The organism is Sphingobium sp. WR1 (assembly GCF_059693745.1).
Genome location: NZ_JCATID010000013.1, coordinates 55,295 through 110,422, shown reverse-complemented (window position 1 = coordinate 110,422; position 55,128 = coordinate 55,295). Strand labels below are relative to the sequence as shown.

Sequence of the window (55,128 nt, the reverse complement as noted above, 5' to 3'; positions counted from 1 at the left end):
GTGGCGGCGGCGCGGTGCCGGTGGTGATCGGCGGTGGCGGCGGCTTTGGCGGCGGCGGCTTCTTCGGCGGATTTTTCGGCGGTGGCGGCAGCGGCGGCGGCGGATCGGTAGTGATCTCCTCCACCAGCAGCTCGACCGGCGGCATCAGCAGTTCGACCAGTTCGACTACCGGCGGCGTGTCTACGTCCACGGGCGGGGTGTCCACATCGTCGGGCAACGTCTCGACGTCGAGCGGTAATGTCTCGACCTCGTCGGGCGTCAGCAGCAGTTCCTCCTCGTCCAGTTCCAGTTCGTCATCCTCCTCGTCGTCCAGCTCGTCGTCGAGCAGTTCGAGCGGCGGCGACGATCATTCCAGCTCGAACGGCGGCAGCACCGGTTCGTCGTCGAGCAGCTCCAGTTCCTCGTCGAGCGGCTCCTCCTCTTCCGGCGGGTCGTCGAGCTTCGGCAGCACCGGCAGTTCGTCATCCTCCTCGTCGAGCAGCAGCTCCTCATCCAGCTCGTCGAGCAGTTCGAGCGGCGGGTCGAGCAGCACGGGCGGCACCGACGTCCCGGCGCCGCCGATGGTGCTGCTCTTCGGCGCGGCCGCCGTGGCGCTGGTCGCCCGCCGCCGCTTCGCCGAGCGGAAGACGAAGGCTGCGGCCTGATAAGATTTTACGGTTCCCCTCTGTGCGGGGGCACAAGAAGGGCGGTTCCGGGGGGAGCCGCCCTTTAACTTTCCCCGATCAGACCGCCGCGATCAGCTTCTCGATCTCCCGCACCGGATGGTTGGTCAGATCCTTGGCAATCTCGCCCACCAGCCGATCCTGCACTTCCTTGTGCAGGCGCTTGCGCATCTCCCCCAGCGCAGCGGGGGGCGCGATGATGACCAGCTTCTCATAATCCTGCGCGAAGGCCCGCCGCTTGAGCAGGTCAGCGGCCTCGGCCGCGAAACGCTGTTCCTCCAGCGCGTGGAAATCGACCTGCTCCATGGCGCTGCGATGACTGCCCACCGAATTGAAGGCGCGGCCCGGCGCATCGGAAGCCTGGTCCCGGTCGGCAGGATTGTCCTGAACCCTCACCTCCTCCGCTTCCAGCTGGGGAGAGCCGCGGTCGCCCTTGTTGCGGAAGAAGAGGAGCTTGCGCCCGTCCGCCACCAGCACCATCGCGTCATGATCGATCCGCATCGCCTGTCTCCTTTGCTTTTTGCGTGACGTTGGATCAACGGACAGGGGCGCACAGGGTTGCGCGGCTCGTCGCGGAGCGGCATAGGGCTGGCCCATGCACGACATCCGCTTCATCCGCGAAAATCCCGCCGCTTTCGACGCCGCCCTCGCCCGCCGCGGCCTGTCGCCACTTGCCGCCGGGATATTGGCGATCGATGAGAAGAGCCGCGCCATCAAGACCGCGTTGCAGCAGGGCCAGGCCCGCCGCAACGAAGCGAGCAAGCTGATCGGCCAGGCCATGGCGGCCAAGGACATGGGACAAGCCGAAGCGCTGAAGGCCGAGGTCGCTACGCTCAAGGACCGGATGCCCGCTCTCGAAGCGGAGGACCGCGACACCGGCGAAGCGTTGACCGCGATGCTGGCGGCCATCCCCAACCTGCCCGCCGATGACGTACCGCAGGGTGATGACGAGGCGGACAATGTCGAGCTGAGCCGTTGGGGCACGCCGCGCGCCTTCGATTTCGCGCCGCAGGACCATGCCGATTTCGGTCCGGCGCTGGGTCTGGATTTCGAGGGCGGCGCGCGGCTGTCCGGCGCGCGCTTCACCGCGCTACGGGGCCAGATGGCGCGGCTGCACCGGGCGCTCGCCCAATATATGCTCGACACCCAGACCGCGACCAACGGCTATGAGGAAACCAATCCGCCGCTGCTGGTCCGCGACGAGGCTTTGTTCGGCACGGGGCAGTTGCCCAAATTCGCGGAGGATCTGTTCAGGACGACCGACGGCCGCTGGCTGATCCCCACCGCCGAAGTGTCGCTCACCAATCTGGTGGCCGAACAGATCGTGCCGGCCGACAGCCTGCCGCTGCGCCTCACCGCCCTTACTCCCTGCTTTCGATCCGAAGCCGGCTCGGCCGGTCGCGACACGCGCGGCTTCATCCGCCAGCATCAGTTCGAGAAGGTCGAACTGGTCGCCATCTGCGCGCCCGAAGAGTCGGCGGCGGAACATGAGCGCATGTGCGCGGCGGCGGAGGGCATCCTCCAGGCGCTGAACCTGCCCTATCGCAAGGTGCTGCTCTGCACCGGCGACATGGGTTTCGGCGCGCGCAAGACCTATGACCTCGAAGTCTGGCTGCCCAGCCAGAACACCTATCGCGAGATCAGTTCCGTCTCCAACTGCGGCGATTTCCAGGCGCGGCGCATGAACGCCCGCACCAGGCCCGAAGGGTCGAAGCAGACCGTCTTCCTGCATACACTGAACGGGTCGGGTCTGGCCGTGGGCCGCACCCTGGTCGCGGTGCTGGAAAATTATCAGCAGGCCGATGGCAGCGTCATCATACCGGACGTGCTGGCGCCCTATATGGGTGGCGTGACGAAACTCGAACCGAAGTAAATCCTCCGTTCGGTTCGAGCTCGTCGAGAACTATGCGCTCTCTTCTCGACAAGCTCGAACCGAACGGACTTGGGGAGATAGTTCATGCGCATCCTGCTCACCAACGACGATGGCGTCCACGCGCCCGGCCTTCAGGTGCTGGAGCAGATCGCCCGGCGCTTTTCCGACGATATCTGGATCGTCGCGCCGAGCGAGGAGCAGTCGGGCGCGGGCCATAGCCTCACCCTCACCCGGCCCCTGCGCGTCCGCCGGCATGGCGATCGGCATTACAGCGTCACCGGCACCCCGACCGACGCGGTGATGATGGCGGTCGGCCATCTGATGAAGGATGCGAAGCCCGACCTCATCCTGTCGGGGGTCAATCGCGGCGCGAACCTGGCCGAGGATGTCACCTATTCCGGCACCGTCTCCGCCGCGATGGAAGGCGCCATTTCGGGCGTCAAGTCGATCGCGCTGAGTCAGGTCTATGCCCGCGAAGGCATGGGCGACGCCGTCCCCTTCGCCGCCGCGTCGGCCTGGGGCGAGAAGGTGTTGCGCCCGCTGATCGCCATGCCGGCCAGCCCGCGCCTGTTGTTCAACGTCAATTTCCCGGCGATCGCTCCCGAGGCGGTTAAGGGCATTCGTGTCGTGCGGCAGGGCTTCCATGATGTCGACCGCACCCACATCGTGGAGGGCACCGATCCGCGCGGCTATCGCTATTACTGGTTTGGCCTGGGCACCAGCCAGTCGGTGCCGGAGGGGACCGATCTTGCCGCGATCGCGGAGGGCTATGTGACGGTGACGCCGCTCCATTACGACCTGACGCAGGACAGCGCGATGGCGGCGACGGCGGCCTTGTTCGACTGAGGCTCCCCCCATCGCTAAAAAGCTGGCAAGTCCGGCGCGATAGGATAAACGGGGGGGCGATGCAGCGCCTGCCCCTGACCCTCGCCATCCCGACCGTTTCGCTGGCGCTGACTGCCTGCATTCCCGCCGAAGCCGAACGTCCAGTCGCGACCAGCCAGCCCACGCCGCCGCCGCAAATGGGCGCCGATGCGTCAAGCGTGAAACTGGCCGAGCCGGAACCCGTCTGGACCGCGCAGCAGGTCGTGGCCAATGCCCGGACCGTGAGCGCCTCGACCTATGTGGTCCAGCCCGGCGACACGCTGCGCGGTGTCGGCAACCGCACCGGCGCGGGATCGGAAGCGATCGCCCGCACCAACGGCATCGCCCCGCCCTATCTGTTGCGCGCCGGCCAGCGCCTGTCCATCCCCGGCGGCCGCTATCATCCGGTGGCGGAGGGCGAGACGGGCATCGCCATCGCGGCCGCCTATGGCGTGCCCTGGCGGCAGATCGTCGAGGTGAACGGGCTGACGGAACCCTATGTGCTGCGGCGCGGCCAGCGGTTGTTGCTGCCCGGCGGCACGCCCGCCGGCCCGCCCAGCATCGAACAGCGCGCCGCCGCCTTCCGCATCGACATCGACGATGTGCTGACCGGCGGCCAGCCCGCCGCGAAGGACAATACGCCGGCAGCCGCCGCCTCCCCCCGGCCCGACCCGCTGCCCGCCAATAAGCCGATCGCCCAGCCCGCCGCCTTTGGCGGCAGCTTCGCATGGCCGGTCAGAGGCACGATCCTCGCCCGCTTCGGCCCCGGTGAGAGCGGCGCGAAGAATGAAGGCATCGACATCGCCGCGCCCATCGGCACGCCGATCCGCGCTGCGGCCGACGGCATCGTGGCCTATGCCGGCGACAGGATCGCTGTGTTCGGCGGCCTTGTCCTGCTCAATCACGGCAGCAGTTGGGTGAGCGCCTATGGTCATGCCAGCCGGATCGACGTGGTGCGCGGGCAGAAGGTGAGACAAGGCCAGGTGATCGGCCTGACCGGCGACACCGGCTATGCCAGCCGGCCCAAGCTGCATTTCGAACTGCGCAAGGATCGCGTGCCCGTGAACCCGATCGGACAATTGCCCCCGCCATGAGGATCGACCGCATCACCCCTTCCTCCCCCACGGCGGGTTTCCTGCGGCGGCGATCGTCCATGCCGATGTGGCTGGACCTGACCTGGCGCGTCATTCTGGTCTTCGGCCTGATTGCGATCGTCCTGCTGCTGCACTGGTTCGGGCGCGACGGCCTCAAGGATAATTATGACGACCAGATCAGCTTCATCGACGTCCTCTATTTTACGACGGTGACGGTCACGACGGTCGGCTATGGCGACATCGTGCCGGTCACGCCCGAGGCACGGCTGTTCGAATCCATCTTCGTGACGCCGATCCGCCTGTTCGTCTGGCTGATCTTCCTCGGCACGGCCTATAATCTCTTTTTCCGCAACATCATCTACAGGTGGCGCATGGCACGTATCCAGGCCGATCTGCACAATCACATCATCGTCACCGGCTTTGGCACCAGCGGGCAGGAAGCGGTGAATGAACTGCTCGCGCGCGGCGCCGACCCGCGCGAGATCGTCGTCATCGACGGCAGCGAAAAGGCGCTGGCGCTGGCCGAGGCGCAGGGCTGCAACATCCTGTGCGGCGATTCCACCCGCGACAGGACGCTGAAGGACGTCGCCGTCCACCGTGCGCGCAGCATGATCGTGTCGGCGGGGCGCGACGACACCTCGATCCTCATCACGTTGACCGCCCGCCATCTCGCCCCGCGCCTGCCGATCAGCATCGTGGTGCGCAACGAGGATAATGAACTGCCCGCGCGGCAGGCAGGCGCGACAACCGTCATCAATCCGGTCAGCTTCGCCGGACTGTTGCTGGCGGGCAGCACCAGCGGCAAGCATATCGCCGATTATATGGCGGATCTCGCCGCATCGGGTGGCCGGGTGAAGCTCAATGAACGCCCGGTGCTGCCGGAAGAGATCGGCCGGCCGCTTTCGGCGATCGGGACGGGCCTTGGCGTGCGCATCTATCGCGAGGACAGGCCGATCGGCTTCTGGGAAGAAGGCGCGCGGCAGCTCCAGACCGGCGACCTCATCATCGAGATCATGGAAGAAAAGGTCCGGCCCGCGCGCCCCGCCGACGAATAGTTGCGGAGCGCGGACGAACCGAGCATCCTTGTTGCGATCAGGCAACATATTGAAAAATTCGGGCTACATTCGCCGCCGCCCCGATTGCTATACTGTTGTAAAACGCAAACACTCCACCCCAGGCCCGTGTCAGACGGGCGAAATCAAAGGGGTGTAACATGCGCTTGAAAACTGTCCTGCAATGCGGTGCCATGCTTTCCGTCGTCGCCTGGTCCGTTCCCGCCTTCGCCCAATCCACCGAACCGCAGGCCGATGATGGCGCCGCTATCATCGTCACTGGCTCCCGCATCCGCCAGAACCCGCTCGATCAGGACAAGCCGATCGTCACGGTCGATCAGCAGGCGATCGCCCGCACCGGCCTGACCTCCATCGCTGACGTGCTGCAACGCATCCCGAGCGCCGCGGGCGGCCTCAATAGCAAAGTCAACAACGCCGGCAATATCGGCGGTCCGCCCGACGGCACCGGCGTCAGTTCCGGTTCGGCCGAAGTCGACCTGCGCTATCTGGGCGCCAAGCGGACGCTGATCCTGGTCGACGGGATGCGCTATGTGAACGGATCGGCGGCAGGCGGCATTCCCGCCTCGGTCGACCTCAATTCCATCCCGCAAAGCATGATCGAACGTGTCGAAGTGCTGCAATCGGGCGCATCCCCGCTCTACGGGTCGGACGCAGTGGCCGGCGTGGTCAACATCATCACCAAACAGTCGCAAAAGGGCCTCGATTTCTCCGCCCAGTTCGGCACCTATGAACAGGGCGACGGCGAAACCTACGACATCAACGCCAGCTACGGCATCCAGTCGGAGCGCGTCTCGATCGTCTTCGGCGGCAATTATGTGAAGCAACAGGCGGTCAGCACCGCCGACCGATCCATCTCGCAATTCCCCAATCCGGGCCAGACCAGTTGCGCCGATCCGATCGGCGGCTGTTCCGGCGCGACGCCCAACGGCCGCTTCCTGATCGGCGATCAGGATCTGACGCTGGTCGCGCCGGTGACGGGCCGGCCGGTCTATCCCGCCGATTTCAAGGATTTCACGGCGGCCGACCGCTATAATTTCGCGCCGAACAATTATCTGCTGACGCCGTCCGAACGCTATGGCGCGTTCCTGAACGCCAAGTTCGAATTTTCCGACAATGTCAGCCTGCGCACGCGCCTAGTCTATCAGCATCGCAATTCGACCACGCGCGCCGCGCCGCTGCCGCTGTTCGTCGGACCGGATGCCGGCAACGGCAATCTGCTCGACACGATCAGCATCGATGCGACCAATCCCTATAATCCGTTCGGCTTCACCCTTTCCTCGGGCGCGGACGGGACGCCGGCCACCTATTCGATGATCGCCCGGCGCTTCGTCGAGGGCGGCCAGCGTGTCTTCAGCCAGGATGTCGATACCTTCACCATGCAGTCCACGCTCGAAGGCTCCTTCGATGTCGGCGACCGCAAATTTTATTGGGACATCAATGGCATCTACGGCTCCAACAATGCGCATCAGCTTTTCACCGGCAACCTGAACGCCGCGAAGCTGGCGCAGGCGCTGGGTCCGCTCGCCGGCTGCACAGGCGATTGCGTGCCGTTCAACATCTTCGGCGGCGCGGGATCGATCACCCAGGCGATGCTGGATTATGTGACCTTCGACGAACGGTCGCGCAGCGAGCAGGAATTGTGGGACGTGACCGCCAACCTGTCGGGCGAATTGTTCGACCTGCCCGGTGGCGCGGTCGGCTTCGCCATCGGCTACGAGCATCGCGACCAGCAGGCTTCCTATGTGCCCGATCCGGTCATCGCCGCGGGGCTGGGCGCCGACGTGCCGACAAGTCCTGCGGCGGGCGGGTTCAACGTCGACGAATTCTACGGCGAACTGCGCATCCCGATCCTGGCCGACATGCCCTTCTTCCGAAAGCTGGAACTGAGCGGCGCGGCCCGCCGCTCCAACTATTCCAGCTTCGGCAGCAACACGACCTATACCGTGTCGGGGCTGTGGAAGCCGGTCAGCGACCTGCTGCTGCGCGGCGGCTATGCCGAAAGCCTGCGCGCGCCCAGCATCGGCGAGTTGTATGCCGGCCGATCGCGATCCGACCAGACGATCAACGATCCCTGCACCAGCGCGGCGGGCGGCGCCTGGGCCAACCCGACCGTGCAAGCCAACTGCATCGCCAACGGCGTGCCGGCCGACGGCAGCTATGACGAACCGACCGGCGGCCAGCTCGGCGTCTTTTCGCGCGGGTCGACGGCACTAAGGCCGGAAACCGCCAAGACCTGGACGGCGGGCATGGTCTACAGCCCGGCCTGGGCGCGGGACAGCTTCGCCAGCGCGCTCAGCCTTGAGGTCAACTATTATAATATCCGCCTCAAGAACGCGATCGACTCGGTGCCCGCGACGCTGACGCTGCGCCGTTGCGCCTTCGACGGCGATCCGGTGAGTTGCGCCGCCATCTCGCGCACGCCCAATGGCCTTGTCGCGGGGATCGACGCGACGTTGCAGAACCTCAACGCCATCAACACCGACGGCATTGACGGTTCGTTCATCTACCGATCCAGACCGATCGGCAACGGCACGATCGGTCTGACCATCAACGCGGCCTATCTGCTGAAATATGACATCAAGGCGCCGGCGGAGCTGAACGCGCCGACCATCAAATGCGCCGGCAAGGAACGCTGCGCCGCCACCGACCAGGCCTATCCGCGCTTCAAGTCGACCACGACGCTCGACTATGCCTCTGACGCCTGGGGCATTTCCTTCACCGGCCGCTATATCAGCAAGGTCACGGAAAGCGACGGCAACGTGATGGGCTCGACCTTCTATGGCGACATGCAGGCCTATTTCTCGCCCGCCTGGCTCGACCGTCGCACCCGGCTGACGATCGGCGTCAACAATATCTTTGACAAGGACCCGCCGGCCTGCTTCACCTGCGACAGTGCCAATTTCGACCCGACCACCTATGACGTGCCGGGCCAGTTCGGCTATATCCGCCTGTCCTACAAGATGTGACGGATCAAGGACTTGGATGAAGGAAGGGCGCGCCCGCAACGGCGCGTCCTTCGTCTTTTTCGGCTTCCTCGTGACATTTGGCGCAAAAATCCCTATGTGCGCGCCGATCATGGCAACCAAAATCCCAGACGCGCCGAAAGTCGGCATGGTTTCGCTCGGCTGTCCCAAGAACCTGGTCGACTCCGAACGTATCCTGACCAAGCTGCGCTCCGACGGCTATCAGATGTCCGCCGACTATGCCGGCGCCGACGTCGTGCTGGTCAACACCTGCGGCTTTCTCGACTCCGCCAAGGAAGAATCGTTGGAGGCGATCGGCGAAGCGATCGCGGAAAATGGCCGCGTCATCGTTACCGGCTGCATGGGCGACGAGGCGGATGTGATCCGCGCGAAATTCCCGCAGGTGCTGGCCGTCACCGGCGCGCATCAATATGAGCAGGTGGTCAATGCCGTCCACGACGCATCGCCACCCGTGCCCAACGCTTTCGTCGACCTGGTGCCCGAAGGCGGCCTCAAGCTGACGCCGCGCCACTATAGCTATCTGAAGATCAGCGAAGGCTGCAACCATCGCTGTTCCTTTTGCATCATTCCGTCGATCCGTGGCGATCTGGCCTCGCGCCGGATCGACGCGGTGCTGCGCGAAGCGGAAAAGCTGGTCCATGCCGGGACGAAGGAACTGCTGGTCATCAGCCAGGACACATCGGCCTATGGCGTCGACACGCGCCATGAGACGCGCCAGTGGAAGGGCCGGGAGGTGCGTGCCCACATGACCGATCTCGCCCGCGAACTGGGGCAGTTGCGCACCGCCGAAGGCCGCGCGCCCTGGGTCCGGCTGCACTATGTCTATCCCTACCCCCATGTCGATCAGGTCATCCCCCTGATGGCCGACGGGCTGCTGACCCCCTATCTCGACATCCCGTTCCAACATGCCGCGCCGAGCGTGCTCAAGGCCATGAAGCGCCCCGCCAATGAGGCGAAGGTGCTGGACCGCATCCGCAAGTGGCGCGACATCTGCCCGGATATCGCGATCCGCTCCAGCTTCGTCGTCGGTTTCCCCGGCGAGACGGAGGCGGACTTCCAATATCTGCTCGACTGGCTGGACGAGGCGCAGCTCGACCGCGTCGGCGCCTTCCGCTTCGAGCCGGTCGAGGGCGCGGCCGCCAATGACCTGCCCGGGGTGGTGCCCGAAGAGGTCAAGGAAGAACGCTACCAGCGCATCATGGAAAAGACCGCCGCGATCAGCGCCGCCAAGTTGCAGGCGAAAGTCGGCCGCGTCCTGCCCGTCATCCTCGACGAGATCGGCGAGCCGGACGAGGAGGATGGCAGCATCGGCGCCACCGCGCGATCCCAGGCCGACGCGCCCGAGATCGACGGCAATGTCTTCCTGCGCGACGTCGGCGAAGGGCGGAAGGCCGGCGATATGTTCGACGTCCTGATCGAGGATGCCGACGAGCATGACCTTTACGGGGTGCCGGTTCAGTCCTGATATATACGACTTATCCCATCGTGCTCGGTCTTCGACCGATCACAAGCGGTTTCGCTCAAGCGCCGCGCGGGCTTGACCAAGGTTTGATGAGTCAATCTCATCGAACGAACCCGTCCTGATATTCGGTCTTGATCGCATTGCGCATCGCGGCGTCGACCGGCAGCACCACCTCATAGCTCCCCTCCGCATAGGGACCGGCGCTATAGGGACCGATCACCACGGTCATGCTGTCGACCAGCTTGCCGTCCCTGGACGTCGGGACCAGCACCTGCTCCATCGGGTCGATGCATTTGGTGAAGTCATCATCGCCGCGCACCACCGGCTCGCCGCGCTTTTCCGCCCGCTCCTTGTCCAGTTCGGCGCAGAAACGGTCGTGGATCGCCGCGGCGAAGGCCGCCGGCGTGGTCATCAGCGCCTTGACGCTGGTTTCCCGTTTCCGCGCCTTGTCCCACAGCAGCACGTCATAGCCGGTCATGCCATGCGCGCCGCCGGTATAGACATAGGTTTGTGATCGGAGCGACAGGAAGCGCGGCGTATCGGCCGCCACGCTCCATCGTGTTTCCAGGCTGTGCGGGCGGAAGGGAAAGCCCGATTTCTTCATAGAGGCGCTGTCTTCCTGCGCCATCCTGGTCGCATCAGTCCTGGACGAAGCGGCTTCCTTGCCGAATTTTTCGGCCAGGAAGGGGATCGCCGCCGCCTGCGCGGGATAGGCATAGGAAAATTCGAGGAAGTCGGTCTTTTCCTTCTCCTCGAACGGTTTGCCGGCAGGGGCCGGCGGCGGGGCGCCCGCCATCCGGTCGGCAAAGCGGGACGCCGCCGCATTGACGGCGGCGTTGCCAATCGGCGTTTCCTTGTCCTGCGACGGCGAACAGGCGGCGAGCGCCCCTATCGCCGCCAGCGCCGCAGCCGGGATCAGCCCCCCGTTCCGCATCAATACAGCCGGATCAATGCGCCTGCGCCGCGCGACAGCGTTCGCCGATCGCCTTGCGCGCATAGTCGCTGTCGAGCGCACGGCCCGCATTGGACCAGCCCTCGGAAATCAGCGCCTGCTGCACCGAATGAAGATTGTCGTAGCGGCCGCTGTCGGCCAGCGCATAGGCCCGCGCCCGCGCAGCCTGAAGGCTGCGGTCATCACCATGAATCATGTCCTGCTCCTTTCTCTGTTCTTCGAAGAAATCTAGGCTTGTCCACGCGCGAGCGCAAAGGAAGATCGGGTCGGTCGTGCGCCGGGGGCGGTGAAATTTTTGGCTTTCCATGGCCGATCGCTTTCCCTTACATCCGCGCAATGACCGATTTTTCCGACCTGCTCAAAGCGGACAACCAGCAGCCCGCCCATTCGATCCATCTGATTGAAATAAAAGAGTTTGATGCGTGGCTTTCGACCCAGCCGGACCGGGTCCGCGCACTGGTCGCGGCGCAGCGGTTCAAGGGCAAGGCTGGCGACCAGGCGATCCTGCCGGGCAAGAGCGCGGGCGACTGGTCGGTGGTGGCCGGAGTCGCGAGCAAGGCGGCGCTCGGCCCCTGGTGTCTCGCGCGGCTGGCCGAAACCCTGCCCGAAGGCACGTATCGATTGAGCGAGGGCCTGCCGGGCGCCGCCGCCTTGGGCTGGCTGACGGCGCAATATCGCTTCGACCGCTATCGCGGCGATGACGGGGCCACCGGCGCCCGCGTGCTGCTGACCGGCGGCGTGGCGCAGATCGATCCGACCGTGCAACTGGCCAGAGCCGTGGCGCTGGTGCGCGACCTCGTCAACACGCCCGCCGCCGACATGGGGCCGCCCGATCTGGAAGCGGCGGTGGAGAAGGTCGCCAAACCCTTCGGCGCGACCGTCACCACGACGCGCGGCGACGCGCTGGAACAGGGTTATCCGATGATCCACGCCGTCGGCAAGGCGGCGGACAAGAGCTTCGCGCCGCGCCTGATCGAACTGAACTGGGGCGCTCCCGCCCACCCGCGCATCGCGCTGGTCGGCAAGGGCATCTGCTTCGACAGCGGTGGCCTCGACATCAAGCCGTCGTCGGGCATGAGGCTGATGAAGAAGGATATGGGCGGCGCGGCCCATGCGCTGGGCCTTGCGCGGCTGGTCATGGCGGCGCGGCTGCCGGTGCGGCTGCACCTGCTGATCGCGGCCGCCGAAAATGCGATCGCGGGCAACGCCTTTCGCCCCGGCGACATATTGCGCACGCGCAAGGGGCTGACGGTGGAAATCGGCAATACCGACGCGGAAGGGCGGCTGGTGCTGGGCGACGCGCTGACCCGCGCGGGCGAGGAGAAGCCCGAACTCATCATCGACTTCGCCACCCTGACCGGCGCGGCGCGCGTGGCGGTCGGCCCGGACCTGCCCGCCCTCTTCACCAACGACGAAGGGCTGGCGGCGGAGATGGCCGCGACCGGCGCAGACATCGACGATCCGACCTGGCGACTGCCGCTCTGGGACGGCTATGCCGACATGCTGAAGTCGGACATCGCCGACATCAACAATGCGGGCGAAGGCGGCTTTGCCGGCGCGATCGTCGCCGCCCTGTTCCTGAAGCGCTTCGTGCCCGAAGGCACGCCCTGGCTGCATCTCGACACCTTCGCCTGGCGGCCATCGGGCAAGCCGGGCCGTCCCAAGGGCGGCGAAGCGCTGGGTATGCGCGCGGTCTTCCGCCTGCTCCAACAGCGCTACGGCAAGGACGGTTAAACGACTGCAACAAAGCGGCCATCCGTTACGCAACCGGATTGGCCATCGCGCGTTAAGGCGACATGAACGCGCAGATCGCAACAGAATCCTTTGCCGAAAGCGACCGACCGGGCTTGCAACAGCTACGTCAGTGGATGCGCACGCTGGTCGACTATGTCCGTTCCGGCAAACCCGACCTCACCAACCGTCAGATGGCCCTGATGATGACGGTCTATATCAGCAACGGCCCGCATACGGTGCGCGGTCTGGCGGAGGCGCTGCACGTCTCCAAGCCGGTCATCACCCGCGCGCTCAACAAGCTTTCGGCGCTGGGCTATCTCCGTCGGGAGCGCGATGTGGCCGATCGTCGCAATATTTTCATCACCCGGACCCCGAAGGGGGCGGAATTCCTTGACGCCTTTCACCATTTCATCGCAGGAACCGCGCGCGATGAAAGGCATGAACATCATCACGCGGGACGGACCGCCTGAAAGAACCCGGTTCAAGCTGGACGGCCGCTCGGCCGCGCTTGACCGCCGTATCCACGCGGCCCGCGGCGACCTTGCCGACCTTGCGCTCGCCGGCACGCTTTTTTCCGCCCATTATGCCCGCGCCGTCCCGCTGACCTGCGTCGCGCCCGGCGCGCCGATCCTGTCCGCCGCCGCGCCTGCATCGGAAGCCGTCAGCGAATTGCTGCGCGGCGAAACCTTCCACGCGCTCGACGTGACGACCGACTGGGCCTGGGGCTTTTGCGGCCATGACGGCTATGTCGGTTATATCCGGCGCGACGCGCTGGACGCGGAGGAGCAACCGACCCACCGCGTCGTCACCGGCGCCGCGCCCCTGTTCAGCGCGCCCGACATCAAGTCGCCGATCGCCGACTATTGGCCGCGCGGAGCCCGCTTCTGCGGCGAGCAGCAGGGCGATTTCATCACCTGCGCCGAAGGCTTCGTCCACGTCCGCCACGCCACCCCGATCGGCGCGCGCGCGCAGGACTGGGTCGCCGTCGCCGAATCCTATCTGGGTCAGCCCTATGTCTGGGGCGGGCGCGGCCATCGCGGTATCGACTGTTCGGGCCTGGTGCAGGTGGCGCTGGGCGCGGCCGGCATCGCCGTCCCGCGCGACACCGACCTGCAATGCGAGGGCATCGGCGCTCCGATCGACAGCAAGGCGGGCCTGAAGCGCGGCGACATCCTCTTCTTCCCCGGCCATGTCGGCATCATGGTCGACGGCAGGACGCTGCTGCACGCCAATGCGCATTGGATGGCGGTCGTGAGCGAGCCGCTCGCCGATGTTGTCGCGCGCCTTGCCGATGCCCATATCGAACCCATCGTCGCGCGGCGGAGGATCGGCGCATGAGCACGAAGATTTTCATCGACGGCGGTCATGGCACCACCGGCATAGAGATTGGCGACCGGCTGGCCGGCCGTCCCGAACTGGCGCTGATCGCCGTGCCGGAGGAGAAGCGCCGGGATGCCGGCGCGCGCCGCGACGCGCTGAACGCCGCCGACATCGTCATCCTCTGCCTGCCCGACGACGCCGCGCGCGAAGCCGTGGCGCTGATCGACAATGATCATACCCGCGTCATCGACGCCTCCACCGCCCATCGCGTCGCGGATGGCTGGACCTATGGCTTTCCCGAACTGGAACCGGGTCATCGCGAGGTTCTGGCGAACAGCCGCTTCGTCGCCAATCCGGGTTGCTGGCCGACCGGCTTTCTGGCGCTCGTCCGCCCGCTGGTGCTGGCCGGGCTGCTGCCCGCCGACTGGCCGGTGACGGTATCGGGCGCGTCGGGCTATTCGGGCGGCGGCAAGGCGATGATCGCCGAATATGAAGGCGAAGCCGGCGCACCGACCGCCTTCCGCCCCTATGGCCTCAGCCTCGCGCACAAGCATGTGCCGGAAATGACCCGCTATTCGGGCCTCGCCCATCCGCCGCTGTTCGCGCCGGCGGTGGCGGACGCCTATCGCGGCATGATCGTCGAGGTGCCGCTGCAACTGCGCGCCATGCCGGGCGCGCCGTCGGTTGCCGACATCCACGCCGCGCTGGCCGCCGCCTATGCCGGATCGCCGATCGTCAGCGTCGCCGCGCTGGAGGACAGCGCCGCGATGGGACAGGTGCAACTGGAGCATGTCGGCGCGACCGACCGGCTCGCCCTGTTCGTCTTCGGCAATCAGGAGAGCGGTCAGGCCCGCCTGGTCGCCGCGCTCGATAATCTGGGCAAGGGCGCGGCCGGCGCCGCCGTCCAGAATCTCAACATCCTGGCCGGCCTGCCGGAAACTGCGGGACTGCGCCTCTAAGGCTCAGTGAATCGTTCCCAGCGGCTGGTCGTAGGCAAGCAGCACGATCAGCCGTTCAATCTGTCGCCAGTGGCAGAAATGGACATGATTGCCCAGGTCCAGGCTGCGATCGGCGCGCGCCGCCGCCTCATAGCCTGCATGGTCGCCGAACAGGCTGATCAATTCGGCCGCATCCTCATAGCTCTTGCGGTTCGCAAGATATGGCATCTGCATCATAACCCCCGACTTATTTTTTGGCGACCTGTTCGGACGAAGTATGCGCTTCAATCCGCGTGCCAGTTTCCGCCTTTGGCTTTCCAGGCCGGGGATCAAGGTGAATGTCTGGTTAGGCAAATTCCATTTCAGGACAGATGCGTTGATATCGGACATTCCGTCCTGAAATGAGGCATTTGCCAAAGCCACTGGCCTTGCGGTCCCGGCCATGGCAAGGACTGGCGCATGAGCAAGGGCAAGCATAATCCCACCGGTGCGGGCGCGATCATCGCGTTGCTGATTCTGGCCGGCGCGATCGGCGGCGGCATGATGGGGCAGCCCAGCATCGGCCTGCTCGCCGGCCTTGCGCTCGGCATAGTGATCGCGCTGCTCCTCTATCTGCGCGAACGCGGCAAATAAGCGGCCGACATCGCGCCATCCGCCTTGCCCGCCGCTGCGCCGCCGCATAGATGTGGGCGCATGAACAAGCACGTCATCGTCCTGCCGATCGTCGCCCTGGCCTTGGCCGGCGGCGCCTTCCTCTATCTGGCGCAGGGCGACACCGCCCGGCTCCCCGTGGGCGCGGACACAGGCCGCGAGCCGGTCTTCACCAGCCCCCGCAGTGAGATGCTGCCCACGATCAATATCGCCGAGGTGAAGCCGTGGAAGGGCGACGCCCGGCCCGTGGCGGCCAAGGGTCTTGACGTGGCGCGCTTCGCCGATGGACTGGCGCATCCCCGTTCGCTGCTCCGCCTGCCCAATGGCGACATCCTCGTCGCCGAAACCAATAGCCCGCCGCGTGCCAAGGACAGCATCGTCCAGCGCGTGATGAACTATCTGATGAACAAGGCGGGCGCCGGCGTGCCCTCGGCCAACCGCATCACCCTGCTGCGCGACGCGGATGGCGACGGTCATGCCGAAACCAAGACGGCTTTCCTGACCGGCCTCAACTCACCCTATGGCATGGCGCTGATCGATGGCACGCTCTACGTCGCCAATACCGACGCGCTGATGGCCTTCCCCTACAAGGAAGGCGACACCAGGATCAGCGCCAAGGGGCGCAAGATCATCGACCTGCCCGCGCAGGCGCCCAACCAGCACTGGACCAAGAGCCTGGTCGCCGCGCCCAATGGCCTGCTCTATGTCGGCGTCGGGTCCAACAGCAATATCGGCGACAATGGGCTGGAGGTCGAAAAGGGCCGCGCCCTGGTATTGGAGGTAAATCCGAAGACCGGATATAAGCGCATCTTCGCATCGGGCCTGCGCAATCCGGTGGGCCTCGCCTTCGAACCCAAAAGCGGCGCATTGTGGGGCGTGGTCAACGAACGCGACATGCTCGGCGGCGACTTGGTCCCCGACTATCTGACCCGCATCGAATTCGGCGCTTTCTACGGCTGGCCGTGGAACTATTGGGGCGGCTATGAGGATCGCCGGGTTCAGCCGCAGCGGCCGGAAATCCGCGAATATACCAAGCGTCCCGACTATGCGCTGGGCAACCATGTCGCGCCGCTCGGCCTGACCTTCGCCGACAAGGTGCAACTGGGGGCGCCCTATACCAACGGTGCCTTCATCGGCCTGCACGGCAGCTGGAACCGCAAGCCGGCCGCCGGCTACAAGGTCGTTTATGTCGGCTTCGTTGACGGGGAAGCCGGTAAGGCGAAGCCGGTCGACGTGCTGACCGGCTTCCTCGACAAAAATGGCGCAGCCCAGGGTCGCCCGGTCGACGTGACCGCGGACGCCAAGGGCGCCCTGCTCGTCAGCGACGATGTCGGCGGCGTGGTGTGGCGGGTGACGAAGGCGAAATAATCGCCAACTCAGACCGTCATCCCGTTCCGCCCGGCCAGTTCGACCACATATTGCCAGGCGACGCGGCCCGATCGGCTACCGCGCTGGGTCGCCCACTGGATGGCTTCAAGCGGATCGAAGCGCAGGCCCAGCTTGCCTGCGTAACCGCCGACGATCGCGACATAGGCGTCCTGGTCGATCGCATGGAAACCCAAGCTCAGGCCGAAACGGTCGGACAGCGCCATCTTGTCGTCGATCACGTCGCGCGGATTGACGGGGTCGTCCTGCTCCGACAGATGGCGCGGCACGATATGGCGGCGATTCGACGTCACATAGAGGCGGACATTGGCCGGCCGCGCCGCCGTGCCGCCCTGTAACAACGACCGCAGCGCGCGCGCATCGCCCACGCCATTTTCGTCGAAACCCAGATCGTCGAGGAACAGTATGAACGGCCGAGTCGTGTGGCGCAGCAACGAGAACAGCGCCGGCAGGCTCGCCAGTTCATCGATCGCACATTGCAGCAGGGCGACATCCTGTCCTTCCGCCTGCAATTTATCGACGACGGCGGCGACCACCGCCGACTTGCCCGTCCCGCGCGCGCCCCACAGCAGCACGTCATGCGCGGCATGGCCGGCGGCATGGCGGCGGGTATTTTCCAGCAGCGCCCCCTTCTGCGCATCGATCCCGCTCAACAGGTCGAACGCCACCGGCGCGAAGGCCTCCACCGCGTGGATCGCATGGCCATCCCACACATAGGCCGGCGCGGCGGCCAGATCGGCGGACGGAGGCGGTGGCGGCGCAAGCCGTTCCAGCGCCTCGGCGATACGGGTCAGAAGTGCGTCGGTCATGGCGCGGGCTTACTCAGCGATCCACGCAGCGGCAAGGCTGACTCCTTCATTTCATTATGTCATTCTCCTGTCGCAATGGCCTTTTACTCGGCATAGCCGGGGACTATATCGCAGGGGCCGTGATCATCGCCAATCCAGCCTATTCCACCCGATCCTGCCGTTATGGCGCGGAAGCTCTGCGCGAAGCGGCCTTGCTCATCCGAGCCGGCGAGCCTGTCGCCGTCCCAACCGAAACGGTCTACGGCCTTGCCGCCGACGCGACCGACAGCCATGCGGTGGCCGCGATCTACACCGCCAAGGGGCGGCCCAGCTTCAATCCGCTGATCGTCCATATCGCCGACCTGGCCATGGCGCGCGGGTTGGCGGACTTTTCCCTCGTGGCGGAGAGGCTGGCCGAGCATTTCTGGCCCGGCCCGCTGACCCTCGTTCTGCCCGTGCGCGCCGACAGCGGCCTGTCGCCACTGGTGACGGCCGGCCTGCCCACGGTCGCGCTGCGCCTGTCCGCCCATCCGGCGATGCGGTCGCTGATCCGGGAAAGCGGCCGTCCCCTCGCCGCCCCGTCCGCCAATCGCAGCGGGTCGATCAGCCCGACCCGCGCGGAGCATGTGTTCGCCAGCCTGAACGGCAAGGTGCGGATGATATTGGACGAAGGGCCGACCAGCGAGGGCCTGGAATCCACCATCGCCGCGCCGGAAACCGACCGCATCCGCCTGCTCCGTCCCGGCCCGGTGACGGCCGCGATGCTGGAGGAGGCGACCGGCCTGCCCGTGCGAATCGGCAAGAGCGACGTGAAGGTCGAGGCGCCCGGCCAGCTCGAAAGCCATTATGCGCCATCCAAGCCGGTGCGGCTCGATGCGCTGCGGGCCGAAGCGGACGAATATCTGATCGGCTTCGGCCTGATGCCCTGTCACATCAACCTCAGCGCCGAGGCGGATCTGCGCGAAGCGGGTGCGAACCTGTTCGCCGCCCTGCATATCGCCGATGCCAGCGCGGCGGCGCGGATCGCGGTGGCGCCGATTCCGGCGGATGGCATCGGCGCTGCGATCAACGACAGGTTGAAGCGCGCGGCCGCCTGAATTTCGCGCGGCGGCCGTTGCTCGCCATGGCCTATGCCGAGCGGCCGCCCCCAATCTCAAAGGGGCGCGAAACCAACGGTAGATGTCAAATACTTCGTTCGCTTCGAGCGCGTCGAGAAGCGATCAGGACAGCCTATCGATCGCAATTATCATAGCCCGCCTCACGGCACTGCTTGCGCCGTTCCTTTTCCGCCTGCTTTGCGGCCTTGCCGTCGCGCGCTTCCTGTTTGCGCATCTTGCGGCCGTAATTTCGATCCGCCTCTTCCTGGCTTGTGGTCGACCAGTCCACCACCTGCGACCCGGCGCGCACCGGCGCGGTCACGACGCTGGCGACGGTCCGCACGCAGCCCGGCAGCGTCAGCAGGATCAGCGGCGTGGCCAATAACAACGACTTCTTCATCTTCGTCCCCCGGCTTGTTGGCCCCGATTTGTTGATCCATGCCTCTGTAGCATGATGCACATGAACCGTTGACTAAGAACGTCGCAAAAGAGGCCGGGCCGTCAGCATTGTGATTAACGCGCCCCGGACCGCCGGCCGGCAAACAAAAAGGGCGCCCTGCGGCGCCCTTTCCATTCCTACCCCGCAGGATGCGATCACTTCTTCAGCGTCAGGCCGCCAAAACGCTTGTTGAAGCGCGCCACCTGGCCGCCGGTGTCCAGCTGACGGTTGCCGCCGGTCCAGGCCGGGTGCGACTTGGGATCGATGTCGAGCGCCAGCGTGTCGCCTTCCTTGCCCCAGGTCGAGCGGGTCTGGAAGGTGGTGCCGTCGGTCATCTGGACGGTGATCAGATGGTAATCGGGATGAGTATTGGCCTTCATGGCGACATGCTCCTTATGTGGCCGGTTTCCGACCGGCCGGATGCGTAAAAATGCGAAGGCGCGCCGTTAGCGTTTTCGGCGCGCCAAAGCAAGAATTATCCCATAATTAAGTCTGGCTTCGATCAATCCTTAGGCGGATCGGAAATCATCGCGACGAAATTGGCTTCCGATACCAGCTTGCCCTCGATCAGCGCCTTGCCGGCGAACTTGCAGATCGCGCCGCGATTCTGGGTCACTTCGACATGCAGGTCGAGCAGACAGCCCGGCTCAACGGGCGAACGGAATTTCGCGCCGTCGATGCTCATGAAATAGACGAGCTTGCCGGTGTCGGCCAGGTTCATCGATTCCACGGCCAGCACGCCCGCCGCCTGCGCCATCGCCTCGACGATCAGCACGCCGGGCATGATCGGCCTTGTGGGGAAATGGCCCTGGAAAAAGGGCTCGTTCACCGATACCGCCTTGATCGCATGGATCGACTGGCCGGGCGCCAGCGCGACCACGCGGTCGATCAGCAGCATCGGGTAACGGTGCGGCAGCGCGGCCATGACCCGACGGATATCCATCGGGCCACGCGCGGTCGATTCAACCTCTCCGGTCATTTATATCAACGCGACTTGGGCGCCTGCGCCGGGGTGGCCGGAGCCGGAGCGGCGGCGGCGGCGGCGGCCTGGCCCTGACGACCGCCCGGCTGCCAGCCGGCGGGCGGAGTGATGCCGACGCTGGGCACCAGCGCATTGAGTTCGGTCACGACGGACTGTGTGATGTCGACGGTCGGCTGATAGGAGACGGTGGCTTCCGGCGAGAGCACCAGGTCGACCTTCGCCTTGGTCATCGCCGCCTTGAGCGCGTCGGAGAGCTTCGCGGTGATCTGCTCCTCGACATAGGCGTTGGCGAGCGCGATCGGCTGGCCCAGCCGCTGCAGTTCGGCCTGCGCGGTCTGCTGAGACTGCTGGAACTGCTGATACTGGGTCTCGATCGCCGGGGTCGGCTTGTTGCCGGCGGCCTTGAGCGCGGCCTGAAGCGAATCGCCCTTGGTCTTGAGATCGGTGTCGATCGCGGTCTTGCGAGCATTGAACGCATCGATCTGCGGCTTGTAGGTGGTCTGCATCTGCGTGCGCGCGGTGGTGTAGGCGGCGCTGGTGCCAACGGCGCGCTGCAGGTCGGCGACGGCGATGCCGGTCTTCGACTGGGCGGCGGCCGGAACGGCGGTCAGGGCCAGGGTGGTCACGGGCGCCAGGATGAGCGCGGCGGCTTTAACGATCGTTTTCATTAGAACTGAGTCCCCACATTGAAGGTGATGAGCTTGTTGTCGTCCCCTGGTTCCTTGAGCAGGGCCTTGGCGATGTCGATGCGGAACGGGCCGAAGGGCGAGTTCCAGTTGACGCCAAAGCCCACCGACAGACGCGGCTTGAGCGTGTCGCCGAGATATTCTTCCTCGAAATTGCCGCCGGAGAAGTTGTAGTTCACCGGGCAGGTCGGATTGCGCGGGGTGCCGTCTGCACGCACCGTCGCCCCCGAACCGGACGCTGGCGCACAATAGCCGGCAAACTGGATCGTCTCCGGATTGCGCAGGCCCGCGACCGCGCCGGCGTCCATGAAGATCGAGGGGCGCAGGCCCATTTCGCGCGCGCCCGAACCCAGCGGAATTTCAACTTCCGCGCGGGCCAGATAGTAGATCTTGCCGCCCAGCGCGTCGTCCGAAACATTGTTGTTGCTGTTGTTGCGGATGTAATTGCCAGTGGCCGTGCCGTCCTCATTGGTTTCGGCGGTCAGATAATAGCGCTTCACGCGCGGGCCGACGCCGCGAATGTCGAAGCCGCGGAACTGCGGTTCGCCCAGGAAGAAGCGGTCGACCAGGCGGACCTTCTCGACCAGCTCGCCGGTGGCGTCGCGGCGTTCGCCTTCCAGGCTGTGGATATAGCCGGCTTCGCCCGAGAGCGAGAAGATGAAGCCGCCGCCCAGCGGAACATATTGGGACGCGGCCAGACGCGTCTTCACATATTTGACGCTGCCGCCCAGCCCGGCGAAGTCCTGGCTCAGCGTGATATTGCGCCCGCGCGTCGCGCGGATGCGGTTGTCGCGCGTGTCGTAGATCAGCGAATAACCGACGGACGAAGTTGTGCGCTTGCCGATCGCGTCGCAGAGATAGCGGCCGGCCAGCAGCGGGTCGCACTCGATGTCGCCGTCGCCGTCGGTGTCGGAATAATAGCTGTCCCGGTCCAGCGTCGTATTGTCGAAGTTCAGCTGATAGCGGAGCGCCAGCGACATATATTCGGTTATCGGCACGCCCGCGCGCAACTGAAAGCCGGTCGACGTATTTTCATAGGTCGTGTCGCGATCATTATTGGTCAGATAGCGGAAGCTGTTGAGGTCGCGGCGATAGATGTCGCCGCCCAGCGCGATATTCTTGTCCATGAAATAAGGCTCGGTGAAGCCCACTTCCACTGACTTGCTATAGGCCGAATAATTGACCGAGGTACGCAGTTCCTGCCCCTTGCCGCGGAAGTTGCGCTGGGTGATCGACGCAGCGACAATGAAGCGTTCCAGCGACGAGAAACCGGCCGACAGCGACAATTCGCCGGTCGATTTTTCCTGCACGTTGGTTTCCAGCACGATACGGTCGGGCGCGGATCCCGGCTTCTGCTCGATATCCAGCTTTTCCTGGAAGAAGCCGAGCGAATTGATCCGGTCCTTCGAACGCTTCACCAGGAAGCTGTTGAAGGCGTCGCCTTCGGCCAGACGGAATTCGCGGCGGACGACCTTGTCCTGGGTCAGCGTGTTGCCGTTGATGTCGACCCGCTCGACATAGACGCGCGGTGCGTTGGCGATGCGGAAATTAATCCCCATCGTCAGCGAATCCTTGTCGCGGTTGAAGTCCGGCGACACGTCGGCGAAGGCATAGCCGAACAGGCCCGCCGTCTCGCTCAGCGTGTCGACCGTGTCCTCGACCTGCTTGGCATTGTACCAGTCGCCCTTCTTCATCGGCAGGCGCTTGGTCAGGCTGTCGCCCGACAGGTCGCGAATGTCCGATTCGACCTTCACGTCGCCGAACTTGTAGCGGTCGCCTTCCTCGACGACATAGGTGATGATGAAGTCCTGCTTGTCGGGCGTCAGTTCCGCCACCGCCGAAATGACGCGGAAGTCGGCATAGCCTTCGGTCAGGTAGAATTGGCGCAGCTTCTGCTGGTCATAGGCCAGGCGATCGGGATCGTAGCTGGTGCCCGAGGAGAAGATGCGGAACCAGCGCGACTGTTTCGTCACCATCTGGCTGCGCAGTTCGCCGTCCTTGAACTTCTCATTGCCGATGATGTTGATCTGCCGGACCTTGGATTTCGGCCCTTCCGAGATTTCGAACACGATGTCGACGCGATTCTGGTCCAGCTGGACCATCTTCGGCTCGATCGTCGCGGCGAAGCGGCCCTGACGGCGATAGAGTTCGACGATGCGGGCGACGTCGGCGCGCACCTTGGAGCGCGTATAAATCTGGCGCGGCGCCAGTTTTATTTCGGGACGTATCTTGTCTTCCTTGAGGCGCTTATTACCTTCAAGGACGATGCGGTTGATGACGGGGTTTTCCTTCACCTCCACCGTCAGCGCGCCATTGTCGTTGCGGATCTGGACGTCGGCGAACAGTTCCGTCTCATACAGGTCGCGCAGCGCCTGGTCGAGGCTCTCCTGGCTGTAGGGCTGGCCGACGCGCAGCTTGGTGTAGGACAGGACGGTGTCAGGCTCCAGCCGCTGCGTGCCGGTGACGGTGACGGCGCTGATCGTGCCCTGTGCGGGCGCGGCGGCGGCCGGCGCGGTCGCAGGCGCCGGGACAGCGGCGTCCTGCGCCATGGCGGGAACCGCCGGCAGGCCCGCGATCATGGTCGTCGCCAACAGGACGGCCACCACCGGGTGCTGCCTCATGCTGCTCTTGTTCGCTGTCACCCGCTCCACCTCAAAAACTCGAAAAAACATGTGTCTGCCGCAACAGACGCCGCCAAATGGCGCTTCCCTGCCCGAAGCGCGTCAGCCGATCAAGCCGGAGAGACTCTTCCACAGGCCGAAAGACGATAAATCGTTGAAAGTCACCAGCAGCATCATCGCCATCAGCACCGCCAGACCCGACCGATAGGCCCATTCCTGCGCAGCCGGGCTGACCGGCCGCCGCTGCACCGCCTCGATCCCGTAAAAGAGCAGATGCCCGCCATCCAGCATGGGAATTGGCAAGAGGTTGATGAACCCCAAGTTAATCGAGATGAGCGCGGCGAAGAAGATGAAGCTCTCCAGCCCCAGCGTCGCCGCCTGCCCTGACACCTGCGCGATCTTGAGCGGCCCGCCCAGTTCCTTGACCGACCGCCCGCCGCCGACGATCTGGCCCAGCGTTTCGACCATGGTGCGGACGATCTGGCCGGTGCGCTCGACCGCGACAATGGGCGCGCGCAACAGGCTGACCGGCACGATCACCGGCTTGCCCGGCGCCAGCCCCAGCCGGCCGATGTTGAACTTGTTGCCCAGGCCGTCATCCTCGGCCACGCTGCCGATACGCCCCTGCCTGACGATGCGCTGGCCGCCGCGATCGATCACGATCTCGACCGGCTCGCCGGGGCGGATCTGCGCATAGAGGCGGATATCGTCGAAGGTCGCCATCTCGCGGCCGCCCAGCGACACGATGCGGTCGCCCGCCTTGATGCCCGCCGCCGCCGCCGCGCTGCCCGCCTGCACCTGCCCGGCCACGGCCGGGGTGCGGCTTTCGCCATGGACGAAGGCGAAGGTGGCGAGGATCAGGATGGCGAAGAGGAAATTGATCGCCGGCCCTGCCGCCACGATCGCCGCGCGTTGCCACAGCGGCTTGCCGGGAAAGCTTTCCGCCCGGTCCTTCGCCGGCATTTCCAGCCAGGCGGGATCGGTCATGCTGGCGGCGTTCATGTCGCCCTTGAAACGGACATAGCCGCCCAGCGGCAGCGCCGCGACGCGCCAGCGGGTGCCGCGCCGGTCGACCCAGGCGAACAGCTCCGGGCCGAATCCGATGGAAAAGGCCTCCGCCTTCACCCCGCACCAGCGGCCGACCAGATAATGGCCCAGCTCATGCACGAAGACGAGCGGTCCGATGACCGCCACGAAGGCGAGAACGGTCAACAGGAAACCGGGATTCTGGATCAAGCCGTCAATCTTTCCATCACTTGGCCCGCCTGTCGGCGCGCCTGCGCATCCGCCGCCAGCACATCGTCGATCGTGTCGGGTTCCGGAGCGCTATACCGTTCCAACACATCCTCCACAATCATGGCAATATCAAGGAAGCCGATGCGGCCGGCCAGGAAAGCGGCGACCGCCACCTCATTGGCGGCATTGAGAATGGCCGGAGCCGCCCCACCCTCGGCCGCTGCCGCGCGGGTCAGGCGAATCGCCGGAAAGCGTTCGGGATCAGGCGCTTCGAAGTCGAGCCTGCCAATCCGCGCTAGGTCGAGCGGCTGGCACGGGGTCGCGATCCGGCCGGGCCAGGCCAGCGCATGGGCGATGGGGATGCGCATATCGGGTGAACCGAGTTGTGCCAGCGTCGAACAGTCGCGATATTCGACCATCGAATGGATCACCGACTGCGGATGGACCAGTATCTCGATCCGGTCCAGCCCGACCGGGAAGAGATAGGCCGCCTCGATCAGTTCCAGCCCTTTGTTCATCATCGTCGCGCTGTCGACGCTGATCTTCGCGCCCATCGACCAGTTGGGATGCGCCACCGCCTGCGCCGGGGTGATGCCGGCCATCTCGGCGCGGCTGCGCGTGCGGAACGGGCCGCCGCTCGCGGTCAGAATGATCCTTGAGACGGCATCTAAACTATTGTCAGCAAGGCACTGGAAAATTGCATTATGCTCGCTGTCGACGGGCAGAAGGGTCGCGTCGGCGGCGTGCGCCGCCTCCATCATCAGCCCACCGGCCGACACCAGCGATTCCTTGTTGGCCAGCGCCACGGTGCCGCCGGCCTTGAGCGCCGCCATGGTGGGCCGCAGCCCCGCGCAGCCGACGATCGCCGCCATGGTCCAGTCCGCGCCCAGCGCCGCCGCCTCGACCAGCGCGTCCTCGCCAGCCGCCGCCTCGATCCCCGATCCGGCGAGCGCGTCCTTCAGGGCTCCGTAAAGCCGCTCCTGCCCGATCACCGCGATCTGCGCACCCGTCGCGCGCGCCTGCGCCGCGAGATTGTCCACATCGCTGTTGGCGGTGAGCGCGACGACCCGATAGGCATCGGGATCGCGCCGGACCAAATCCAGCGTCGACAGCCCCACCGACCCTGTGGCGCCGAAGATGGAAACGCGCTTCATCCGCCCTGCACCAGGATCAGATAGAGCAATGTGGCGAGCGGCGCGGCGGCGACCACGCCGTCCAGCCGGTCCATCACGCCACCATGGCCGGGCAGCAACGTTCCGCTGTCCTTCACCCCCGCCCGGCGCTTCATCGCGCTTTCCAGCAGATCGCCCAGTTGTGCCGCCACCGCCAGCAACCCGCTCGCGGCGGCGAGTTGGATCGGCAGGCCGGCGAAGCGGTGCAGCAGGAAGCCCAGCACCAGCGCCGCCAATACGCCACCCGCCAGACCCGACCAGGTCTTGGACGGGCTGATGCGCGGCGCCAGCTTCGGCCCGCCGATCGAGCGGCCGGCGAAATAGGCGCCGATATCGGTCGCCCACACCAGCGACAGCGCCCAGAAGGCGAGCAGCAGCCCATAGGCATAGGGTTCTTCCGCCCGCAGATATTGGAGCGCGGTGATCGGCACGCAGATATAGGGAATGCCCAGCGCCAGCTTCAGGTTGCGGCTGGTGAAGGCGACGAAGAAGAAGGCCCCCGCCCCGGCCATCAATACCGGCCAGTCGATGCCGGCGGCCAGCGGGCACAGCAGCGCCAGGGGGATCGACACGGCAAACATCGCCGCCTTGCGCTGGTCGGGGGTGGCGCCGGTCAGGTCGCCCCATTCGCCCTGCATCAGCACGCCGGCGACCACCAGCAGCAGCCAGAACAGCAGCCCGCCTGCCAGCAGGGCACCCAGCGCCACCGCGATCAGCGCGACGCCGACAATGGTGCGGGTGCGCAATTCGCTCGTCATAGGATCACAATCCGCCGAACCGGCGGTCCCTCAGGCGAAAGGCGTCCAGCGCCTGCGCCAATGCCCGCCCATCGAAATCGGGCCAAAGCATGTCGGTGAAATAGAGTTCGGCATAGGCCGCCTGCCACAGCATGAAATTGCTGAGCCGCTGCTCGCCCGAGGTGCGGACCAGCAGGTCGAGCGGCGGCAGGTCGGCGGTGTCCAGTTCGGCGTCGATCGCGGCGATGCCGATATCCTGCGCCGCCAGTTCGCCCTTCGCCACGCGCTCGGCCAAACGCTGCGCCGCGCGGACCATCTCGTCCTGCGCGCCATAGTTGAGCGCGATCGCGATCACCGGACCGCTATTGTCGGCGGTGCGCGCCATCGCGCTTTCGATCAGGTCGACCAGCGACGGTTCGAGCGCGCGATAATTGCCGATCACCCGCAGCCGCACGTCATTGGCATGAAATTCCTCGATGTCCGACTGGATGAAATGGCGCAGCAGTCCCATCAGATCGGACACTTCGGCCGCGGGCCGCTTCCAATTCTCCGAGGAGAAGGCATAGAGCGTCAGGCATTCGAGGCCCATATCCTGCGCCGCGCGGGCGACGCGGCGCACCGCCTCCACCCCGGCGCGATGGCCGGCGATGCGCGGCAGCAACCGCTTCTTCGCCCAGCGGCCATTGCCGTCCATGATGATGGCGACGTGACGCGCGCCATGGGCAGGCGCGACGCGGGTGAAATCGGGCTTGGCTTGTGTGGCCATCAGAAAGACATGCGTGCTTTGGCCGCGAAAAGAAAGCCCCGGCTTACTGGCCGAGGATTTCCTTTTCCTTCGCGCTCGCCGCCGCGTCGATATCCGCGATGCTTCCGTCGGTCAGCTTCTGGACCTCGGTTTCCAGGCGCTTGCGCTCGTCTTCGCTGATTTCGCCCTTCTTCTCGTCGGCCTTCAGGCTGTCCATGCCGTCGCGGCGGACGTTGCGCACGGCGACGCGCGCGCCTTCGGCATATTTGCTGGCGAGCTTGGCCAGTTCCTTGCGGCGCTCCTCGGTCAGGTCGGGAATCGGCAGGCGCAGCGTCTGGCCGTCGACGATCGGATTGAGGCCCAGACCCGCCGACCGGATCGCCTTGTCGCAGGGACCGACATTGCTCTTGTCCCAAACCTGGACCGACAGCATCCGCGGTTCGGGCGCCGACACGGTTGCGACCTGATTCAGCGGCATATGCGCGCCATAGACTTCGACCGTGACCGGATCGAGCAGCTGGATATTGGCGCGGCCGGTGCGCAGGCCGGACAGGTCGCCCTTCAGCGATTCGAGCGCGCCGGCCATGCGGCGTTCGAGGTCGGCCTTGTTATATTGCGGCATGGTGGTTCAACGCTCCTGATTTTGCACGATCGTCGCCACGCCATCCCCGGCGAGCACCTTGGCCAGGTTGCCCGTCTCGCGGATGTTGAAGACGACGATGGGAATATTATTTTCGCGGCACAGCGCAATGGCGCTGGCGTCCATGACCTTCAGATTGTCGTTCAGCACCTGGTCGAAGCTGATCTCCTCATAGCGGACCGCATCGTCCACCTTCTTGGGATCGGCATTGTAGATGCCGTCGACACTGGTGCCCTTGAACAGCGCGTCGCAGTTCATTTCGGCCGCGCGCAGCGCCGCCGTGGTGTCCGTGGTGAAGAAGGGGCTGCCAGTGCCCGCCGCGAAGATGACGATCCGGCCCTTCTCCATGTGCCGCACGGCCTTGCGCCGGATATAGGGTTCGCACACCGACGCCATCGGAATGGCCGACTGGACGCGCGTGTCATAGCCCAGCTTCTCCAGCGCATTCTGCACCGCCAGCGCGTTCATGACGGTGGCGAGCATACCCATATAGTCGGCGCTCGCCCGATCGAAGCCGGCGGCCGCGCCCGCCAGCCCACGGAAGATGTTGCCGCCGCCCACGACCACGCAGAGCTCAAATCCCGCGTCCTTGGCCGCCGCGATCTCGCCGGCGACACGGGCCACGGTCGCGGGTTCGATGCCGAACTGCCCCTGTCCCATCAGCACTTCGCCGGACAATTTCAACAGGATGCGCTTGAAGGCTGGCCGGGTCATGCGGGGCGAGAATCCTTGTAATGGGCAGGGGGAAGCGGCGCGGACATTAGAGGCGCAAAACCGGGATGCCAAGGGGCGTTTGTCGCTGACAGCGCCCTCTTCATAGGGAAAGATCAACCACCGCTGCAAGCCACGGATCGACAACGGGTGTCAGCGACAAACAGGTCCAACGAAAAAGGGGCGCCCCTTGAGAACGCCCCTTCCCTTTTCCTGTCGCGCGCGGGCGATCAGACGCCGGCGGCGGCGGCAACTTCGGCGGCGAAGTCGCTGACTTCCTTCTCGATGCCTTCGCCCAGTTGGAAGCGGACGTAGCTCTTGAGCGTGATCGACGCGCCGGCATCCTTCGCCGCCTTGGCGACGACGTCGGCGACCGGGGTCTTGTTGTCCATCACGAACAACTGGCTGAGCAGGGCCTGTTCCTTGGCGAACTTGGCGACCGCGCCGTCGACCATCTTGGCGACGATTTCGGCGGGCTTGCCCGATTCGGCGGCCTTTTCAGCGGCGATCGCGCGTTCACGCTCCAGCAGCGCCGGGTCGATGTCGTCGGCCGACAGCGCCAGCGGGAAAGCGGCGGCGATGTGCATGGCGAGCTGCTTGCCCAGCGGCTCCAGCACGTCGGCGGGCGCGTTGCCTTCCAGCGCAACCAGCACGCCGATCTTGCCCAGGCCAGGCGCAGCGGCGTTATGGACATAGGGGACGACGACACCTTCGCTCACTTCGACATGGCCGACCCGGCGGACATTCTGGTTCTCGCCGATGGTGGCGACGTTCGACACCAGCTTTTCGGCGATCGTGCCGCCGGCCGGGTGCGTCTGCGCGGTCAGCGCTTCGGCGTCAGCAGCGCCGGTTTCCAGCGCGACGGCCGAAACGGTGCGGACGAAATCCTGGAACTGGTCGTTCTTGGCCACGAAGTCGGTTTCGCTGTTGACTTCAACGGCCACGCCCTTGGTGCCGGCGACGGCGACGCCGACCAGGCCCTCGGCGGCGGTGCGACTCGACTTCTTCTGCGCGGCGGCCAGGCCCTTGGCGCGCAGCCAGTCGGTCGCGGCTTCGATGTCGCCATTGGCTTCGGTGAGCGCCTTCTTGCAATCCATCATGCCCGCGCCCGAACGGTCGCGCAGTTCCTTGACGGCGGCAGCGGTAATCTCGGCCATGTTTCGGCTCCTAAAGTTCAGTGTTTCAAATATGAGGCAGGGCGCGTCCCCGAAGAGCGCGCCCTAGCCTGTCATTCCTACAGTCGTGCGACGCTCTCAGGCTTCGACAACGACTTCTTCAGCCAGCGGCTCGTCCAGCGCGCCCAGATCGACGCCCGAAGCCTGCTGCGCGCCACGGTTGCCCTTGGTCGCGGCGGCCGCGATGGCGTCGCAATAGAGGCGGATAGCGCGGCTGGCGTCATCGTTCGCCGGAACCGGGAAAGCGATGCCGTCGGGCGAGACGTTCGAATCGAGGATCGCGACGACCGGGATGCCCAGCGTGTTGGCTTCCTTGATCGCCAGCTCTTCCTTGTTGGCGTCGATCACGAACATGACGTCGGGAATGCCGTTCATGTCGCGGATGCCGCCCAGCGACAGTTCCAGCTTCTCGCGCTCGCGGGTCATCTGGAGCACTTCCTTCTTGGTGAAGCCGTGGGTGTCGCCCGACAGCTTTTCCTCAAGGGTCTTCAGACGCTTGATCGAGCCGGAAATGGTCTTCCAGTTGGTGAGCATACCGCCCAGCCAGCGATGGTTGACGAAATGCTGGCCCGACTTGCGGGCGGCTTCGGCGATGGGGTCCTGCGCCTGGCGCTTGGTGCCGACGAACAGCACCTTGCCGCCGGCGGCGACGGTCGCCGACACGAAGTCGAGTGCGCGGCCGAACAGGGGCACGGTCTGCGACAGGTCAAGAATGTGGATGCCGTTGCGCTCGCCGAAGATATACGGCTTCATGCGCGGGTTCCAGCGGTGGGTCTGGTGGCCGAAATGGGCGCCAGCCTCGATCAATTGGTGCATGGTGACGACAGGTGCCGCCATAATCTTTCTCCTTCCGGTTGCTACCTCTGGGAATCAGGAACCAGCCAAAGCCTGAAAGGCCGGGCGAGGCACCGGATATGTTGATTCCCATGTGGAATGGGCGCGCCTTTAGCCGCGAAAAAAAGCAAATGCAAGGGTTGACGCCGTTCCCGAATGAGAACATAAGGGGAACAGGTGGAACAAAGCCGGTTTAACTGCCGTTCCATCGCCATAATGCGCCATGAAGTTCATATGGCAAGATAGAAAGTGGTCGATATGTTCACTCTTGTTGCAGCGACTCTCTTTTCCGCCGCCTTCCTGCTGGCGATCGGCACCATCGCGTGGATGTTCGCGGCCTATCATGACAAGATGGTGGCCGCCCTGCTGTTCCAGCCGATCCCGCAAACGCCGCAAGTCTATCATATCCGCGTCAGCCGCCCCCGCGTGACGCACGGCCTGCGCAAGACGAGCCTGCCCCTGCCAGGAAACATGGTTGCGGCTTGATCGTCAGATGGCGCCGGCCGCCGCCTCGCGCTGCCGCTTCACCTTGGCGTAGGACATGATCCCGAAGGGAATGAGCACGATATAGCACCCGCACAGGATCAGCAGGGTGAGCCAGGGATCGGTCACGAGCAAGGCCGCCAGCAGCCCCGCCACCGCGATCGCCTCCAGCCGGATGCGCTTGCGCAGCCGCAGCGCCGACCAGCTATAGGTGGCGATGTTGGAGATCATCAGGAAAGCGGTGAAGGCGGTCCAGGGCGCGACCACATACCAGGCGCGGAAAAACGTCTCACCTGTCACCAGCCAGAGATAGAGCGGCACGAAGGCCAGCCCCGCCCCCGCCGGCGCGGGCACGCCGGTCAGGAAGCCGGCCGATTTGTGCGGCTGTTCGTCGGCGTCGATATTCGCGTTGAAGCGGGCCAGGCGCAGGGCGCAGGACAGCGCATGGGCGAGCGCGAAGATCCAGCCGAATTTCGGCATGGCGTGCAGCGACCAGAGATAGAGGATCAGGGCAGGCGCGACCCCGAAGGCGATCGAATCGGACAGCGAGTCCAGTTCCGCGCCGAACCGGCTTTCGCCCCGCAACAACCGGGCGATGCGGCCGTCCAGACCATCGAGCACGCCGGCGAACAGGATGGACAGCACCGCCCGCTCCCACTCGCCCGAAATGCCGTAGCGCACTCCGGTCAGGCCGAAGCACAGCGCCATCGCCGTCACCGCATTGGGCGCCAGCATCCGCAGCGTGATCCCCCGCCGCAGCCCGCGGGGTACCGTGCGCCGCTGGCGGCTCATGCGCCCAGAGCCTCCGCCCACTTTACCGTTCGCCCTGAGCTTGTCGAAGCTTCAAACGAGTCACGGGCCTCGTTTGAACCTGAGCGACGCCGAAGGGGGCTGCCCTTTTCTTCCGAAAGGAAGTGCGAGGCTGCGACAGGCTCAGCCCGAACGGAGATAAAAGGCAAAGCCATGCTCACTGCTGAATGCCCGGCACCACGCGGCGGTCGCCGATCTGACCCAGGATGGTTTCGCCCGCGATGGTTCGCTGGCCCAGGATCACGCGCGGGGCGGTGCCGGCGGGCAGATAGACGTCGACGCGGCTGCCGAAGCGGATGAGGCCGATGCGCTGCCCCGCCGCGACCATGTCGCCGGGCTTGACGAAGGGCACGATGCGCCGCGCCACCAGGCCGGCGATCTGGGTAAAGCCGACGCGCAGCCCGTCATGGCGCTCGACCAATATATGCTGGCGCTCATTATCCTCGCTCGCCTTGTCCAGGTCGGCATTGAGGAATTTGCCGGAGATATAGACGACCGACTTCACCGTCCCACCGATCGGCGTGCGGTTGATATGCACGTCGAACACGCTCATGAAGATCGACACGCGGATCAGCGGCTGGTCGCCCAGGCCGTTTTCGCCCGCCATCTCGCGCGGCGGCGGCACCCGCTGGATCAGCGTCACCAGACCATCGGCGGGCGCGATGACCGCCCCTTCATCCTGCGGCACGGCGCGCACGGGATCGCGGAAGAAGGCGAAGACCCAGATCGACACCATGACCATCAGCCAGCCCAGTATCTCCCACCCCAGCAGGAACAGGACAGCGGTGATCGCCACTGCGATCAGGCCGAACTTCATCCCCTCCGGATGGACCGAAGGGAAGCGCCATTTGACATTGCCGCCGGCGGCAATCGTGATCTCGTCATTCTCCATGGGCACCGTCTTTAGGGAGAGACCGTTCCCCTGACAACGACCGATCCGGCGCATGGCTCCGCACGCGGCAGATTCCTGCCCTTCCATGGTTGAACATTGGCGTCGCTTTCCCTAGGGCGTCCCCATATTCCACCCAAGCAGAAGAAAGCGAATAGGCGCTATGGCGAAGATCAAGGTGAAAAACCCCGTCGTGGAGATCGACGGCGACGAAATGACCCGGATCATCTGGGAATGGATCCGCGAGCGCCTCATTCTCCCTTATCTCGACATCGACCTCAAATATTATGATCTCAGCGTTGAGAAGCGCGACGAGACGAACGACCAGATCACCATCGATTCCGCGAACGCGATCAAGGAATATGGCGTCGGCGTGAAGTGCGCCACCATCACCCCCGACGAAGCCCGCGTCGAAGAATTCGGCCTCAAGGAAATGTGGAAGTCGCCCAACGGCACGATCCGCAACATCCTGGGCGGCGTCGTCTTCCGCGAGCCGATCGTAATCTCCAACGTCCCCCGCCTGATCCCCGGCTGGACCAAGCCGATCGTCGTCGGCCGTCATGCCTTTGGCGACCAGTATCGCGCCACCGACATCAAGGTGCCCGGCCCGGGCAAGCTGCGCCTCGTCTTCGAAGGCGAAAATGGCGAGACGATCGATCGCGAAGTGTTCAACTTCCCCTCGTCCGGCGTCGCCATGGCGATGTACAATCTCGACGATTCGATCCGCGACTTCGCGCGCGCCTCGTTCAACTATGGCCTCAACCTCAAGTGGCCGGTCTATCTGTCGACCAAGAACACCATCCTCAAGGCCTATGACGGCCGTTTCAAGGATCTGTTCCAGGAAGTGTTCGAAACCGAAGGCTTCGCGCAGAAGTTCAAGGATGCCGGCATCGTCTACGAACATCGCCTGATCGACGACATGGTCGCCTCGGCGCTCAAGTGGAGCGGCGAATTCGTCTGGGCGTGCAAGAATTATGACGGCGACGTCCAGTCGGACCAGGTCGCGCAGGGCTTCGGCTCGCTCGGCCTCATGACCTCTGTCCTGCTTTCGCCCGACGGCAAGACCGTCGAAGCCGAAGCGGCGCACGGCACCGTCACCCGCCACTATCGCCAGCACCAGCAGGGCAAGGCGACCTCGACCAACCCGATCGCCTCGATCTTCGCCTGGACCGGCGGCCTCAAGTTCCGCGGCAAGTTCGACGAGACGCCCGATGTCGTGCGCTTCGCCGAAACGCTGGAGAAGGTCTGCATCAAGACCGTCGAAAGCGGTGCGATGACCAAGGATCTGGCGCTGCTGATCGGCCCGGATCAGGCCTGGATGACCACGGAGCAGTTCTTCGAGCAGATCCGCGTCAACCTCGAAGCCGAAATGGGGCAGTGGGCCTAAAGGGCTGGAACTGATGACCGCTCTTGCGGTTTCAGTTCGATAACGGAACGAGGCGGCGCCGCATCCCGGCGCCGCCTTTTTCGTATCTGACCGGCGGGTCGGAGGGAGGGACCATCCCTCCGTGACTAATTCCGGGTGAGAAGGCAGGAGACGAGCAGATGACCACCACCGCCCAGAAACGCCTGGAGGTTCGCGCGGCCGTGCCGTCCGACGTGCGTGGTATCCAGCGGCTGATCGCCCGCGTCTATCCCGGCCTGCCCAATTATTCGCTCGCCACCCTGCGCGGGCAGATCAACAATTTCCCGACCGGCTGCTTCGTCGCTCTCTATGACAACAGGGTCGTGGGCTATTGCGCCACCATGCGCGTCAGCAAGAGCATGGCCTTTTCCTATCATGACTGGGAGGAGATCACCGCCAACGGCTTCGGCACGCGGCACAGCGCGGCGGGCGAATGGCTCTATGGCTATGAGATGGCGGTGGACCCGAAGCTGCGCGGGCTGCGCATCGGCCAGCGCCTCTATGACGAGCGCAAGGAACTAGCCGAGGAACTGGACCTGCACGGCATCGTCATCGCCGGTCGGATGCCCGGCTATGCCCGCGCCAAGCGCCGCGCCGGCAGCCCGGCCGACTATCTGGAGAAAGTGGTCCAGGGCAAGCTGCGCGATCAGGTCATCAGCTTTCAGCTCAAGAACCAGTTCGAACCGCTGGGCGTCCTCGAAAATTATCTGCCGGAAGACCGGCAGTCGGACGGCCACGCCGCTCATCTGGTCTGGCGCAACCCCTATGTCGATCCCGACGAGGCCCCCGAGATGCGGGTGCCGCGCGGGGTCGAGAGCGTCCGCCTCGCCACCTGCCAGCTTCAGGCGCGCGCGGTGAAGGATTTCGACGAATTCGTCCGCAACATCGAATATTTCGTCGACGTGGCGGCGGACTATCGCTCCGACTTCATCGTCTTTCCCGAACTGTTCACCCTGCCGCTCCTGTCCTTCGAGACGAAGAAGCTTTCCCCTATCGAAGCGATCGACCGGCTGACCGGCTACACCCCGCGCCTGACCAAGGAACTGACGCGGATGGCGCTGGAATATAATATCAATATCATCGGCGGCTCCCACCCGACCCGCGCCGACGATGGCGACATCCAGAATATCGCCTATGTCGCCCTTCGGGATGGATCGGTCCATACGCAGGAAAAGATCCACCCGACCCCCAATGAAGCCTTCTGGTGGAACATCAAGGGCGGCGACGCGCTCGACGTCATCCAGACTGACTGCGGTCCGATCGGCGTGCTCATCTGTTACGACAGCGAATTTCCCGAACTGGGCCGGCGGCTCGTCGATCAGGGCGCGCGCATCATCTTCGTGCCCTTCTGCACCGACTCGCGGCTCGGCTATATGCGCGTGCGCTATTGCGCGCAGGCCCGGGCGATCGAAAATCAATGCTATGTCGTCATGTCGGGCAATGTCGGCAACCTGCCCAATGTCGACAATATGGACATCCAATATGCCCAAAGCGCGATCCTCACGCCCTGCGACCTGCCCTTCGCGCGCGACGGCATCGCGGCGGAATCGACCGAGAATGTCGAGACGCTGACCATGGCGGACGTCAATCTGGCCGACCTCAGCTGGGCGCGCGCCGAGGGCACGGTACGTAACCTGCGCGACCGGCGGTTCGACCTCTATCATATCGACTGGGACAGCAATCCCGACCATGGCCATGCGCCGAGCGGCGGGCCGGTGCCGGCGGGCGGGCATAATTCGCCGGGGGGTGGGTAAAGCCCCCTCGATCCTGACCCGATCCGTCTATTCCGACCATCTGAAAGCGACCATTTTTGCCGTAACTGCGTGACGTTGCCTCGCCCGTTTGCGGACATTCATCGCCTATGCCATCGTAGGTTGTGATAAGGGGGCTTCGATGAAGGCGCTATTTAATTTGCCGGTGAAGATTTTGGGCAAGGGCTTATTGTGGTTCGCCCTTTGTATTTGCCTCTTATGGCTCTTGGCGTTCTCGATTTGGTACGCATCTCTTCGTTTCCAACCATGTGGAATTGTCCTCTGGGATCGCCTGTTTGGCGGCCTCATTTCAACAAGATTGCGCCCTTCGGAATGCGCGAAGACTGTCACCCGCGTTGATGCCGTCGGCACTTTGACATTAGGACGGGAGGTCACGGCGTTCGTGTCCGACGATAGGCGCGTGATCGGCCGCTCTTTCCAACTAACGCCAAACGCCACGGACGACGCACTGCGCATGGATTTCCATCGAGCGGGCAATGGCGAGGGGTGGCCAAAGTATAAAGTTAGGGTGCGTGGCCTCCTCTTCTTTGACGGAAAACGAACCGAGTTAGTAGCGGAGCAGATTACGCAGGCCGAATAATACGGGAGCAAGAACTAGACGACATAAGTCTATCATGAATATTATTAATAGGCACGGGTGCACGCTGCGCTGAACGGCCGTTACCGGCTATCGTCTCTTCAAAGCGGACGGACCGCTAACTACCCACTCCCGTCATGCTGACGAAAGTCAGCATCCAGGGTTGCTTATAGCCACTCCGTCGAGACCTCGCCTCCCTATCCCCCCACCACGCAAAAACATTTCCTAATCCCCGCCATACCCATTCTGAATTGAACTCGCGCGGCGCATTCGCCATGTGGGCCAGCATGGCTGAACATGCACCTGCTACCGTCCATCTGGTCGGCGCCGGACCGGGCGATCCGGACCTGTTGACGCTGAAGGCCGCGCGCCTGATCGCCGCAGCCGACGTGATCGTGCATGACGGGCTGGTGTCGGACGCCATCCTCGCCCTCGCCTCTCCGCAAGCCGAACGCATTTCCGTCGCCAAGCAGCGCAGCCGCCATTCCATGCCGCAGGAGGGGATCAACGCCCTGCTCGTCGATCTCGCCCGCGAAGGGCGCAACGTCGTGCGGTTGAAGGGCGGCGATCCCTTCATCTTCGGCCGGGGCGGCGAGGAAGTCGACGCCTGCCGCGCGGCAGGCGTGCCGGTGGAGGTGGTGCCGGGCATCAGCGCCGCGATCGGCAGCGCGGCGCAGGCGCAACTCCCCCTCACCCACCGCGAGGCGTCGAGCGCGGTCAGCTTCGTTGCGGGCCAGTGCAAGGGGCTGACCGATCAGGACTGGTCGGGACTGGCGGGCAAGGGCCGCACGCTCGTCATCTATATGGGCGTCGCGACCGCCGCCGACATCGCCGACAAGCTGATCGCCGATGGCGTGTCACCCGCCATTCCGGTGGCGGTGCTGGAAAATGGCACGCGCGCCGACATGCGGACCTTGCGCACCCTGCTCGCCGACCTGGGCGACATGGTGGCGCGGGAAGAGGTGAAAAGCCCGGCCCTGATCGTGGTCGGCGAGGTGGCGGCCCTTGCGCTGGCGCGCGATAGCCTGATCGCCTATCGCGACATGGCACGGAACATGGAAGGTTCGGCAACGACCGGCCCCAACGGGAAAAGGCCAGATTGGAAAAGGGTAGAATGAAGATATTGACGGGCAATGACCTGGTGAGCGGCGACGTCATCTGGTGGGCGGGCGACGGCTGGTCGCGGCAGGTCGGCGACAGCGTCGATGTCGGCGAGCATGGCGACGACCTCGCCCGCACCGAGGAAGCCGCGCTGCGCGTCGTGGGCGCCTATGTGATCGACGCGACCGTCACCGACGAAGGCGTCCGCCCGGCCCATATCAAGGATCGCATCCGCGCGCGCGGCCCGACGGTGCGCCCCGACCTGAACCTCAAACCAAATGACGCCGATGCCGGCAACTGGGTGATCTGACCATGTATCGCTATGACAGCTATGACCAGTCCATCGTCGACGCCCGTGTCGAGGAATTTCGCGACCAGGTGCAGCGCCGCCTGTCCGGCGCCCTGACCGAGGACCAGTTCAAGCCGCTGCGGCTGATGAACGGCCTCTATCTGCAACTGCACGCCTATATGCTGCGCGTCGCCATCCCCTATGGCACGCTGAGCGGCAAGCAGATGCGCAAGCTGGGCGAGATCGCGGCGAAATATGACAAGGGCTATGGCCACTTCACCACGCGCCAGAACCTCCAGTACAACTGGATCAAGCTGGCCGACGCGCCCGACATTCTCGCCGAGCTGGCGACGGTCGAAATGCACGCCATCCAGACCAGCGGCAACTGCATCCGCAACATCAGTTCGGACCAATATGCCGGCGTCAGTGCCGACGAGGTGGCGGACCCCCGCCCCTGGGCCGAACTGCTGCGCCAATGGTCGAGCTTCCACCCGGAATTCACCTATCTGCCGCGCAAGTTCAAGATCGCGGTGATCGCGTCGGACGACGATCGCGCGGCGATGCGCCTGCACGATATCGGCCTGAAGCTGGTGTCCAAGGATGGCGTGATCGGCGCCGAAGTCTATGCCGGCGGCGGCATGGGCCGCACCCCGATGGTCTCCCCGCTGATCCGCGATTTCGTGCCCGAAGAGGAGATCGTCTCCTATCTGGAAGCCTGCCTGCGCGTCTATAATCGCTACGGCCGCCGCGACAATAAATATAAGGCGCGGATCAAGATCCTCGTCCACGAAATCGGCGTCGAAGAATATAAGCGTCAGGTCGAGGAGGAGTTCGCGCATATGCGGACCCTTGGCATCAACCCGCCGACCGAGGAACTGGACCGCATCCGCGCCTTCTTCGCCGCGCCCGCCTATGAAACGGGCCTCAGCGAGGACATCGACCGCAGCGACCCGGCCTTCGCCCTGTGGGTCGACCGGCAGGTCGCGACGCACAAACAGCCGGGCTATGCGATCGTCAATATCAGCCTGAAGCCGCTGACCGGCATTCCCGGCGATGCGTCGGCCGAGCAGATCGAATTGGTCGCCGCTCTTGCCGAGCGCTATTCGTTCGATGAAATCCGCGTCACCCATGCGCAGAATCTGGTCCTGCCGCATGTGAAGAAGGCCGACCTTTACACCATCTGGCAGAAGCTGGAGGAAGCGGGTCTGGCCGAAGCCAATCTGGACCTCATCACCGACATCATCGCCTGCCCTGGCCTCGATTATTGCGCGCTCGCCAATGCGCGCTCGATCCCGCTGTCGCAGAAGATCGCGCAGCGCTTCGCCGATGCCGAGCGTCAGGCGGAACTGGGCGAACTGAAGCTCAAGATTTCGGGCTGCATCAACGCCTGCGGTCACCATCATGCCGGCCATATCGGCATATTGGGCGTCGACCGGAAGGGCGTGGAGAATTTCCAGCTCCTGCTCGGCGGATCGGGCGCGGAGGATGCGTCGCTCGGCCAGATCACCGGTCCCGGCTTCTCCGAGGACGGCGTGGTCGACGCGATCGAGAAAGTCACGGACATCTATCTCGCCGAACGCACCGACGGGGAGCGCTTCCTCGACACCTATCGCCGCATCGGCATGAAGCCCTTCAAGGAGGCGATCTATGGTTGAGTTCCTCTCCTTCCGCGACGGCGAAGCCGCGCAGGAACCGGCCGTCACGGTCGAATCCTTCACCGGCCAGTCCAACTCGACCGCGGTGCGGATCGAGGCGGGCGAGGATGCACGCGAATTGCTGCCTTTCCTCGACCGGCTCTCCCTCGTCGAGGTGAACTTCCCGGCCTATGGCGACGGGCGCGGCTATTCGGCCGCCCGCATCCTGCGCGAATCGGGCTATCGGGGCGAACTGCGCGCCGTGGGCGATGTGCTGGTCGACCAGATCAATGCCATGCGCCGCTGCGGCTTCGACAGCTTCCATCCCGCAAAGCCGCTGGATGACGCCGCCGTGGAGCGCGCGCTGGGTCGCTATGCCGACGTCTATCAGAAGGCGATCGATGGCCGTAGCCCCGTCTGGGCGAAACGGCACCCGGAGAAAATAGATGGCTGAACCCGCCCGCCAGATTGATGTGATCGACACCCGCCCCGCCTTCACCCAGGCGCAAGCCGACGCGCTCAACGCGCGGTTCGAGGGCGTCGATACGCTGACCATGCTCAGGACCGTGTTCGCGGAAGGCCTCGCCGGCAATGTCGCCGTCGTCTCCTCCTTCGGCACGGAAAGCGCGGTGCTGCTCGATCTGGTGGCCAGGGCGGACCGGAATGTTCCGGTGATCTTCGTCGATACGCTCAAGATGTTCGCCGAGACGCTGAACTATCGCGACACGCTCATCGCCCGGATGGGCTTCACCGACAGCCGGACGATCGCGCCGCTGGCCGACGTGATCGCGAAGAAGGACGAGACGGGCCTTCGCTGGTCCTATGACCCCGACGGCTGCTGCGACATCCGCAAGGTGGAACCGATGAAGCGCGCCAAGGATGGCCTGGACGCTTGGATTTCGGGCCGCAAGGCGTTCCAGTCGGTGACGCGCCAGAACCTGCCCCGCTTCGAGGTGGAGGATGGCCGGCTGAAGCTCAACCCGCTGGGCGACTGGACCAAGGCCGATCTGGAAGCCTATTTCGCCGAGCATGACCTGCCGCGCCATCCGCTTGAGAGCCAGGGCTATCTGTCGATCGGCTGCGAACCCTGCACGTCCAAGGTGCTGCCCGGCGAAGACCCGCGCGCGGGCCGCTGGCGCGGCTGGGACAAGGTGGAATGCGGCATCCACTCGTCGGTGTCGCCCATCCCCACGCCGGTCGCGGACCCGGACGATCCGGCGAACATGCCGGTGTTCTGAGGGGGCGGGATTTTCGCTATCCGGCTTGGGGAAAAGGTCGCCTTTGGCGGCCTTTTTCTTGGCTGACCTTGCCTGCTTCAAATTCCCTCAAAGCCCGTTCGTTTCGAGCGTGTCGAGAAACGCTGGGATGCGCTATCCGTTTCTCGACTAGGCTCGAAACGAACGGAGGGCCGGTTAACTCGTCCCAGCCCGGCAGATTTATCCTGCCGCCTTGACGATTTCCGCCCATGCCTCTTCGGTGATCACCTCGATCCCCAGCGCGGTCGCCTGCTTCAGCTTGGTGCCCGCGCCCGGCCCCGCCACGACCAGATCGGTCTTGGCGCTGACCGATCCGGCCGCCTTCGCGCCCAGCCGTTCGGCCTGTGCCTTGGCCTCGTCGCGGCTCATCGTCTCCAGCTTGCCGGTGAACACGACCGTCTTGCCCGTGACCGCGCTGGCGGTGGTCTCCACCACATAATCGGGCGGCGACACCTCGCTCAGCAAATCGTCCCACGCCTCCACATTATGCGGCTCGTGGAAGAAGTCCGCGAGCGCATGGCCCACCGCCGCGCCGACATTCTCGACGCCGATATGCTCGGCGATCGCCTTGTCGCGCTTTGCCTGCGTTTCCGCCGGATCGGCCGCGTCGCGCAGGGCGATGATTTCCTGCGCCAACGCGCGAACGCCCGGCAGCGTCGTATAACGCTTCAACAGATCGCGCGCCGTCACCGCGCCGACATGACGGATGCCCAGGCCGAACAGCAGACGCGCGGCGTCGGGCTGGCGCTTCGCCTCGATCGCGGCGAGCAGATTGTCGACCGACTTTTCCTTCCACCCCTCACGGCCAAGCAGCTCCGAGCCATATTTCTTGAGGCGGAAGATATCGGCCGGTTCGGTGACCCAGCCCAGGTCGAGAAATTCCTGGATCGTCTTCTCTCCCAGCCCTTCGATATCCAGCGCGCCGCGACTGACGAAGTGACGCAGCCGTTCGAAGCGCTGGGCCGGGCAGATCAGGCCGCCGGTGCAGCGATAATCGACCTCTTCCTCCTCACGCACCGCTTCGGACTGACAGACCGGGCAATGGGTCGGGAAATGGAAGGGATCGCGCGGCTCGTCGCGGGTGAGATTGTCGACCACCTGCGGGATGACGTCGCCCGCACGCTGGACGACGATGCGGTCGCCGGGGCGGACGCCAAGCCGCGCAATCTCATCGGCATTGTGCAAGGTCACATTGGAGACGACCACGCCGCCCACGGTGACGGGGGTGAGGCGGCCCACCGGGGTCAGCTTGCCGGTGCGTCCGACCTGGATGTCGATGGCCTCCAGCGTCGTCTGTGCCCGTTCGGCGGGGAATTTATGGGCGATGGCCCAGCGCGGCGCCTTGGCGACGAAGCCCAGCCGCTGCTGCCAGTCGAGCCGGTCGACCTTGTAGACCACGCCGTCGATATCGAAGGGCAGGTCGGCGCGCGCCGCCTCGATCGCGCGATAATGGGCGATCAGCGCGTCGAGGCTGTCGACGCAGGCGAGCATGGCCGACACCGGCAGGCCCCAGCCGGCGATCGCCTGCATCACCCCCAGTTGCGTGTCGGCGGGCAGCGCGCTGTGCGCCCCCCAGCCATGGGCCAGGAAGCGCAGTGGGCGGCTGGCGGTGACGGTGGCGTCCTTCTGGCGCAGCGATCCGGCGGCGGCGTTGCGCGGATTGGCGAACTGGCGCGCCTTTTCCGGCTCGCCGGCTTCGGCCAGCAGCCGCTCGTTCAGCGCGACGAAATCATCCTTCGCCATATAGACCTCGCCCCGGACTTCGAACAGGTCGGGGATGTTCGGGCCGGCCAGGCGCTGCGGAATGTCGGCGATGGTGCGGACATTCGCGGTGACATCCTCGCCCGTCATACCGTCGCCACGGGTCGCGGCCAGCACCAGTTCGCCCTGCTCATAGCGCAGCGAGCAGGACAGGCCGTCGATCTTCGGTTCGGCGGTCAGCGCCAGCGGTTCGGCCTCCGGCAGCGCGAGGAAGCGGCGGACGCGGGCGAGAAATTCGGCAATGTCCTCGTCGGAAAAGCCGTTGTCGAGGCTCATCATGCGGACGGCATGGGGCACTTTCTTCAGCGTCGACGTCGCGGCCGCGCCCACCTGCGCATTGGGTGAATCGGCGCGGATCAGGTGCGGGAACTGGGCCTCCAGCGCGTTATTCTCGCGGATCAGCGCGTCATAATCCGCGTCGCTGATCTCGGGCGCATCCTGATCATGATAGAGCCGGTTATGCCGCGCCAGCTCCTTGGCAAGGCGCATCAGGCGGTTGGCGGCTTCGGCTTCGGTGAGGGTCGCGGGATCGGTCATGGGGATGCTTTAGCCCCGGCTTCAGATTCCCGCTACCGGCACCGTCTCGAAATGCTGGGGGAAGCCCGCAATGATCGGCTTTGCCCTGGCGATGGCGGCGCGGACAGCGGGGAGTTTGAGCGACGCGGCATGGCTTTCGCGGCTGTCCCAGACTTCGGTGATCCAGATGGCGTCGGAATTGGCGGTGTCGAGCGCCACGACATAGGACAGGCAGCCCGGCATCGCGCCGATGGCGTCCTTCAAATAGCCGACCAGTTCGTCGCGCTTGCCGGGTGCGCTAAGCATCTGCCCGATCAGGCCGAATCTGGGCTTTGCCTCCTGCGCGGCGGCTGGGACGGCGGCGGCGGCCATGGCAGCGGCGGTGAGGCCGAGCATATCTCTGCGGTTATGGGTCATGCACCCTTCTCCCCGTTCGGTTCGAGCTTGTCGAGAACCTTGCGCAAGGTTCTCGACAAGCTCGAACCGAACGGAAGGGGGAGTCAAGCCTCCAGCAACCGCTCTGCCTGCGCCCTTGCCTCCGCCGTGATCTCGGCCCCCGACAGCATCCGTGCGATTTCCTCGCGGCGTTCGCGGTCGTCCAGCGCGTGGACGCCGGTGCGCGTCACCGTGCCGTCGCTGGATTTCGCGATCAGCAGATGGCCCGCGCCGCGCGCGGCGACCTGCGGGCTGTGGGTGACGACCAGGATCTGGTTGCTGCGGGCGAGCCGCGAGAGGCGCTCCCCGAGGGCGTCCGCCACCGCGCCGCCCACACCCCGGTCGATCTCGTCGAAGATCAACGTATCCGCCCCGCCCCGTTCGGCCAGCGCGACCTTCAAGGCGAGGATGAAGCGCGACAATTCGCCGCCCGACGCGATCTTCGCCAACGGCGCGAAGGGCGCGCCAGGGTTGGTCGAGATTTCGAATTCGACCCGGTCCATGCCCTGTGCGCTCCACTGGCCTTCGTCCAGTTGCGCGACCACCGTGCGGAAGCGGGCGGCATCAAGCTTCAACGGCGCGAGTTCGCCGGCGACGGCCGCGTCAAGCCGGCCGGCGGCCAACTGGCGTTCCGCCGACAGCGCCTGCGCTGCGGCGCGATAGGCAGCCGCCTTCGCTGCGAGATCGGCCTCCAGCGTCGCGATATGCTCTTCCCCGCCCTCGATCGCGGCCAACTTCGCCGCCATCTCATCGCGCAGGGCGGCAAGGTCGTCGGGCGCGACCTGATGCTTGCGGGCCAGGCCGCGCAGGTCGAACAGCCGCGTCTCGATCACGTCGAGGCGCGCGGGGTCGAAACTCAGCGCCTCGGCGGCTTCGACGAGCCGGTCCTCCGCCTCTCCCGCCTCCACCACGGCGCGGTCGAGCGCTTCGAGCACGGCGGTCAGCAGCGGTTCTTCCCCCGCAATGCGGTCGAGCCGGCGCGCGGCCTGTCGCAACTGGGCAAGGCCGCCGTCCGTTCCGGTCAGGCAGTCGCTGACGGCGCTGAGGTCGTCGGACAGGCGCGCGCCCTTCTGCATGGTCGCGCGCTCCTCAGCCAGCGCCGCTTCCTCGCCGGCCTGCGGATCGAACTTGCGCAATTCCTCGACCGCATGGGTCAGATAATCGCGGTCGCGCGCGGCATTGTCGACGATCGCGCGGGCCTCACCGAGCGCACTGGCGGCCGCGCGCCAGGCGGCATGGGCGGCGGCGACCGCTTCGGCCTCGCACCGGCCATAGCTGTCGAGCAGCGCGCGGTGGCCGCGCGGGTTGAGCAGGCCCCGATCGTCATGCTGGCCATGAATCTCGACCAGCGATCCGCCAAGGTCGCGCAGCAATGCCGCCGAACAGGGCTGGTTGTTGACGAAGGCGCGACTGCCGCCATCGGCCTTCACCAGCCGGCGGATCAGCAAAGGCTCGCCCGGTTCGATGTCGATGCCATTCTCGACCAGCAGCGCCGTGGCGCGATGATCGGCGGCGGGCGGCTCGAACGCGGCGACGACGCTCGCCTGCGCCTCGCCATTGCGGACGAGGCCGGTGTCGGCGCGCGCGCCCAGCGCCAGCCCCAGCGAATCGAGCAGGATCGACTTGCCCGCGCCCGTCTCGCCGGTCAGCACGGACAGGCCGGCGCCGAACTCCAGGTCCAGCGCCTCGATCAGCACGACATTGCGGATGGCGAGCGCGGTCAGCAAAGCAGGAAACTCTCCCTCCCCGCTTGCGGGAGGGGTCGGGGGTGGGTGCGCCGCGAAGCGGCGCTGCGGGACGCCGAGGCTGAACGCTCGCTACGCTCGCGGCCCACCCCTAGCCCCTCCCGCAAACGGGAGGGGAACAAGAAGGATCAGGCCTTGCCGCCATGTTCCTGCATCAGCTTGTAGCTGCGCTCATACCATTTGCTGCCGGGATAGTTGCGGCCCAGCACGGCGGCGGCCTTCTGCGCTTCGGCAGGGATGCCGAGCGAGAGATAGGATTCGACCAGACGCTCCAGCGCCTCGGGCGTGTGGGTGGTGGTCTGATATTTGTCGATCACGGTGCGGAAGCGCAGCGTGGCGGCGAGCCACTGGCCGCGACGCTGGTAGAATCGGCCGATCTCCATCTCCTTGCCGGCCAGGTGATCATTCACCAGGTCGACCTTCAGCCGGGCATCAGCAGCGTAGCGCGTGTCGGGATAGCGGCGGATCAGTTCGCCCAGCGCGTCCAGCGCCTGTTGCGTGATCTTCTGGTCGCGGGTGACGTCGGCCATCTGCTCATAATAGCAGAGCGCGATCAGATAATAGGCGTAGGGCGCATCCTTGTTGCCGGTGTGGATCGACAGAAAGCGCTGCGCGGCCGAGATGGATTCCGGATAGTCCCGGTTCATATAATAGCTGAACGCCGACATGAGCTGCGCGCGGCGCGCCCACGGCGAATAGGGATGCTGGCGCTCCACCTCGTCGAACAGGGCGGCGGCGAGCTTATACTGGCCGCGATCGAGGCGCGCCTTGCCGCTGTTGTAGAGGGTCGACACGTCGCGGGCGACATAGAGGGTGTCGGCCTTGTTCTTCGAAGTCGAGCAACCCGAGAGCAGGGCGGCGAGCATGATCGAGGCGGTGACCGCGCCCATGCGCGTCAGGTTTTTCGTCAACATGGAGCGGGTCATAGCCGAGCGGATCGCCGTCGCCAAGCGGCAGAATGGCGGGACGTTCAACAGGCGGTCCGGAGCGGCAAATCGAGCCGGGCGATCGCCCCGCGCGGCTGCCCCGGTTCCAGTGCGAAGCTGCCGCCAAGCTGGCCCGCCAGGGCGTTGGCGATACGCAGGCCCAGGGATCCGCTCTTGGCCGCATCGACCTCCGGCGCGACGCCATGCCCGTCATCGACGATCCGCAGGCTCATCCCCGCTTCCTCCATCGCCAGCACGACCTCGATCCGCCCCGCCCGGTCGGGCAGGCCATGTTCGATGGCGTTGCTGACCGCTTCGGCGACGACCAGCGCCAGCGGGATGCTGGTATTGGCGTCCAGCGTCAGGCCGGCGGGCGCCGCCACGGTCAGCCGGATATCCTGCCGCCCGCTGGCGTCGAGCACGTCGCGGGCCAGCGTCGTCAGGAAACTGCGCACATCCTGTCCCACGCCCGAAGGATCGTAGAGCGCGCGGCTGATCCGCCCCACCAGCGCCAGCCGTTCCGAAGCGTCGTCCAGCGCGCGGCGCGCCACGTCATGATCGACATGGCGGCGCTGGAGCGAGAGCATCGCGGCGACCACCTGCAAATTGTTGGATACGCGATGCTGAAGCTCGTGGAACAGCAGCTCGCGATTTTCCGCCAGCGCCCGGCTCCGCTCCCGCTCCACCGCGAGGTTGAAATTGGCGCGCTGCATGAAGTGGATCAGCAGGATGTCGATCGCGACGACCCCCGAATAGAAAAGCATCGCCACCACCACCGCCGGATTGAGCGTGAAGCCGAAAAGCGGCGGGATGAAGAAATACCAGGAGGCGACGCCGCTCAGGATCGCGGAAAAAATGCCCGGTCGCACGCCGAAAAGGAAGGAGGAGAGGATGACGGCGGGGAAGAAGGTGACGAAGGGATAGCCAGTGGGGAGCAGCGGATCGGCCGCGAACCGCAGCATCAGCCCCACACCGCAGAAGATCAGGCTCAGCGCATAGGCATAGACCGGCCGGTCGAGGACGAGCGGCAGGCGTTCGACAAAGCGCTCGTTGCTCCTCTGCATCGCGATCCCCAGGGTGGCGTTTTGTTACAGTAGCAGAACCTTACGCCTGCGCATTGATCGAAATCAGTCGCCGGATCGCTTTTGCGACAAAAAAGGGGCGCCCGGTTCGACCGGACGCCCCTTTTTTGTTCACGTCGACGCGACGCTGATCGGATCGATCAGTCCTGCGTCAGGAAGTCGGGCAGACCGGCGTTGGAGCCATCGTCATCACCGCCCTTGCCGCCTTCGTTGCGCGGGCCACGATCACGGCGCGGGCCGCGATCGCCGCCCCGATCACCACCGCGACCGCCACGGTCGCCGCCGTCACGGCGCGGACCACGACCGCGATCGCCACGATCCCCACGGTCGCCGCGCGGTTCACGCGGTTCGCGGGCCGGACGGGTGTCTTCCAGTTCCTCGCCGGTTTCCTGATCGACGACGCGCATCGACAGGCGAACCTTGCCGCGCGGATCGATTTCGAGGACCTTGACCTTCACTTCCTGGCCTTCCGACACGACGTCGGTCGGCTTTTCGACGCGCTCATTCTTCATTTCGGAGACGTGGACGAGACCGTCCTTGCCGCCCATGAAGTTCACGAACGCACCGAAATCGACGATGTTGACGACCTTGCCGTTGTAGATCTTGCCGACTTCCGCTTCCTCGACGATGCCGAGAATCCACTTCTTGGCGGCTTCGATCTGGGCGATGTCGGACGAGCTGATCTTGATGATGCCCTCGTCGTCGATGTCGACCTTGGCGCCGGTTTCCGCGACGATCTCGCGGATGACCTTGCCGCCGGTGCCGATGACGTCGCGGATCTTCGACTTGTCGATCTGGATCGTCTCGATGCGCGGGGCATGGGCCGACAGCTCGGTGCGGGTCGAGGACAGCGCCTTGCTCATCTCACCCAGGATATGGGCGCGGCCTTCCTTGGCCTGACGCAGCGCGACTTCGAAGATTTCCTGCGTAATGCCGGCGACCTTGATGTCCATCTGCATGGTGGTGATGCCCGCTTCCGTGCCCGCCACCTTGAAGTCCATGTCGCCCAGATGATCCTCATCGCCCAGAATGTCGCTGAGGACAGCGAAATTCTTGCCTTCCAGGATCAGGCCCATGGCGATGCCCGACACCGGACGCTTCAGCGGAACGCCCGCGTCCATCATCGACAGCGAACCACCGCACACCGTCGCCATCGAGGACGAGCCGTTGGACTCGGTGATGTCGCTCAGCACGCGGATGGTGTAGGGGAACTCGTCCTTGGTCGGCAGCACGGGGTGCAGCGCACGCCATGCCAGCTTGCCATGACCGACTTCACGACGACCCGGCGCGCCGAAGCGGCCGACTTCACCGACCGAATAGGGCGGGAAGTTATAGTGCAGCATGAAGTTTTCATAATGAACGCCGGTCAGGCCGTCGATCATCTGCTCGGCGTCCTTGGTGCCCAGCGTGGTGGTGCAGATGGACTGGGTTTCACCACGGGTGAACAGCGCCGAACCATGGGTGCGCGGCAGGAAGCCCACCATCGCCTCGATCGGGCGGATCTGCGTCGTGGTGCGGCCGTCGATTCGCTTGCCGTCCTTCAGGATGGCGCCGCGCACGATTTCGGCTTCCAGCTTCTTGGTCAGCTTGATGCCGGCCATGACGGTCTGGGCGTCGAGGCCGTCGGCCGCGAACTGCGCCTTCGCCTTGGCGCGGGCTTCGTTCAGCGCGTTGGAACGGGCCGACTTGTCGGTCAGCTTGTAGGCGGCCGTGATGTCCTTGCCGATCAGCTTCTTGAGCTTCTTCTTCAGGTCTTCCAGATCGTCGCCCTTGGCGACTTCCCACGGATCCTTCGCGGCCTGCTCGGCCAGGTCGATGATCGCGTTGACGACCTTCTTGCTCGCTTCATGCGCGAACAGGACGGCACCGAGCATCACGTCTTCCGACAGTTCCCTGGCTTCGGATTCGACCATCATCACCGCGTTGCCGGTGGCGGCGACGACCAGGTCGAGTTCGCCGGTCTTCACTTCGTCCAGCGACGGGTTGAGCTGATATTCGCCATCCTTGTAACCGACGCGCGCGGCGCCGATCGGGCCCAGGAAGGGCACGCCCGACAGGGTCAGCGCAGCCGACGCGGCGATCATCGCGACGATATCCGGCTCGCTTTCGCCGTCGAAGCTAAGAACCTGAGCGATGACGTTGATTTCGTTATAGAAACCTTCGGGGAACAGCGGGCGGACCGGACGGTCGATCAGGCGGGAAACCAGCGTTTCCTTTTCCGTCGCACCGCGCTCGCGCTTGAAGAAGCCGCCGGGGATGCGGCCGGCGGCCGAATATTTTTCCTGATAATGGACGGTCAGCGGGAAGAAGTCCTGCCCTTCCTTCACCGACTTGGCGGCGGTCACGGCGCACAGCACCACGGTTTCGCCGTAGGTGGCCAGCACGGCGGCGTCGGCCTGACGCGCGATACGGCCGGTTTCGAGGGTCAGCGTCTTGCCGCCCAGCTCGATCGAAACTTTCTTTACATCGAACATGTGTGTTTTCCTTCGCCCGCCTGGCCCTATTGCCGGGCGGGGCCTTTGGTGGACCCAATGGTCCATGGGTGGAGAGCCTTACCTCTCCTCCGTTCGCCCCGAACTTGCCGAAGGGCTTCCCTTCTCTTCAGAAGAAGGAATGGGCTTCGACAGGCTCAGCCCGAACGGTAGTGGGGACATTCCCCGGATCATGGCGCCGTGCCGGATTGCCCGGAGCCATGTTGTCAGAATCGGAAACGGCCCCGCTGGGGGGCCGTCCCTTCTATAGCAAGCTTACTTGCGCAAGCCCAGCTTGGCGATGAGGTCGTTATAGCGACCCGCATCCTTCTTCTTCAGATAGTCCAGCAGCGAACGGCGCTTGTTGACCAGCATCAGCAGGCCGCGACGGCTGTGGTTATCCTTGTGATGACCCTTGAAATGCTCGGTGAGGTTGGCGATGCGCTCCGAGAGGATCGCAACCTGGACTTCCGGCGAACCGGTGTCGCCTTCGGCGCGGGCATGTTCCTTGATCAGCGCTTCCTTGCGCTCGGCAGTAATCGACATCGGCTTCCTTTCTTCACATTAGAGATTAAAGCCGCGCACCACCCGGACCTCCGGGCCACTGGACTCCACCAGCGCGACGGGCGTATCGCCCTCCATCGCCAGCAGGAGACCGGTGTGCGGTTTCCCCACGAGCACCTTCCCCTGTCGGAGAGCCAGCGCTTCATCGGGAGAGACGGAGAGAGCCGGGATGTCGTCCAGCCCCGCCGTCAACGGCAGCATAAGCTGCGCGATGCCGCCGCCCCTAGCAGCTTCGTCCAATTTGTCCAGCGAAATCGCGGATTCCAGGGTGAAGGGTCCTGCCTTGATGCGGCGGAGCATGGTGACATGGCCGACCGTGCCGAGCGCCAGCGATATGTCGCGGGCGAGGGAGCGGATATAGGTGCCCTTGGAGACATGGGCGCGCAGGGTGATGGAAGTCAGCGCCCCCTCCATTCGGTTCGAGCTTGTCGCGAACCCTTGCGCATCGTTCTCGACAAGCTCGAACCGAACGGGGGTCAGCGCATGGATCGTCACCGCCCGCGTCTTCATCTCGACCGCCTCCCCTTTGCGGGCGAGATCATAAGCGCGCTGGCCGTCGATCAGAATGGCCGAGTAAGCTGGCGGCGCCTGCTCGATCGGCCCGGTGAAGCGCGGCAGGATCGCCTCCACCTGCGCCGGCGTGGGCCGATGGTCGCTTTCCGCGATCGCCTTGCCCTCCAGATCGAGCGTGTCGGTCTGGACACCGAAAGCGACAGTGAAGTCGTAGATCTTGTCGCTGTCGAGCATCCGGCCCGCCAGCTTGGTCGCCTCCCCGATCGCGATCGGCAGCACGCCGGTCGCCAGCGGATCGAGCGTGCCGCCATGGCCGACCTTCCACTTGCCGGCGCCACTGATCCGCAAGGCCCGCTTGACCGCGCTCACCGCCTGGGTGGAGCCAAGGCCATGGGGTTTGTCGAGGATGATCCAGCCGTGCATGGTCGCGGCCCTTACCCCCCCTGTCCCGCTCTGTCAGCCTTTAATGCCAGGCCACATCCGGCTAGAAAGACCCCATGACGATCAAGCTCATCTGCCTCGATGCCGACGACACGCTCTGGCACAATATGCGCCATTTCAACGAGACGGAGGACGCGCTGCTCGACATGCTGCGCCCGTTCGCGCAGGCCGATGTGACGCGCGAACGGCTGATCGCCTGCGAGACGCGCAACCTGCCGCTCTATGGCTATGGCGCCAAGGGCTTCACCCTGTCGATGATCGAGACGGCGGTGGAACTGGCCGGCGATTCGCTATCCACATCGATGATCGAGGGGATATTGGCGGCGGGCCGCGCGCTGCTCGCCCATCCGGTCGAACTGTTCGACGGGGTGGAGGAGACGCTGGAGCGGCTGGCGCAGGTCGGCCCGCTGGTGCTGGTGACGAAGGGCGACCTGCTGCATCAGGAAAGCAAGCTGGCGGCGTCGGGGCTGGGCGATCTCTTTTCCGGTATCGAGATCGTCAGCGACAAGAAGGCGGACACGTTCCGCACCCTCTTCGCCCGCTTCGCCATCGCGCCGGACGAAGCAGTGATGGCGGGCGATTCGATGCGGTCGGACATATTGCCCGCGCTGGAGGCCGGCGCCTGGGCCGCCTTCATCCCGCAGGAAGGCGCATGGTCGCACGAAAGCGCCAAAGCGCCGTCCGATCATCCGCAATTCGCACAACTGGAGCGGCTGGGCGAACTGCCCGACTGGATCGCGACGGTGAATTGACGGTCAGCCCTTCTTCGCCCTGGCGGGCGGGCCGTCGCTGTGGGTGAAGCTGACGATCGGGCAGCGCTGGCCACGCACCACCACTGTGCCGAACCGATCGAGCGTATCCACCCCGCGCGTTTCGAAACCCACCGCATTGGCGAATGGCAAGTCGACGCAACCGCCCATCAGCGCCGCATAATACCAGTTGCGATGCTGGTCCTGCACATAAAGCCCCTTCGATCCGTCGGCTTGCCAGTTCCAGACGCCGCCATGGTTGACGAAGGGGATAGAGGCTTGCGCGCTGACCGGGGCCGCCTCCACCGGGGCGGCGAAAACACCGGTGATCAGCAGCGGCGCGGCGACGAAGGCGATCAATCTCTTCATGGGTCTTCTCCTTTTGGAAGAACAGCCCCCGATGCTTCATCCTTAAGACGCCGAAATGGGACATGGACCGCCCCACCGGAAGGCCGGTGCGACACTTTGAGACAAATTATACCATCCTGTCCGATCTTCGACCGATCACGAATGGGTTTCGCTCAGGCGCGGCGCGGGCGCCACGTCCGATCGATCCAGCTCATCCTTCCATCCGCTCCACGAAATGGCGGCGGCACAGCGCCACATAGCGGTCATTGCCGCCGATATCGGTCTGCGCGCCGTGACGGATCGCCCGGCCCCGCGCATCGACGCGCAGGTTCATGGTCGCCTTGCGCCCACAATCGCAGACCGTCTTGATCTCCGTCAACGCATCGGCAAGGCCCAGAAGATGGGCGCTGCCCTCGAACAATTCACCCTGGAAATCGGTGCGCAACCCATAGCAGAGCACCGGCACGCCCAGCCGGTCGCACACCGCCGCCAATTGCCACACCTGGTCGCGCGTCAGGAATTGCGCCTCGTCCACCAGCACGCAGGACAGCGGCGTCGCGTCATGCTGCGCGGCGATGGCGGCGAGCATGTCGACCCCGTCCTCGAACAGATGCGCCGACGCCTCCAGCCCGATGCGGGATGCGATGCGGCCGGGCCCGTATCGATCGTCGATCGCCGCAGTCCACAGCATCGTCGCCATGCCGCGTTCCTGATAGTTGAAGCTGGATTGCAGCAGGGTCGTCGATTTGCCCGCATTCATCGAGCTATAATAGAAATAGAGCTTGGCCATCGGGCAGGACTAGCGGATTGTCGGCGCGACGCCAGCGAGGAAACGGACCAGCGCATCGGCGAGCGCGATCCGCTTGTCGGAAAAGCTGTGGTCGGTCGGCCAGACCATCAGCCGCGCATCGGGATTGGCGCCCTGCGCATCGGCGGCCGCCTTGCGCGCCATGGCGCCGATGCCCCGCTCCGCGCCGATCATGGTCAGCGGCCGGCGGCCATAACCGGCAAGACGGCGGCCCAGGTCGAACTTGGCGCCATCCGCCTTGATCTCGCCGGTCAGGCCCTCATAGGTCGCGCCGTTGAGCGGCGGCAGGTCGCCCACCACCTCCGCCTTCCAGCCCGCCTCCCCCTCCGGCGTGGCGAGCGCCGCGACGGTCTGGGCCGGGTCCCAGGGATCGATCAGGAACAGGCCGGCGACGCGCGGTTCGGCGGCGGCGGCATCGGCCGCCATGAAGCCGCCCATGCTGTGCCCCGCCACCACGATCGCGCTGGTGTCGATACGATATCTGGCCACGGTCGAGGGCTGTTGCAGGAACTGGAGCGCGGTGAAGGCATCCTCCGACGCATGGCTGAAGGAGAATATGCCGGGGCTGCCCCATGACCCGCGATAGTGGAGCGTCAGCACATTCCACCCGGCGCGCCGCGCCGCCTGGGCCAGGTCCAGATTCTGCTCATTGCCCGGAAAGCCGTGAAGCAGCAGCAGGGTCGGATGGATACCCGCGCCGGCAGCGCTATACATGACCGCATTCATCGCCCCGGATTCGATGGAGCCTGGCGCAGGGATGACGAAGGCGCTCATGCTGGCGGGATAGGCGGCGTCGGGCCGGGGATCGGTGATGACGGCGGGATGGGTGGCGGGGTCTTTTGCGACGGCCGGCGTCACCGAAGCCAATGCAATTGCCAGTCCTGCACCAAGGATTTTCATGCGATCACAGTCTCCACTTGCACCGGGCCATCATCGCCGGCGGCTGGTGCCAGCGCGCGATCGAACGTCAGAAAGACATCCGCCTGCGCAGAAGCGACCAGATGGATGAAGTCGGCAAAGTCTCCCCGCGTTTCAAAGCGATTGACGGCCCAGACGATCCCATTCCGTGCCTCTATGACGACATCAGGCAGTTCCAGGAGAACACGCAGCGCTTCCGCGGTTTCAACGCGCGTCAACCGATAGCGGGAACGCAGCAGCCAGGCGATCTCCAGAAAGACGGTCAGCGGAATATAAACGCCGCTCTTCACAAGCCGCGCCGCGGCCGCAGCCTGCGACTTGTCGTCAACCATGAGCAGTCGCGCCAGAATGTTGGTGTCGACGGCCTTCACCAGTCGCCTTTTGCGCCGCTCTTCGCCCAATGGTCGGCGATGGTTTCGTTCATCTCCTCGATCGAGACTGGCGGACCGTCATATTTGATGCGGGCGTGAAAATCCGCGATGATCTCATCGAAACTACGCCCGGATGCCTTCCGCTCGGGCCGAAGCAGAATGCTGTCACCCATCCTTATGACTTCAAAGGGCTGGCCCGCCGTATAACCAAGCTGGTCGCGCACATCCTTGGGGATGACGACCTGGCCTTTGGCCGACAGGGTGGTCTTGGCGTTCATGGCGGTAAGATGCGTCTTACCCGGGTGCGAGTCAATCCTCGCCTTCCTCCTGCGTCAGATCGCGGGCGACCTTGGGATCGCGCAGCAGCTTGTCGATATGGCTGCCCTCGTCGAAGCTTTCGTCGGCGAG

Annotated in this window: 59 protein-coding genes (2 of these 59 only partly in view); 23 read left to right on the top strand and 36 right to left on the bottom strand. The window is 65.1% G+C overall.

From position 1 onward, the window contains the following. The 3 genes from AC58EF_RS16140 to AC58EF_RS16130 all read right to left on the bottom strand — a co-directional run. On the bottom strand, positions 1–190 hold the 5' portion of the coding sequence (locus AC58EF_RS16140; RefSeq protein ID WP_497277390.1) for a hypothetical protein. The gene continues 140 nt to the left of window position 1, outside the view; only the first 190 of its 330 coding nucleotides appear in the window; the start codon lies at positions 188–190; the stop codon falls past the left edge of the window. A gap of 156 nt (positions 191–346) precedes the next feature. Further along, positions 347–532 carry a hypothetical protein gene (locus AC58EF_RS16135; RefSeq protein WP_497277389.1) on the bottom strand — a complete coding sequence of 62 codons (186 nt, stop codon included), beginning with the start codon at positions 530–532 and terminating at the stop codon, positions 347–349. 190 nt (positions 533–722) lie between these two features. Further along, positions 723–1,163, bottom strand: a complete 441-nt coding sequence (locus AC58EF_RS16130) for a host attachment family protein (RefSeq protein ID WP_497277388.1) — start codon at positions 1,161–1,163, stop codon at positions 723–725. Positions 1,164–1,257: 94 nt separating this feature from the next. On the opposite strand from AC58EF_RS16130, the gene serS reads away from it, so the two are divergent. From serS to rimO, 6 genes are all read left to right on the top strand, one after another. After that, positions 1,258–2,535: a serine--tRNA ligase gene (gene serS, locus AC58EF_RS16125; RefSeq protein WP_497277387.1), complete on the top strand. Its 1,278-nt coding sequence runs from the start codon at positions 1,258–1,260 to the stop codon at positions 2,533–2,535. 84 nt (positions 2,536–2,619) lie between these two features. Continuing rightward, a complete protein-coding gene (surE, locus tag AC58EF_RS16120) occupies positions 2,620–3,381 on the top strand; it encodes a 5'/3'-nucleotidase SurE (RefSeq protein WP_497277386.1) in 762 nt (253 codons plus the stop codon). Positions 3,382–3,440: 59 nt separating this feature from the next. After that, the gene (locus AC58EF_RS16115) at positions 3,441–4,493 is read left to right on the top strand and encodes a peptidoglycan DD-metalloendopeptidase family protein (RefSeq protein WP_497277385.1); all 1,053 of its coding nucleotides are present in this window, start codon (positions 3,441–3,443) and stop codon (positions 4,491–4,493) included. Then, on the top strand, positions 4,490–5,548 hold the full coding sequence (locus tag AC58EF_RS16110) for a potassium channel family protein (RefSeq protein WP_497277384.1): 1,059 nt from the start codon (positions 4,490–4,492) through the stop codon (positions 5,546–5,548). The genes AC58EF_RS16115 and AC58EF_RS16110 overlap by 4 nt, the downstream gene beginning before the upstream one ends. A 158-nt stretch (positions 5,549–5,706) precedes the next feature. Next, positions 5,707–8,532 (top strand): TonB-dependent receptor domain-containing protein, encoded by a 2,826-nt coding sequence (locus AC58EF_RS16105; protein WP_497277383.1) that lies wholly within the window; start codon positions 5,707–5,709, stop codon positions 8,530–8,532. A 94-nt stretch (positions 8,533–8,626) separates the two neighbouring features. Next, positions 8,627–10,015 carry a 30S ribosomal protein S12 methylthiotransferase RimO gene (gene rimO, locus AC58EF_RS16100; protein WP_497277429.1) on the top strand — a complete coding sequence of 463 codons (1,389 nt, stop codon included), beginning with the start codon at positions 8,627–8,629 and terminating at the stop codon, positions 10,013–10,015. A 97-nt stretch (positions 10,016–10,112) separates the two neighbouring features. On the opposite strand, the gene AC58EF_RS16095 is transcribed toward rimO, so the two are convergent. Beyond that, positions 10,113–10,946 (bottom strand): DUF4163 domain-containing protein, encoded by an 834-nt coding sequence (locus AC58EF_RS16095; protein ID WP_497277382.1) that lies wholly within the window; start codon positions 10,944–10,946, stop codon positions 10,113–10,115. Between the two features lie 13 nt (positions 10,947–10,959). Next, positions 10,960–11,160: a hypothetical protein gene (locus tag AC58EF_RS16090; RefSeq protein ID WP_497277381.1), complete on the bottom strand. Its 201-nt coding sequence runs from the start codon at positions 11,158–11,160 to the stop codon at positions 10,960–10,962. A 140-nt stretch (positions 11,161–11,300) separates the two neighbouring features. Here AC58EF_RS16090 and AC58EF_RS16085 point away from each other — a divergent pair, with 140 nt between their 5' ends. The 4 genes from AC58EF_RS16085 to argC all read left to right on the top strand — a co-directional run bounded on the left by AC58EF_RS16085 (position 11,301) and on the right by argC (position 14,977). Next, entirely contained in the window at positions 11,301–12,698 is a 1,398-nt protein-coding gene (locus AC58EF_RS16085) for a leucyl aminopeptidase family protein (RefSeq protein ID WP_497277380.1), read from the top strand. A 62-nt stretch (positions 12,699–12,760) separates the two neighbouring features. Further along, positions 12,761–13,168: a MarR family transcriptional regulator gene (locus tag AC58EF_RS16080; protein WP_497277379.1), complete on the top strand. Its 408-nt coding sequence runs from the start codon at positions 12,761–12,763 to the stop codon at positions 13,166–13,168. After that, the gene (locus tag AC58EF_RS16075; protein WP_497277378.1) at positions 13,128–14,036 is read left to right on the top strand and encodes a C40 family peptidase; all 909 of its coding nucleotides are present in this window, start codon (positions 13,128–13,130) and stop codon (positions 14,034–14,036) included. The genes AC58EF_RS16080 and AC58EF_RS16075 overlap by 41 nt, the downstream gene beginning before the upstream one ends. Then, positions 14,033–14,977 (top strand): N-acetyl-gamma-glutamyl-phosphate reductase, encoded by a 945-nt coding sequence (gene argC, locus AC58EF_RS16070; protein WP_497277377.1) that lies wholly within the window; start codon positions 14,033–14,035, stop codon positions 14,975–14,977. The genes AC58EF_RS16075 and argC overlap by 4 nt, the downstream gene beginning before the upstream one ends. Positions 14,978–14,980: 3 nt before the next feature. Here argC and AC58EF_RS16065 read toward each other — a convergent pair whose 3' ends face one another. Beyond that, positions 14,981–15,184 carry a hypothetical protein gene (locus AC58EF_RS16065; RefSeq protein WP_497277376.1) on the bottom strand — a complete coding sequence of 68 codons (204 nt, stop codon included), beginning with the start codon at positions 15,182–15,184 and terminating at the stop codon, positions 14,981–14,983. Positions 15,185–15,415: 231 nt separating this feature from the next. On the opposite strand from AC58EF_RS16065, the gene AC58EF_RS16060 reads away from it, so the two are divergent. Together AC58EF_RS16060 and AC58EF_RS16055 are read left to right on the top strand one after the other, a co-directional pair. Continuing rightward, positions 15,416–15,589, top strand: a complete 174-nt coding sequence (locus AC58EF_RS16060; RefSeq protein ID WP_497277375.1) for a hypothetical protein — start codon at positions 15,416–15,418, stop codon at positions 15,587–15,589. A gap of 60 nt (positions 15,590–15,649) precedes the next feature. Next, positions 15,650–16,975, top strand: coding sequence for a PQQ-dependent sugar dehydrogenase (locus tag AC58EF_RS16055; RefSeq protein WP_497277374.1), 1,326 nt, complete (start codon positions 15,650–15,652; stop codon positions 16,973–16,975). 8 nt (positions 16,976–16,983) lie between these two features. On the opposite strand, the gene AC58EF_RS16050 is transcribed toward AC58EF_RS16055, so the two are convergent. Beyond that, positions 16,984–17,802 (bottom strand): ATP-binding protein, encoded by an 819-nt coding sequence (locus AC58EF_RS16050; protein WP_497277373.1) that lies wholly within the window; start codon positions 17,800–17,802, stop codon positions 16,984–16,986. Between the two features lie 119 nt (positions 17,803–17,921). Between AC58EF_RS16050 and AC58EF_RS16045 the strand changes: the two genes are divergently transcribed. Then, the gene (locus tag AC58EF_RS16045) at positions 17,922–18,878 is read left to right on the top strand and encodes an L-threonylcarbamoyladenylate synthase (protein WP_497277372.1); all 957 of its coding nucleotides are present in this window, start codon (positions 17,922–17,924) and stop codon (positions 18,876–18,878) included. Positions 18,879–19,011: 133 nt separating this feature from the next. Here AC58EF_RS16045 and AC58EF_RS16040 read toward each other — a convergent pair whose 3' ends face one another. The 13 genes from AC58EF_RS16040 to rpsB all read right to left on the bottom strand — a co-directional run bounded on the left by AC58EF_RS16040 (position 19,012) and on the right by rpsB (position 30,859). Next, complete coding sequence (locus tag AC58EF_RS16040; protein ID WP_497277371.1) at positions 19,012–19,278, bottom strand: hypothetical protein; 267 nt, start codon at positions 19,276–19,278, stop codon at positions 19,012–19,014. 194 nt (positions 19,279–19,472) lie between these two features. Then, positions 19,473–19,697, bottom strand: coding sequence for a 50S ribosomal protein L31 (gene rpmE / locus AC58EF_RS16035; protein ID WP_066861944.1), 225 nt, complete (start codon positions 19,695–19,697; stop codon positions 19,473–19,475). 122 nt (positions 19,698–19,819) lie between these two features. Then, positions 19,820–20,296: a 3-hydroxyacyl-ACP dehydratase FabZ gene (gene fabZ, locus AC58EF_RS16030; RefSeq protein ID WP_497277370.1), complete on the bottom strand. Its 477-nt coding sequence runs from the start codon at positions 20,294–20,296 to the stop codon at positions 19,820–19,822. Positions 20,297–20,301: 5 nt separating this feature from the next. Then, the gene (locus tag AC58EF_RS16025) at positions 20,302–20,967 is read right to left on the bottom strand and encodes an OmpH family outer membrane protein (protein ID WP_497277369.1); all 666 of its coding nucleotides are present in this window, start codon (positions 20,965–20,967) and stop codon (positions 20,302–20,304) included. Next, positions 20,967–23,606: an outer membrane protein assembly factor BamA gene (bamA, locus tag AC58EF_RS16020; protein ID WP_497277368.1), complete on the bottom strand. Its 2,640-nt coding sequence runs from the start codon at positions 23,604–23,606 to the stop codon at positions 20,967–20,969. The genes AC58EF_RS16025 and bamA overlap by 1 nt, the downstream gene beginning before the upstream one ends. Positions 23,607–23,708: 102 nt before the next feature. Continuing rightward, positions 23,709–24,842 (bottom strand): RIP metalloprotease RseP, encoded by a 1,134-nt coding sequence (gene rseP, locus AC58EF_RS16015; RefSeq protein WP_497277367.1) that lies wholly within the window; start codon positions 24,840–24,842, stop codon positions 23,709–23,711. Next, positions 24,839–25,996 carry a 1-deoxy-D-xylulose-5-phosphate reductoisomerase gene (locus tag AC58EF_RS16010; RefSeq protein ID WP_497277366.1) on the bottom strand — a complete coding sequence of 386 codons (1,158 nt, stop codon included), beginning with the start codon at positions 25,994–25,996 and terminating at the stop codon, positions 24,839–24,841. Before AC58EF_RS16010 ends, rseP begins: the two co-directional genes overlap by 4 nt. Continuing rightward, positions 25,993–26,772 (bottom strand): phosphatidate cytidylyltransferase, encoded by a 780-nt coding sequence (locus AC58EF_RS16005; protein ID WP_497277365.1) that lies wholly within the window; start codon positions 26,770–26,772, stop codon positions 25,993–25,995. The genes AC58EF_RS16010 and AC58EF_RS16005 overlap by 4 nt, the downstream gene beginning before the upstream one ends. 4 nt (positions 26,773–26,776) lie before the next feature. Continuing rightward, a complete protein-coding gene (locus AC58EF_RS16000) occupies positions 26,777–27,517 on the bottom strand; it encodes an isoprenyl transferase (RefSeq protein ID WP_497277364.1) in 741 nt (246 codons plus the stop codon). Positions 27,518–27,560: 43 nt separating this feature from the next. Continuing rightward, on the bottom strand, positions 27,561–28,118 hold the full coding sequence (frr, locus tag AC58EF_RS15995) for a ribosome recycling factor (RefSeq protein ID WP_497277363.1): 558 nt from the start codon (positions 28,116–28,118) through the stop codon (positions 27,561–27,563). 6 nt (positions 28,119–28,124) lie between these two features. Continuing rightward, complete coding sequence (gene pyrH, locus AC58EF_RS15990; protein WP_497277362.1) at positions 28,125–28,850, bottom strand: UMP kinase; 726 nt, start codon at positions 28,848–28,850, stop codon at positions 28,125–28,127. 227 nt (positions 28,851–29,077) lie between these two features. Then, the gene (gene tsf / locus AC58EF_RS15985; protein ID WP_497277361.1) at positions 29,078–30,004 is read right to left on the bottom strand and encodes a translation elongation factor Ts; all 927 of its coding nucleotides are present in this window, start codon (positions 30,002–30,004) and stop codon (positions 29,078–29,080) included. A 96-nt stretch (positions 30,005–30,100) separates the two neighbouring features. Then, a complete protein-coding gene (gene rpsB / locus AC58EF_RS15980; protein ID WP_497277360.1) occupies positions 30,101–30,859 on the bottom strand; it encodes a 30S ribosomal protein S2 in 759 nt (252 codons plus the stop codon). Between the two features lie 255 nt (positions 30,860–31,114). Between rpsB and AC58EF_RS15975 the strand changes: the two genes are divergently transcribed. Further along, positions 31,115–31,342 (top strand): hypothetical protein, encoded by a 228-nt coding sequence (locus AC58EF_RS15975; protein WP_497277359.1) that lies wholly within the window; start codon positions 31,115–31,117, stop codon positions 31,340–31,342. A 3-nt stretch (positions 31,343–31,345) separates the two neighbouring features. On the opposite strand, the gene AC58EF_RS15970 is transcribed toward AC58EF_RS15975, so the two are convergent. Together AC58EF_RS15970 and AC58EF_RS15965 are read right to left on the bottom strand one after the other, a co-directional pair. After that, complete coding sequence (locus tag AC58EF_RS15970) at positions 31,346–32,074, bottom strand: CDP-alcohol phosphatidyltransferase family protein (protein WP_497277428.1); 729 nt, start codon at positions 32,072–32,074, stop codon at positions 31,346–31,348. Between the two features lie 232 nt (positions 32,075–32,306). Beyond that, positions 32,307–33,041, bottom strand: a complete 735-nt coding sequence (locus tag AC58EF_RS15965) for a phosphatidylserine decarboxylase (protein WP_497277358.1) — start codon at positions 33,039–33,041, stop codon at positions 32,307–32,309. A 160-nt stretch (positions 33,042–33,201) separates the two neighbouring features. On the opposite strand from AC58EF_RS15965, the gene AC58EF_RS15960 reads away from it, so the two are divergent. The 8 genes from AC58EF_RS15960 to AC58EF_RS15925 all read left to right on the top strand — a co-directional run bounded on the left by AC58EF_RS15960 (position 33,202) and on the right by AC58EF_RS15925 (position 41,054). Further along, the gene (locus tag AC58EF_RS15960) at positions 33,202–34,425 is read left to right on the top strand and encodes an NADP-dependent isocitrate dehydrogenase (RefSeq protein ID WP_497277357.1); all 1,224 of its coding nucleotides are present in this window, start codon (positions 33,202–33,204) and stop codon (positions 34,423–34,425) included. Positions 34,426–34,583: 158 nt separating this feature from the next. Next, the gene (locus AC58EF_RS15955) at positions 34,584–36,197 is read left to right on the top strand and encodes a GNAT family N-acetyltransferase (protein ID WP_497277356.1); all 1,614 of its coding nucleotides are present in this window, start codon (positions 34,584–34,586) and stop codon (positions 36,195–36,197) included. Between the two features lie 139 nt (positions 36,198–36,336). After that, positions 36,337–36,795 (top strand): hypothetical protein, encoded by a 459-nt coding sequence (locus AC58EF_RS15950; protein WP_497277355.1) that lies wholly within the window; start codon positions 36,337–36,339, stop codon positions 36,793–36,795. 284 nt (positions 36,796–37,079) lie between these two features. Then, a complete protein-coding gene (gene cobA, locus AC58EF_RS15945) occupies positions 37,080–37,910 on the top strand; it encodes a uroporphyrinogen-III C-methyltransferase (protein WP_497277354.1) in 831 nt (276 codons plus the stop codon). Continuing rightward, positions 37,907–38,203, top strand: a complete 297-nt coding sequence (locus tag AC58EF_RS15940) for a DUF2849 domain-containing protein (protein WP_497277353.1) — start codon at positions 37,907–37,909, stop codon at positions 38,201–38,203. The genes cobA and AC58EF_RS15940 overlap by 4 nt, the downstream gene beginning before the upstream one ends. A gap of 2 nt (positions 38,204–38,205) precedes the next feature. Next, positions 38,206–39,837, top strand: a complete 1,632-nt coding sequence (locus tag AC58EF_RS15935) for a nitrite/sulfite reductase (RefSeq protein ID WP_497277352.1) — start codon at positions 38,206–38,208, stop codon at positions 39,835–39,837. Then, a complete protein-coding gene (locus AC58EF_RS15930; protein ID WP_497277351.1) occupies positions 39,830–40,270 on the top strand; it encodes a DUF934 domain-containing protein in 441 nt (146 codons plus the stop codon). The genes AC58EF_RS15935 and AC58EF_RS15930 overlap by 8 nt, the downstream gene beginning before the upstream one ends. Beyond that, the gene (locus AC58EF_RS15925; RefSeq protein WP_497277350.1) at positions 40,263–41,054 is read left to right on the top strand and encodes a phosphoadenylyl-sulfate reductase; all 792 of its coding nucleotides are present in this window, start codon (positions 40,263–40,265) and stop codon (positions 41,052–41,054) included. Before AC58EF_RS15930 ends, AC58EF_RS15925 begins: the two co-directional genes overlap by 8 nt. 198 nt (positions 41,055–41,252) lie before the next feature. Here AC58EF_RS15925 and ligA read toward each other — a convergent pair whose 3' ends face one another. The 8 genes from ligA to truB form a co-directional block, all read right to left on the bottom strand. Then, positions 41,253–43,370: an NAD-dependent DNA ligase LigA gene (gene ligA / locus AC58EF_RS15920; protein WP_497277349.1), complete on the bottom strand. Its 2,118-nt coding sequence runs from the start codon at positions 43,368–43,370 to the stop codon at positions 41,253–41,255. A 21-nt stretch (positions 43,371–43,391) separates the two neighbouring features. Continuing rightward, positions 43,392–43,766, bottom strand: a complete 375-nt coding sequence (locus AC58EF_RS15915) for a putative quinol monooxygenase (protein WP_497277348.1) — start codon at positions 43,764–43,766, stop codon at positions 43,392–43,394. 83 nt (positions 43,767–43,849) lie between these two features. Beyond that, positions 43,850–45,511: a DNA repair protein RecN gene (recN, locus tag AC58EF_RS15910; protein WP_497277347.1), complete on the bottom strand. Its 1,662-nt coding sequence runs from the start codon at positions 45,509–45,511 to the stop codon at positions 43,850–43,852. 146 nt (positions 45,512–45,657) lie between these two features. Beyond that, positions 45,658–46,443: an outer membrane protein assembly factor BamD gene (locus tag AC58EF_RS15905; protein WP_497277346.1), complete on the bottom strand. Its 786-nt coding sequence runs from the start codon at positions 46,441–46,443 to the stop codon at positions 45,658–45,660. Positions 46,444–46,499: 56 nt separating this feature from the next. Next, positions 46,500–47,519 carry a sensor histidine kinase gene (locus AC58EF_RS15900; protein ID WP_497277345.1) on the bottom strand — a complete coding sequence of 340 codons (1,020 nt, stop codon included), beginning with the start codon at positions 47,517–47,519 and terminating at the stop codon, positions 46,500–46,502. Between the two features lie 158 nt (positions 47,520–47,677). After that, entirely contained in the window at positions 47,678–50,011 is a 2,334-nt protein-coding gene (pnp, locus tag AC58EF_RS15895) for a polyribonucleotide nucleotidyltransferase (RefSeq protein WP_497277344.1), read from the bottom strand. A gap of 273 nt (positions 50,012–50,284) precedes the next feature. Then, on the bottom strand, positions 50,285–50,554 hold the full coding sequence (gene rpsO, locus AC58EF_RS15890; RefSeq protein WP_497277343.1) for a 30S ribosomal protein S15: 270 nt from the start codon (positions 50,552–50,554) through the stop codon (positions 50,285–50,287). A gap of 18 nt (positions 50,555–50,572) precedes the next feature. After that, complete coding sequence (gene truB / locus AC58EF_RS15885) at positions 50,573–51,508, bottom strand: tRNA pseudouridine(55) synthase TruB (protein WP_497277342.1); 936 nt, start codon at positions 51,506–51,508, stop codon at positions 50,573–50,575. A gap of 74 nt (positions 51,509–51,582) precedes the next feature. Between truB and AC58EF_RS15880 the strand changes: the two genes are divergently transcribed. Continuing rightward, positions 51,583–52,278 carry an HAD family hydrolase gene (locus AC58EF_RS15880; protein ID WP_497277341.1) on the top strand — a complete coding sequence of 232 codons (696 nt, stop codon included), beginning with the start codon at positions 51,583–51,585 and terminating at the stop codon, positions 52,276–52,278. Positions 52,279–52,281: 3 nt separating this feature from the next. Here the strand turns inward: AC58EF_RS15880 and AC58EF_RS15875 are convergent, their stop codons facing one another. The 6 genes from AC58EF_RS15875 to rbfA all read right to left on the bottom strand — a co-directional run. After that, positions 52,282–52,644 (bottom strand): DUF6491 family protein, encoded by a 363-nt coding sequence (locus AC58EF_RS15875; RefSeq protein WP_497277340.1) that lies wholly within the window; start codon positions 52,642–52,644, stop codon positions 52,282–52,284. Between the two features lie 190 nt (positions 52,645–52,834). Then, a complete protein-coding gene (locus AC58EF_RS15870; protein ID WP_497277339.1) occupies positions 52,835–53,413 on the bottom strand; it encodes a thymidine kinase in 579 nt (192 codons plus the stop codon). 9 nt (positions 53,414–53,422) lie between these two features. Next, positions 53,423–54,331 carry an alpha/beta hydrolase family protein gene (locus tag AC58EF_RS15865; protein WP_497277338.1) on the bottom strand — a complete coding sequence of 303 codons (909 nt, stop codon included), beginning with the start codon at positions 54,329–54,331 and terminating at the stop codon, positions 53,423–53,425. After that, positions 54,328–54,720, bottom strand: a complete 393-nt coding sequence (locus tag AC58EF_RS15860; protein ID WP_497277337.1) for a type II toxin-antitoxin system VapC family toxin — start codon at positions 54,718–54,720, stop codon at positions 54,328–54,330. The genes AC58EF_RS15865 and AC58EF_RS15860 overlap by 4 nt, the downstream gene beginning before the upstream one ends. Beyond that, complete coding sequence (locus tag AC58EF_RS15855; protein WP_497277336.1) at positions 54,717–54,998, bottom strand: AbrB/MazE/SpoVT family DNA-binding domain-containing protein; 282 nt, start codon at positions 54,996–54,998, stop codon at positions 54,717–54,719. The genes AC58EF_RS15860 and AC58EF_RS15855 overlap by 4 nt, the downstream gene beginning before the upstream one ends. A gap of 31 nt (positions 54,999–55,029) precedes the next feature. After that, positions 55,030–55,128, bottom strand: the 3' end of a protein-coding gene (gene rbfA / locus AC58EF_RS15850) for a 30S ribosome-binding factor RbfA (protein WP_497277335.1). It continues 303 nt past the right edge of the window; 99 of the gene's 402 nt are visible here — the last part of the coding sequence; the start codon falls outside the window, past its right edge; it ends in the stop codon at positions 55,030–55,032.

Bases quoted from the DNA above. Each gene is read 5' to 3' on its own strand.
- AC58EF_RS16000 (WP_497277364.1), bottom strand. From the start codon at position 27,517: ATGGCCACACAAGCCAAGCCCGATTTCACCCGCGTCGCGCCTGCCCAT.
- tsf (WP_497277361.1), bottom strand. From the start codon at position 30,004: ATGGCCGAGATTACCGCTGCCGCCGTCAAGGAACTGCGCGACCGTTCG.
- AC58EF_RS15875 (WP_497277340.1), bottom strand. From the start codon at position 52,644: ATGAAGAGATTGATCGCCTTCGTCGCCGCGCCGCTGCTGATCACCGGT.
- AC58EF_RS15970 (WP_497277428.1), bottom strand. From the start codon at position 32,074: ATGCTGGCGCCCAATGCGGTGACGGCGATGGCGCTGTGCTTCGGCCTG.
- pnp (WP_497277344.1), bottom strand. From the start codon at position 50,011: ATGTTCGATGTAAAGAAAGTTTCGATCGAGCTGGGCGGCAAGACGCTG.
- rpsO (WP_497277343.1), bottom strand. From the start codon at position 50,554: ATGTCGATTACTGCCGAGCGCAAGGAAGCGCTGATCAAGGAACATGCC.
- AC58EF_RS15905 (WP_497277346.1), bottom strand. From the start codon at position 46,443: ATGTTGACGAAAAACCTGACGCGCATGGGCGCGGTCACCGCCTCGATC.
- surE (WP_497277386.1), top strand. From the start codon at position 2,620: ATGCGCATCCTGCTCACCAACGACGATGGCGTCCACGCGCCCGGCCTT.
- AC58EF_RS16075 (WP_497277378.1), top strand. From the start codon at position 13,128: ATGAAAGGCATGAACATCATCACGCGGGACGGACCGCCTGAAAGAACC.
- AC58EF_RS15925 (WP_497277350.1), top strand. From the start codon at position 40,263: ATGGCTGAACCCGCCCGCCAGATTGATGTGATCGACACCCGCCCCGCC.
- AC58EF_RS16115 (WP_497277385.1), top strand. From the start codon at position 3,441: ATGCAGCGCCTGCCCCTGACCCTCGCCATCCCGACCGTTTCGCTGGCG.
- AC58EF_RS16105 (WP_497277383.1), top strand. From the start codon at position 5,707: ATGCGCTTGAAAACTGTCCTGCAATGCGGTGCCATGCTTTCCGTCGTC.
- cobA (WP_497277354.1), top strand. From the start codon at position 37,080: ATGGCTGAACATGCACCTGCTACCGTCCATCTGGTCGGCGCCGGACCG.
- AC58EF_RS16060 (WP_497277375.1), top strand. From the start codon at position 15,416: ATGAGCAAGGGCAAGCATAATCCCACCGGTGCGGGCGCGATCATCGCG.
- AC58EF_RS16090 (WP_497277381.1), bottom strand. From the start codon at position 11,160: ATGATTCATGGTGATGACCGCAGCCTTCAGGCTGCGCGGGCGCGGGCC.
- AC58EF_RS15935 (WP_497277352.1), top strand. From the start codon at position 38,206: ATGTATCGCTATGACAGCTATGACCAGTCCATCGTCGACGCCCGTGTC.
- rpmE (WP_066861944.1), bottom strand. From the start codon at position 19,697: ATGAAGGCCAATACTCATCCCGATTACCATCTGATCACCGTCCAGATG.
- AC58EF_RS16055 (WP_497277374.1), top strand. From the start codon at position 15,650: ATGAACAAGCACGTCATCGTCCTGCCGATCGTCGCCCTGGCCTTGGCC.
- AC58EF_RS16050 (WP_497277373.1), bottom strand. From the start codon at position 17,802: ATGACCGACGCACTTCTGACCCGTATCGCCGAGGCGCTGGAACGGCTT.
- AC58EF_RS16095 (WP_497277382.1), bottom strand. From the start codon at position 10,946: ATGCGGAACGGGGGGCTGATCCCGGCTGCGGCGCTGGCGGCGATAGGG.
- AC58EF_RS16065 (WP_497277376.1), bottom strand. From the start codon at position 15,184: ATGCCATATCTTGCGAACCGCAAGAGCTATGAGGATGCGGCCGAATTG.
- AC58EF_RS16080 (WP_497277379.1), top strand. From the start codon at position 12,761: ATGAACGCGCAGATCGCAACAGAATCCTTTGCCGAAAGCGACCGACCG.
- ligA (WP_497277349.1), bottom strand. From the start codon at position 43,370: ATGACCGATCCCGCGACCCTCACCGAAGCCGAAGCCGCCAACCGCCTG.
- AC58EF_RS15975 (WP_497277359.1), top strand. From the start codon at position 31,115: ATGTTCACTCTTGTTGCAGCGACTCTCTTTTCCGCCGCCTTCCTGCTG.
- AC58EF_RS15940 (WP_497277353.1), top strand. From the start codon at position 37,907: ATGAAGATATTGACGGGCAATGACCTGGTGAGCGGCGACGTCATCTGG.
- AC58EF_RS15955 (WP_497277356.1), top strand. From the start codon at position 34,584: ATGACCACCACCGCCCAGAAACGCCTGGAGGTTCGCGCGGCCGTGCCG.
- AC58EF_RS16110 (WP_497277384.1), top strand. From the start codon at position 4,490: ATGAGGATCGACCGCATCACCCCTTCCTCCCCCACGGCGGGTTTCCTG.
- serS (WP_497277387.1), top strand. From the start codon at position 1,258: ATGCACGACATCCGCTTCATCCGCGAAAATCCCGCCGCTTTCGACGCC.
- AC58EF_RS16005 (WP_497277365.1), bottom strand. From the start codon at position 26,772: ATGACGAGCGAATTGCGCACCCGCACCATTGTCGGCGTCGCGCTGATC.
- truB (WP_497277342.1), bottom strand. From the start codon at position 51,508: ATGCACGGCTGGATCATCCTCGACAAACCCCATGGCCTTGGCTCCACC.
- AC58EF_RS16085 (WP_497277380.1), top strand. From the start codon at position 11,301: ATGACCGATTTTTCCGACCTGCTCAAAGCGGACAACCAGCAGCCCGCC.
- argC (WP_497277377.1), top strand. From the start codon at position 14,033: ATGAGCACGAAGATTTTCATCGACGGCGGTCATGGCACCACCGGCATA.
- fabZ (WP_497277370.1), bottom strand. From the start codon at position 20,296: ATGACCGGAGAGGTTGAATCGACCGCGCGTGGCCCGATGGATATCCGT.
- AC58EF_RS15915 (WP_497277348.1), bottom strand. From the start codon at position 43,766: ATGACCCATAACCGCAGAGATATGCTCGGCCTCACCGCCGCTGCCATG.
- AC58EF_RS16010 (WP_497277366.1), bottom strand. From the start codon at position 25,996: ATGAAGCGCGTTTCCATCTTCGGCGCCACAGGGTCGGTGGGGCTGTCG.
- AC58EF_RS15900 (WP_497277345.1), bottom strand. From the start codon at position 47,519: ATGCAGAGGAGCAACGAGCGCTTTGTCGAACGCCTGCCGCTCGTCCTC.
- frr (WP_497277363.1), bottom strand. From the start codon at position 28,118: ATGCCGCAATATAACAAGGCCGACCTCGAACGCCGCATGGCCGGCGCG.
- AC58EF_RS15930 (WP_497277351.1), top strand. From the start codon at position 39,830: ATGGTTGAGTTCCTCTCCTTCCGCGACGGCGAAGCCGCGCAGGAACCG.
- bamA (WP_497277368.1), bottom strand. From the start codon at position 23,606: ATGAGGCAGCACCCGGTGGTGGCCGTCCTGTTGGCGACGACCATGATC.
- AC58EF_RS16130 (WP_497277388.1), bottom strand. From the start codon at position 1,163: ATGCGGATCGATCATGACGCGATGGTGCTGGTGGCGGACGGGCGCAAG.
- AC58EF_RS15870 (WP_497277339.1), bottom strand. From the start codon at position 53,413: ATGGCCAAGCTCTATTTCTATTATAGCTCGATGAATGCGGGCAAATCG.
- pyrH (WP_497277362.1), bottom strand. From the start codon at position 28,850: ATGACCCGGCCAGCCTTCAAGCGCATCCTGTTGAAATTGTCCGGCGAA.
- AC58EF_RS15965 (WP_497277358.1), bottom strand. From the start codon at position 33,041: ATGGAGAATGACGAGATCACGATTGCCGCCGGCGGCAATGTCAAATGG.
- AC58EF_RS15865 (WP_497277338.1), bottom strand. From the start codon at position 54,331: ATGAAAATCCTTGGTGCAGGACTGGCAATTGCATTGGCTTCGGTGACG.
- rimO (WP_497277429.1), top strand. From the start codon at position 8,627: ATGTGCGCGCCGATCATGGCAACCAAAATCCCAGACGCGCCGAAAGTC.
- AC58EF_RS15950 (WP_497277355.1), top strand. From the start codon at position 36,337: ATGAAGGCGCTATTTAATTTGCCGGTGAAGATTTTGGGCAAGGGCTTA.
- rpsB (WP_497277360.1), bottom strand. From the start codon at position 30,859: ATGGCGGCACCTGTCGTCACCATGCACCAATTGATCGAGGCTGGCGCC.
- AC58EF_RS15855 (WP_497277336.1), bottom strand. From the start codon at position 54,998: ATGAACGCCAAGACCACCCTGTCGGCCAAAGGCCAGGTCGTCATCCCC.
- AC58EF_RS16040 (WP_497277371.1), bottom strand. From the start codon at position 19,278: ATGAAGAAGTCGTTGTTATTGGCCACGCCGCTGATCCTGCTGACGCTG.
- AC58EF_RS15880 (WP_497277341.1), top strand. From the start codon at position 51,583: ATGACGATCAAGCTCATCTGCCTCGATGCCGACGACACGCTCTGGCAC.
- AC58EF_RS15960 (WP_497277357.1), top strand. From the start codon at position 33,202: ATGGCGAAGATCAAGGTGAAAAACCCCGTCGTGGAGATCGACGGCGAC.
- AC58EF_RS16025 (WP_497277369.1), bottom strand. From the start codon at position 20,967: ATGAAAACGATCGTTAAAGCCGCCGCGCTCATCCTGGCGCCCGTGACC.